49 protein-coding genes (1 of these 49 running past the window's edge) are annotated in these 57,671 nt (G+C 56.4%); 32 read left to right on the top strand and 17 right to left on the bottom strand.

The features are described from left to right. A protein-coding gene (gene ubiG, locus HDC32_RS12120; protein WP_184744209.1) for a bifunctional 2-polyprenyl-6-hydroxyphenol methylase/3-demethylubiquinol 3-O-methyltransferase UbiG crosses the window boundary here: on the bottom strand, positions 1 to 650 show its 5' portion. It extends 49 nt beyond the left edge of the window; only the first 650 of its 699 coding nucleotides appear in the window; its start codon is at positions 648 to 650; its stop codon lies beyond the left edge, outside the window. A 64-nt stretch (positions 651 to 714) separates the two neighbouring features. Then, on the bottom strand, positions 715 to 2,046 hold the full coding sequence (locus HDC32_RS12115) for a TRZ/ATZ family hydrolase (RefSeq protein WP_184744207.1): 1,332 nt from the start codon (positions 2,044 to 2,046) through the stop codon (positions 715 to 717). Positions 2,047 to 2,155: 109 nt separating this feature from the next. Here HDC32_RS12115 and mtnA point away from each other — a divergent pair, with 109 nt between their 5' ends. From mtnA to HDC32_RS12005, 22 genes are all read left to right on the top strand, one after another. After that, entirely contained in the window at positions 2,156 to 3,226 is a 1,071-nt protein-coding gene (mtnA, locus tag HDC32_RS12110; protein WP_184744205.1) for an S-methyl-5-thioribose-1-phosphate isomerase, read from the top strand. A gap of 423 nt (positions 3,227 to 3,649) precedes the next feature. Then, positions 3,650 to 6,304: a DNA gyrase subunit A gene (gyrA, locus tag HDC32_RS12105; RefSeq protein ID WP_090407433.1), complete on the top strand. Its 2,655-nt coding sequence runs from the start codon at positions 3,650 to 3,652 to the stop codon at positions 6,302 to 6,304. A 212-nt stretch (positions 6,305 to 6,516) separates the two neighbouring features. Beyond that, positions 6,517 to 7,602 (top strand): 3-phosphoserine/phosphohydroxythreonine transaminase, encoded by a 1,086-nt coding sequence (gene serC, locus HDC32_RS12100; protein WP_053132455.1) that lies wholly within the window; start codon positions 6,517 to 6,519, stop codon positions 7,600 to 7,602. Further along, positions 7,602 to 8,696: a prephenate dehydratase gene (gene pheA, locus HDC32_RS12095; protein WP_003172650.1), complete on the top strand. Its 1,095-nt coding sequence runs from the start codon at positions 7,602 to 7,604 to the stop codon at positions 8,694 to 8,696. The genes serC and pheA overlap by 1 nt, the downstream gene beginning before the upstream one ends. A gap of 9 nt (positions 8,697 to 8,705) precedes the next feature. Further along, positions 8,706 to 9,818 (top strand): histidinol-phosphate transaminase, encoded by a 1,113-nt coding sequence (gene hisC / locus HDC32_RS12090; protein WP_065947422.1) that lies wholly within the window; start codon positions 8,706 to 8,708, stop codon positions 9,816 to 9,818. 28 nt (positions 9,819 to 9,846) lie between these two features. After that, entirely contained in the window at positions 9,847 to 12,057 is a 2,211-nt protein-coding gene (locus HDC32_RS12085) for a bifunctional prephenate dehydrogenase/3-phosphoshikimate 1-carboxyvinyltransferase (protein ID WP_259242453.1), read from the top strand. After that, positions 12,054 to 12,743, top strand: coding sequence for a (d)CMP kinase (cmk, locus tag HDC32_RS12080; RefSeq protein ID WP_003172653.1), 690 nt, complete (start codon positions 12,054 to 12,056; stop codon positions 12,741 to 12,743). The genes HDC32_RS12085 and cmk overlap by 4 nt, the downstream gene beginning before the upstream one ends. Positions 12,744 to 12,863: 120 nt before the next feature. Then, positions 12,864 to 14,549, top strand: a complete 1,686-nt coding sequence (gene rpsA / locus HDC32_RS12075) for a 30S ribosomal protein S1 (RefSeq protein ID WP_027604177.1) — start codon at positions 12,864 to 12,866, stop codon at positions 14,547 to 14,549. 151 nt (positions 14,550 to 14,700) lie between these two features. Continuing rightward, positions 14,701 to 14,985: a hypothetical protein gene (locus HDC32_RS12070; RefSeq protein WP_131699040.1), complete on the top strand. Its 285-nt coding sequence runs from the start codon at positions 14,701 to 14,703 to the stop codon at positions 14,983 to 14,985. 132 nt (positions 14,986 to 15,117) lie between these two features. Further along, positions 15,118 to 15,414, top strand: a complete 297-nt coding sequence (gene ihfB, locus HDC32_RS12065; protein WP_003189779.1) for an integration host factor subunit beta — start codon at positions 15,118 to 15,120, stop codon at positions 15,412 to 15,414. Between the two features lie 24 nt (positions 15,415 to 15,438). After that, positions 15,439 to 15,681, top strand: coding sequence for a lipopolysaccharide assembly protein LapA domain-containing protein (locus HDC32_RS12060; RefSeq protein WP_145334798.1), 243 nt, complete (start codon positions 15,439 to 15,441; stop codon positions 15,679 to 15,681). Between the two features lie 415 nt (positions 15,682 to 16,096). Continuing rightward, on the top strand, positions 16,097 to 17,455 hold the full coding sequence (locus tag HDC32_RS12055) for a Wzz/FepE/Etk N-terminal domain-containing protein (RefSeq protein ID WP_145334796.1): 1,359 nt from the start codon (positions 16,097 to 16,099) through the stop codon (positions 17,453 to 17,455). 909 nt (positions 17,456 to 18,364) lie between these two features. Then, positions 18,365 to 19,642 carry a Vi polysaccharide biosynthesis UDP-N-acetylglucosamine C-6 dehydrogenase TviB gene (gene tviB, locus HDC32_RS12050; RefSeq protein ID WP_145334794.1) on the top strand — a complete coding sequence of 426 codons (1,278 nt, stop codon included), beginning with the start codon at positions 18,365 to 18,367 and terminating at the stop codon, positions 19,640 to 19,642. A gap of 44 nt (positions 19,643 to 19,686) precedes the next feature. Next, on the top strand, positions 19,687 to 20,712 hold the full coding sequence (locus HDC32_RS12045) for an NAD-dependent epimerase/dehydratase family protein (protein WP_145334792.1): 1,026 nt from the start codon (positions 19,687 to 19,689) through the stop codon (positions 20,710 to 20,712). 286 nt (positions 20,713 to 20,998) lie between these two features. Beyond that, entirely contained in the window at positions 20,999 to 22,885 is a 1,887-nt protein-coding gene (gene asnB / locus HDC32_RS12040) for an asparagine synthase (glutamine-hydrolyzing) (RefSeq protein ID WP_184744201.1), read from the top strand. Next, positions 22,882 to 24,021, top strand: a complete 1,140-nt coding sequence (locus tag HDC32_RS12035) for a glycosyltransferase (protein WP_184744199.1) — start codon at positions 22,882 to 22,884, stop codon at positions 24,019 to 24,021. Before asnB (HDC32_RS12040) ends, HDC32_RS12035 begins: the two co-directional genes overlap by 4 nt. A gap of 2 nt (positions 24,022 to 24,023) precedes the next feature. Beyond that, positions 24,024 to 25,979 (top strand): asparagine synthase (glutamine-hydrolyzing), encoded by a 1,956-nt coding sequence (gene asnB, locus HDC32_RS12030; RefSeq protein ID WP_145334786.1) that lies wholly within the window; start codon positions 24,024 to 24,026, stop codon positions 25,977 to 25,979. Beyond that, on the top strand, positions 25,979 to 27,109 hold the full coding sequence (locus tag HDC32_RS12025; RefSeq protein WP_145334784.1) for a glycosyltransferase family 4 protein: 1,131 nt from the start codon (positions 25,979 to 25,981) through the stop codon (positions 27,107 to 27,109). Before asnB (HDC32_RS12030) ends, HDC32_RS12025 begins: the two co-directional genes overlap by 1 nt. Continuing rightward, a complete protein-coding gene (locus HDC32_RS12020; protein ID WP_145334781.1) occupies positions 27,106 to 28,068 on the top strand; it encodes an SDR family oxidoreductase in 963 nt (320 codons plus the stop codon). The genes HDC32_RS12025 and HDC32_RS12020 overlap by 4 nt, the downstream gene beginning before the upstream one ends. 45 nt (positions 28,069 to 28,113) lie before the next feature. Next, positions 28,114 to 29,148: a glycosyltransferase family 4 protein gene (locus HDC32_RS12015; protein ID WP_145334778.1), complete on the top strand. Its 1,035-nt coding sequence runs from the start codon at positions 28,114 to 28,116 to the stop codon at positions 29,146 to 29,148. 86 nt (positions 29,149 to 29,234) lie between these two features. Then, the gene (locus tag HDC32_RS12010) at positions 29,235 to 31,229 is read left to right on the top strand and encodes a nucleoside-diphosphate sugar epimerase/dehydratase (RefSeq protein ID WP_145334775.1); all 1,995 of its coding nucleotides are present in this window, start codon (positions 29,235 to 29,237) and stop codon (positions 31,227 to 31,229) included. A gap of 108 nt (positions 31,230 to 31,337) precedes the next feature. Further along, positions 31,338 to 31,676, top strand: coding sequence for a ComEA family DNA-binding protein (locus tag HDC32_RS12005; protein ID WP_145334772.1), 339 nt, complete (start codon positions 31,338 to 31,340; stop codon positions 31,674 to 31,676). A gap of 40 nt (positions 31,677 to 31,716) precedes the next feature. On the opposite strand, the gene HDC32_RS12000 is transcribed toward HDC32_RS12005, so the two are convergent. From HDC32_RS12000 to HDC32_RS11965, 8 genes are read right to left on the bottom strand one after another with little or no spacing between them, the layout of a single operon-like run. Further along, positions 31,717 to 32,904, bottom strand: a complete 1,188-nt coding sequence (locus HDC32_RS12000) for a hypothetical protein (protein WP_145334769.1) — start codon at positions 32,902 to 32,904, stop codon at positions 31,717 to 31,719. Further along, a complete protein-coding gene (locus tag HDC32_RS11995; protein ID WP_145334766.1) occupies positions 32,901 to 33,827 on the bottom strand; it encodes a glycosyltransferase in 927 nt (308 codons plus the stop codon). Before HDC32_RS11995 ends, HDC32_RS12000 begins: the two co-directional genes overlap by 4 nt. Further along, a complete protein-coding gene (locus HDC32_RS11990) occupies positions 33,824 to 35,068 on the bottom strand; it encodes an O-antigen translocase (protein ID WP_145334763.1) in 1,245 nt (414 codons plus the stop codon). The genes HDC32_RS11995 and HDC32_RS11990 overlap by 4 nt, the downstream gene beginning before the upstream one ends. Then, complete coding sequence (locus HDC32_RS11985) at positions 35,065 to 36,171, bottom strand: DegT/DnrJ/EryC1/StrS aminotransferase family protein (protein ID WP_145334760.1); 1,107 nt, start codon at positions 36,169 to 36,171, stop codon at positions 35,065 to 35,067. The genes HDC32_RS11990 and HDC32_RS11985 overlap by 4 nt, the downstream gene beginning before the upstream one ends. Next, positions 36,164 to 37,105, bottom strand: a complete 942-nt coding sequence (locus HDC32_RS11980; RefSeq protein ID WP_145334757.1) for a GNAT family N-acetyltransferase — start codon at positions 37,103 to 37,105, stop codon at positions 36,164 to 36,166. The genes HDC32_RS11985 and HDC32_RS11980 overlap by 8 nt, the downstream gene beginning before the upstream one ends. Next, the gene (locus tag HDC32_RS11975; RefSeq protein WP_145334754.1) at positions 37,099 to 38,019 is read right to left on the bottom strand and encodes a hypothetical protein; all 921 of its coding nucleotides are present in this window, start codon (positions 38,017 to 38,019) and stop codon (positions 37,099 to 37,101) included. The genes HDC32_RS11980 and HDC32_RS11975 overlap by 7 nt, the downstream gene beginning before the upstream one ends. Before the next feature lie 9 nt (positions 38,020 to 38,028). Next, positions 38,029 to 38,697 (bottom strand): acetyltransferase, encoded by a 669-nt coding sequence (locus tag HDC32_RS11970; protein ID WP_145334751.1) that lies wholly within the window; start codon positions 38,695 to 38,697, stop codon positions 38,029 to 38,031. Next, the gene (locus tag HDC32_RS11965) at positions 38,682 to 39,098 is read right to left on the bottom strand and encodes an FdtA/QdtA family cupin domain-containing protein (protein WP_145334748.1); all 417 of its coding nucleotides are present in this window, start codon (positions 39,096 to 39,098) and stop codon (positions 38,682 to 38,684) included. Before HDC32_RS11965 ends, HDC32_RS11970 begins: the two co-directional genes overlap by 16 nt. A gap of 438 nt (positions 39,099 to 39,536) precedes the next feature. Here HDC32_RS11965 and HDC32_RS11960 point away from each other — a divergent pair, with 438 nt between their 5' ends. Next, positions 39,537 to 40,385, top strand: coding sequence for a DUF1989 domain-containing protein (locus tag HDC32_RS11960; RefSeq protein ID WP_184744197.1), 849 nt, complete (start codon positions 39,537 to 39,539; stop codon positions 40,383 to 40,385). Positions 40,386 to 40,391: 6 nt separating this feature from the next. On the opposite strand, the gene HDC32_RS11955 is transcribed toward HDC32_RS11960, so the two are convergent. Both HDC32_RS11955 and eat read right to left on the bottom strand, forming a co-directional pair. Further along, on the bottom strand, positions 40,392 to 40,559 hold the full coding sequence (locus HDC32_RS11955; RefSeq protein ID WP_003172675.1) for a DUF2897 family protein: 168 nt from the start codon (positions 40,557 to 40,559) through the stop codon (positions 40,392 to 40,394). 110 nt (positions 40,560 to 40,669) lie between these two features. Continuing rightward, positions 40,670 to 42,034 carry an ethanolamine permease gene (gene eat / locus HDC32_RS11950; RefSeq protein ID WP_131699030.1) on the bottom strand — a complete coding sequence of 455 codons (1,365 nt, stop codon included), beginning with the start codon at positions 42,032 to 42,034 and terminating at the stop codon, positions 40,670 to 40,672. 413 nt (positions 42,035 to 42,447) lie between these two features. On the opposite strand from eat, the gene kdpF reads away from it, so the two are divergent. The 6 genes from kdpF to HDC32_RS11920 all read left to right on the top strand — a co-directional run bounded on the left by kdpF (position 42,448) and on the right by HDC32_RS11920 (position 50,441). After that, the gene (gene kdpF, locus HDC32_RS11945; protein ID WP_003218754.1) at positions 42,448 to 42,537 is read left to right on the top strand and encodes a K(+)-transporting ATPase subunit F; all 90 of its coding nucleotides are present in this window, start codon (positions 42,448 to 42,450) and stop codon (positions 42,535 to 42,537) included. A 9-nt stretch (positions 42,538 to 42,546) separates the two neighbouring features. Further along, on the top strand, positions 42,547 to 44,241 hold the full coding sequence (gene kdpA / locus HDC32_RS11940; RefSeq protein ID WP_184744195.1) for a potassium-transporting ATPase subunit KdpA: 1,695 nt from the start codon (positions 42,547 to 42,549) through the stop codon (positions 44,239 to 44,241). Between the two features lie 15 nt (positions 44,242 to 44,256). Next, entirely contained in the window at positions 44,257 to 46,314 is a 2,058-nt protein-coding gene (kdpB, locus tag HDC32_RS11935) for a potassium-transporting ATPase subunit KdpB (protein WP_184744193.1), read from the top strand. A 67-nt stretch (positions 46,315 to 46,381) separates the two neighbouring features. Continuing rightward, entirely contained in the window at positions 46,382 to 46,927 is a 546-nt protein-coding gene (kdpC, locus tag HDC32_RS11930) for a potassium-transporting ATPase subunit KdpC (RefSeq protein WP_184744191.1), read from the top strand. A 135-nt stretch (positions 46,928 to 47,062) separates the two neighbouring features. Further along, positions 47,063 to 49,714, top strand: a complete 2,652-nt coding sequence (locus HDC32_RS11925; RefSeq protein ID WP_184744189.1) for a sensor histidine kinase KdpD — start codon at positions 47,063 to 47,065, stop codon at positions 49,712 to 49,714. Between the two features lie 37 nt (positions 49,715 to 49,751). Then, positions 49,752 to 50,441 (top strand): response regulator, encoded by a 690-nt coding sequence (locus HDC32_RS11920; RefSeq protein WP_145338873.1) that lies wholly within the window; start codon positions 49,752 to 49,754, stop codon positions 50,439 to 50,441. A gap of 6 nt (positions 50,442 to 50,447) precedes the next feature. Here the strand turns inward: HDC32_RS11920 and HDC32_RS11915 are convergent, their stop codons facing one another. Further along, entirely contained in the window at positions 50,448 to 51,485 is a 1,038-nt protein-coding gene (locus tag HDC32_RS11915; RefSeq protein ID WP_003172684.1) for a patatin-like phospholipase family protein, read from the bottom strand. Positions 51,486 to 51,701: 216 nt separating this feature from the next. Between HDC32_RS11915 and HDC32_RS11910 the strand changes: the two genes are divergently transcribed. From HDC32_RS11910 to HDC32_RS11900, 3 genes are all read left to right on the top strand, one after another. Continuing rightward, positions 51,702 to 51,980, top strand: coding sequence for a hypothetical protein (locus HDC32_RS11910; RefSeq protein ID WP_003172685.1), 279 nt, complete (start codon positions 51,702 to 51,704; stop codon positions 51,978 to 51,980). Positions 51,981 to 52,024: 44 nt separating this feature from the next. Further along, positions 52,025 to 52,786, top strand: coding sequence for a CHAD domain-containing protein (locus HDC32_RS11905; protein ID WP_184744187.1), 762 nt, complete (start codon positions 52,025 to 52,027; stop codon positions 52,784 to 52,786). A 90-nt stretch (positions 52,787 to 52,876) separates the two neighbouring features. Continuing rightward, on the top strand, positions 52,877 to 53,674 hold the full coding sequence (locus HDC32_RS11900; RefSeq protein WP_184744185.1) for an acyl-CoA thioesterase II: 798 nt from the start codon (positions 52,877 to 52,879) through the stop codon (positions 53,672 to 53,674). A gap of 3 nt (positions 53,675 to 53,677) precedes the next feature. Here HDC32_RS11900 and HDC32_RS11895 read toward each other — a convergent pair whose 3' ends face one another. The 4 genes from HDC32_RS11895 to HDC32_RS11880 all read right to left on the bottom strand — a co-directional run. Then, positions 53,678 to 54,040, bottom strand: a complete 363-nt coding sequence (locus HDC32_RS11895) for an Mpo1-like protein (RefSeq protein WP_184744183.1) — start codon at positions 54,038 to 54,040, stop codon at positions 53,678 to 53,680. Positions 54,041 to 54,157: 117 nt separating this feature from the next. After that, positions 54,158 to 54,547, bottom strand: coding sequence for a hypothetical protein (locus HDC32_RS11890; RefSeq protein ID WP_184744181.1), 390 nt, complete (start codon positions 54,545 to 54,547; stop codon positions 54,158 to 54,160). Positions 54,548 to 54,913: 366 nt separating this feature from the next. After that, positions 54,914 to 55,315, bottom strand: coding sequence for an Imm50 family immunity protein (locus HDC32_RS11885; RefSeq protein WP_145338871.1), 402 nt, complete (start codon positions 55,313 to 55,315; stop codon positions 54,914 to 54,916). After that, positions 55,299 to 57,671, bottom strand: a 2,373-nt coding sequence (locus HDC32_RS11880) for an RHS repeat-associated core domain-containing protein (protein WP_184744179.1), incomplete at its 5' end; no start/stop codon positions are given. The genes HDC32_RS11885 and HDC32_RS11880, both read right to left, overlap by 17 nt.

The following is a 57,671-nucleotide window of genomic DNA, read 5'->3' as shown; positions in this document are numbered from 1 at the left end:
GCCAGCTTGTAGTGCTTGGTCAGCGGGTTGTAGGTCAGGCCGATGATGTCCTTGACGGTCAGTCCGGCCTGGCGGCTCCACGCACCCAGTTCGGAAGGGCGAATGAATTTCTTGAAATCGTGGGTGCCGCGCGGCAGCAGCTTCATGATGTATTCGGCGCCGATGATCGCCAACAGGTAGGCCTTGGGGTTGCGGTTGATGGTGGAGAAGAACACCTGGCCGCCCGGCTTGACCATGCGGAAGCAGGCGCGGATCACTGAGGAGGGGTCTGGCACGTGCTCCAGCATTTCCAGACAGGTGACCACGTCGAACTGCTCTGGCATTTCTTCGGCCAGGGCTTCGGCGGTGATCTGGCGATATTCCACGCTCACACCGGATTCCAACTGGTGCAACTGGGCCACGGCCAGCGGCGCTTCGCCCATGTCGATTCCCATCACGGTCGCGCCGCGCTGGGCCATGGCTTCGCTGAGGATGCCGCCGCCGCAACCGACGTCCAGCACCTTCTTGCCGGCCAGGTTGACGCGTTCGTCAATCCAGTTGACCCGCAGCGGGTTGATGTCGTGCAGGGGCTTGAACTCGCTTTCGCGGTCCCACCAGCGGTGGGCCAGGGCTTCAAACTTGGCGATTTCGGCGTGGTCGACGTTGCTCATGGTGAATCCTCTAAATCTGATAAATCGGTTTGTCGGTCCTGAACACGCAGGTTCAGAGCCGGCGTTATTCGGTGTGCCCGCTGATGCGTTTTCCCCAGGCAATGGCCGTGGCGGTCAACTGTTGTTCATCCATGCGGGTGAGTTGCCGGTCGTCGAGCAACTGCTTGCCGGCGACCCAAAGGTGTTTCACGCAATCGCGTCCGGTGGCATATATAAGCTGTGAGACCGGATCGTAGATCGGTTGTTGCGCCAGCCCCGTCAGATCGAACGCGACCATATCCGCCGCCTTGCCCACTTCCAGGGAGCCGATTTCGCTTTCCAGGCCCATGGCACGTGCACCGTTGAGCGTAGCCATGCGCAGCGCACGGTGGGCATCCAGGGCAGTGGCCGAACCCGCGACGGCCTTGGCCAGCATCGCGGCGGTACGGGTTTCACCCAGCAGGTCCAGGTCGTTGTTGCTGGCGGCGCCGTCGGTGCCGATGGCCACATTGACCCCTGCCTGCCACAGACGCTCTACCGGGCAAAAGCCGCTGGCCAGTTTCAGGTTCGATTCCGGGCAATGGATGACGCTGGTGTTGCTTTCTACCAGCAAAGCCAGGTCGTCCTCGCTGATTTGGGTCATATGAACGGCCTGGAAGCGCGGGCCCAGCAGGCCGAGGCGTCCCAGGCGCGCCAATGGTCGTTCACCGGTCTGTTCGACGGCCTGTTGTACCTCGAAAGCGGTTTCATGCACATGCATATGGATCGCGGCGTCCAGCTCTTCGGCGATTACCCGGATCTTTTCCAGGTTGGCATCGCACACGGTGTAGGGCGCATGGGGACCGAAGGTGATCTTGATGCGCGGGTGGTGCTTGAGGTCGCCAAACAGCTCGATGCCCTGGCGGATCGCCTCATCGGCGGTGCTGGCGCCGGGAATCGGGAAATCGAGGATCGGAATCGCAATTTGCGCACGCATGCCGCTGTTGTGCACGCAATCGCTGGCGACCTTGGGGTAGAAGTACATGTCCGAGAAGCAGGTAATGCCGCCCTTGAGCTGCTCGGCAATGGCCAGGTCGGTGCCGTCACGCACGAAGGCCTCGTCGACCCACTTGGCTTCGGCGGGCCAGATGTGTTTTTCCAGCCAGGTCATCAAGGGCAGGTCATCGGCCATGCCGCGAAACAGGCTCATCGCCGCATGCCCGTGGGCGTTGATCAGGCCGGGACTGAGCAGCATGCCCGGCAGTTCGCGCACTTGCGTGGCCGAAAGCTTCAACGCCGCAGCCCGTGGACCGATAAAGGCGATACGCCCATCGCGGATGCCCACGCCATGTTCCTTGAGCACTACGCCGGCGGGTTCGACAGGTACCAGCCAGGTTGGCAGTAGCAATAAGTCGAGCGGGGCGGCAGTGGAGGTCATCGCAGGCTTCTTCCCGGGCAGCTATAAAAGAAGCGCGAAGTATACCCGAGCGTCCTGGCTGGCGGATCGCTATAATCGGCGGCTTTTGTTGATGAGTACGGGGTGACGGATGCGCGATCGACTGTTGGCAGCGGAGAAAGTGAAGGCCATCGATTGGCGTGATGGCACGCTGCACCTGCTCGATCAACGCGCCTTGCCGTCCCAGGAACGCTGGGTGGCCTGCTCCACGGTCGATGAAGTGGCTGCGGCCATTCGCGCCATGGTGGTGCGTGGTGCACCGGCGATCGGCATCAGCGCGGCCTATGGCCTGGTGCTTGCCGCTCGTGAGCGCATCGCCGAGGGCGGTGACTGGCAGGCCGCCTGGGAAGAGGACTACGCGCTACTGGCCGATACTCGTCCGACCGCCTCGAACCTGTTCTGGGCGCTCAAGCGCATGCGCGATCGCCTGGACCGCGTCAAGAAGCACGCCGATCCGCTGGCGGTGCTGGAAGCCGAAGCTATTGCTATCCATGAAAGCGACCGGGAAGCCAACCTCGTCATGGCCCAGTTGGGCGTTGAGCGGATTCGCAAGCATCAGGGCAACGTTCAGGCGATTTTGACCCATGGCAACGCTGGCGCCTTGGCGACGGGCGGTGTCGGCACGGCCCTCGGGGTGATTCGTGCCGCCTTCCTGGAAGGCTTGGTCGAGCACGTCTACGTCAATGAAACCCGCCCATGGCTGCAAGGCTCGCGGCTGACCGCCTGGGAGCTGGCGGGCGAGGGGATCCCCGTCACAGTGAATGCCGACTCGGCCGGCGCGCATATCCTCAAGACCAAGGGCATCACCTGGGTGATCGTCGGCGCCGATTGCATTGCCGCCAATGGCGATGTGATCAGCAAGATCGGCACCTATCAATTGGCGGTGTGCGCCATGCATCACGGCGTGCGTTTCATGGTAGTGGCGCCGAGTTCGACCCTGGACCTGATGATGGCCACTGGTGACGATGTCTCCTTGGAGGAGCGCGATCCCGGCGAGTTGCTGGAAATGATGGGGCAGCGCTTGGAGGTTAATGCGTTTAATCCGGTATTTGATGTAACGCCGGCCGACTTGATTGATGTGATTGTGACTGAGAAGGGCGTGGTTGAGCGGCCGGATACGGCGAAATTGGCCAAGTTGATGTGCCGTAAGCGGCTGCATTGAGGGCGGTGGTGTCTGTGAAATGGCTATCGGGGGCAAGCCCCTCCCACACTTGAATTGTGAACACAGTCAAAATGTGGGAAGGGGCTTGCCCCCGATTGGCTCTGAAAGTCAATAAAACCCTCAGATCCGCCCTCAAAAAAAAGCACCACCCCATCTCTGAGCCCCTCTCGTCCCCCTCAAGCCTGTCATCCGTCAAATTACTAGTATCCATGCGCATCAGGGGGATAGGTGCGTGGCGGCGATTGTGATAACATCCGGCGGTTTCCAGGGCCACCCCCAGGGGTTGCCCATAACGTGCAGATCCGTGTCATAACTCGTTGATTTGTCGTAAGTCGTTGTCAGGCAGTGTGCCGGCAACGGCGAGCTTCGTTCGTCCCATATGGATGCGACGAGGTTTCACCCGAAAAAGGAATCAGGCTTCTCATGGGCGAACTGGCCAAAGAAATCCTCCCGGTCAATATCGAAGACGAGCTGAAACAGTCCTACCTTGACTACGCGATGAGCGTAATTGTCGGTCGGGCACTGCCTGATGCGCGCGATGGCTTGAAGCCCGTGCACCGGCGTGTGCTGTTCGCAATGAGCGAGCTGGGTAACGACTGGAACAAGCCGTACAAGAAATCTGCCCGTGTTGTCGGTGACGTGATCGGTAAGTATCACCCTCATGGCGACACTGCGGTGTACGACACCATCGTTCGGATGGCCCAGCCGTTTTCCCTGCGCTACCTGCTGGTAGACGGCCAGGGCAACTTCGGTTCGGTCGACGGCGACAACGCCGCCGCCATGCGATACACCGAAGTGCGCATGACCAAGCTGGCGCACGAGCTGCTGGCTGACCTGCACAAAGAAACCGTGGACTGGGTGCCGAACTACGACGGCACTGAAATGATCCCGGCCGTCATGCCTACCCGGATCCCCAACCTGCTGGTCAACGGTTCCAGCGGTATCGCCGTGGGCATGGCCACCAACATCCCGCCGCACAACCTCGGTGAAGTCATCGACGGTTGCCTGGCCCTTATCGACAACCCTGAGCTGACCGTCGATGAGCTGATGCAATACATCCCGGGCCCGGACTTCCCGACCGCTGCGATCATCAACGGTCGCGCCGGCATCATCGAAGCCTACCGCACCGGTCGCGGCCGTATTTACATGCGCGCCCGCTCGATGATCGAAGACATCGACAAGGTCGGCGGCCGTCAGCAGATCGTCATCACCGAACTCCCGTACCAGCTGAACAAGGCGCGTCTGATCGAGAAGATCGCCGAGCTGGTTAAAGAGAAGAAACTCGAAGGCATCACCGAGCTGCGCGACGAATCCGACAAAGACGGTATGCGCGTGGTGATCGAGCTGCGTCGTGGCGAAGTGCCTGAGGTGATCCTCAACAACCTCTACGCCCAGACCCAGCTGCAAAGCGTGTTTGGTATCAACGTCGTGGCATTGATCGACGGCCGCCCACGCATCCTGAACCTTAAGGATCTGCTGGAAGCCTTCGTACGTCACCGTCGCGAAGTCGTCACCCGTCGTACCGTGTTCGAACTGCGTAAGGCCCGCGAGCGTGGCCATATCCTGGAAGGCCAGGCTGTAGCACTGTCGAACATCGACCCGGTCATCGCCCTGATCAAGGCTTCGCCGACGCCGTCGGAAGCCAAGGAAGCGCTGATCAAGATGCCATGGGAATCCAGCGCCGTCGTGGCGATGGTTGAACGTGCCGGTGCCGACTCGTGCCGCCCGGAGACACTGGACCCGCAATACGGTCTGCGTGACGGCAAGTACTTCCTGTCGCCGGAACAGGCCCAGGCCATCCTGGAACTGCGCCTGCACCGCCTGACCGGCCTGGAGCACGAGAAGCTGCTGGCCGAGTACCAGGAGATCCTCAACCAGATCGGCGAGCTGATCCGCATCCTCAACAGCGCCGTGCGCCTGATGGAAGTGATCCGCGAAGAGCTGGAAGTGATCCGCGCCGAATACGGCGACGTGCGCCGTACCGAAATCCTCGATGCTCGCCTCGACCTGACCCTGGGTGACATGATCCCGGAAGAAGAGCGCGTGGTGACCATCTCCCACGGTGGCTATGCCAAGACCCAGCCATTGGCTGCCTACCAGGCCCAGCGTCGTGGTGGTAAAGGTAAATCGGCTACCGGCGTGAAGGATGAGGACTACATCGCTCACCTGCTGGTCGCCAACAGCCACACCACGCTGTTGCTGTTCTCCAGCAAGGGCAAGGTGTACTGGCTCAAGACCTACGAAATCCCGGAAGCTTCCCGCGCTGCCCGTGGTCGTCCGTTGGTCAACCTGCTGCCGCTGGACAGTGATGAATACATCACCACCATGCTGCCGGTCGAGGAATACACCGAAGGTCACTTCATCTTCATGGCTACCGCCAAAGGCACCGTGAAGAAGACCCCGCTGGAGTCCTTCAGCCGCCAGCGCAGCGTGGGCCTGATCGCCCTGGAGCTGGACGAAGGCGACGTACTGATCAGCGCAGCCATCACCGATGGCGAGCGTGAAGTCATGCTGTTCTCCGACGGCGGCAAGGTCACTCGCTTCAAGGAATCCGACGTTCGCGCCATGGGCCGTACCGCCCGCGGTGTACGCGGCATGCGCCTGCCGGAAGGGCAGAAACTGATTTCGATGCTGATCCCGGAAGAAGGCAGCCAGATCCTCACCGCTTCCGAGCGTGGTTATGGCAAACGCACCGCGATCAGCGAGTTCCCGGAGTACAAGCGTGGCGGCCAGGGCGTTATCGCTATGGTCAGCAACGACCGCAACGGCCGTCTGGTCGGCGCGGTGCAGGTGCTCGACGGCGAGGAAATCATGCTGATTTCCGACCAGGGCACCCTGGTGCGTACCCGTGTGGCTGAAGTGTCGAGCCTGGGCCGTAACACCCAGGGCGTCACCTTGATCAAGCTGGCCAAGGACGAAAAACTGGTTGGCCTGGAGCGTGTCCAGGAGCCGTCGGAAGTGGAAGGCGAAGAGCTGGAAGGTGAGGAGTTTGAAGGCGAGGTGATCGCAACAGGCGATGACAACGTCGACGAGCCAACCCTCGATGCTGCCGCAGACGAAGAAGAACCGCAGGAATAAGCGGACACACAGGGGGCGGATGAAGATTCGCCCCCTTGTTGTTTGTCCCCTTTGAAAGAACAACGCCGCCCCCTGTAGGAGCGAGCTTGCTCGCGAAAATCGTCAACGATAACGCGAGCTGCCTGATGCGCCCTTGCGCTCTCGGGTTTTTCGCGAGCAAGCTCGCTCCTGCAGTGTTTGATTTCAGTCCCACCAGATCAGAGAGATTGGATGTGAGCAAGAGAGCCTATAACTTCTGTGCCGGTCCCGCGGCGCTTCCTGAAGCAGTCCTGCAGCGTGCGCAGGGTGAACTCCTCGACTGGCATGGAAAAGGCCTCTCCGTGATGGAAATGAGCCATCGCAGCGATGAGTTCGTGTCCATTGCCACCAAGGCTGAGCAGGACCTGCGCGACTTGCTCGACATCCCATCCAATTACAAAGTGCTGTTCCTGCAAGGCGGCGCGAGCCAACAGTTCGCCCAGATCCCGCTGAACCTGCTGCCGGAAGACGGCACTGCCGACTACATCGACACCGGTATCTGGGGGCAGAAGGCTATTGAAGAGGCCTCGCGCTACGGTCACGTCAACGTGGCCGGCACCGCCAAGCCCTACGATTACTTCGCCATTCCCGGTCAGAACGAATGGAAGTTGTCCAAGGATGCGGCCTACGTGCACTACGTGGCGAACGAAACCATTGGCGGCCTGGAGTTCGACTGGGTGCCGGAAGTCGGCGACGTTCCGCTGGTGTGCGACATGTCCTCGGACATCCTCTCGCGGCCTATCGACGTGTCGCGCTACGGCATGATCTACGCCGGCGCGCAGAAGAACATCGGCCCGAGCGGCATCCTGGTCAACATCGTCCGTGAAGACCTGCTGGGTCGCGCCCGTTCATTGTGCCCGACCATGCTCAACTTCAAGGTCGCAGCCGACAACGGCTCGATGTACAACACCCCGCCGGCCTTCGCCTGGTACCTGTCGGGCCTGGTGTTCGAGTGGTTGAAGGAGCAAGGCGGTGTCGCCGCCATGGGCAAGCTCAACGAAGAGAAGAAGCGCACCCTGTACGACTTCATCGACGCCAGCGGTCTGTACAGCAACCCGATCAACCTGACCGATCGCTCGTGGATGAACGTGCCGTTCCGCCTGGCTGACGACCGCCTGGACAAGCCATTCCTGGCCGGTGCCGACGCGCGTGGCCTGCTGAACCTCAAGGGTCACCGCTCGGTAGGTGGCATGCGCGCCTCCATCTACAACGCTGTCGACATCCACGCGATCAACGCGCTGGTTGCCTACATGGCAGAGTTCGAAAAGGAACACGGCTAATGTCTGAACAAGAACTCAAGGCCCTGCGTGTACGCATTGACAGCCTGGACGAGAAAGTCCTGGAGCTGATCAGTGAGCGTGCGCGCTGCGCCCAGGAAGTGGCACGGGTGAAGATGGCGTCCCTGGCAGAAGGCGAAGTGCCGGTGTTCTACCGGCCGGAGCGTGAAGCCCAGGTGCTCAAGCGCGTGATGGAGCGCAACAAGGGGCCGTTGGGCAACGAAGAGATGGCGCGGTTGTTCCGTGAAATCATGTCGTCGTGCCTGGCGCTGGAGCAGCCACTGAAAGTGGCTTACCTCGGCCCGGAAGGCACCTTCACCCAAGCGGCGGCCATGAAGCACTTCGGCCACGCGGTGATCAGCAAACCAATGGCGGCCATCGACGAGGTGTTCCGTGAAGTGGCGGCCGGCGCGGTGAACTTTGGCGTGGTGCCGGTGGAAAACTCCACCGAAGGCGCGGTCAACCACACGCTGGACAGCTTCCTTGAGCACGATATGGTGATCTGCGGCGAAGTCGAGCTGCGCATCCACCATCACCTGCTGGTGGGTGAGAACACCAAGACCGACAGCATCAGCCGCATCTATTCCCATGCCCAGTCCCTGGCCCAGTGCCGCAAGTGGCTGGACGCCCATTACCCGAATGTCGAGCGCGTGGCGGTGTCCAGCAACGCCGAAGCGGCCAAGCGGGTCAAGGGTGAGTGGAATTCGGCGGCGATCGCCGGTGATATGGCGGCTGGCCTGTATGGCCTGACGCGCCTGGCCGAGAAAATCGAGGATCGCCCGGACAACTCCACGCGCTTCCTGATGATCGGCAGCCAGGAAGTGCCGCCGACCGGCGACGACAAGACTTCGATCATCGTCTCCATGAGCAACAAGCCCGGCGCGCTGCATGAGCTGCTGGTGCCGTTCCACGACAACGGGATTGACCTGACGCGCATCGAGACGCGTCCTTCGCGCAGCGGTAAGTGGACCTACGTGTTCTTTATCGACTTCATCGGCCACCACCGCGATCCGCTGGTCAAGGGTGTGCTGGAGAAGATCAGTCAGGAAGCCGTGGCGCTCAAGGTGCTGGGCTCTTACCCGAAAGCGGTTTTGTGAGGCTTTAACATGAGTGGCAACTTCCTCGCCCTGGCTCAGCCGGGCGTGCAACAACTGTCGCCTTACGTTCCGGGCAAGCCTGTGGACGAGCTGGCGCGTGAGTTGAACCTGGATCCTTCCAAAATCGTCAAGCTGGCGAGTAACGAGAATCCACTGGGCCCAAGTCCCAAGGTATTGGCGGCGATTCGTGAAGAGTTGGCCGAGCTGACCCGTTACCCGGACGGCAATGGCTTCGCCCTCAAATCCCTGCTGGCAGAAACATGCCGGGTCGAGCTGAACCAGGTCACCCTGGGCAACGGTTCCAATGACATCCTCGAGCTGGTCGGGCGTGCCTACCTGGCGCCGGGCCTGAACGCCGTGTTCAGCGAGCACGCATTTGCGGTTTACCCGATCGTCACCCAGGCTGTCGGTGCCGACGCCCGTGTGATTCCCGCCAAGGACTGGGGCCACGACCTGCCGGCCATGCTGGCTGCCATCGATGCCCAGACCCGCGTCGTGTTTATCGCCAACCCGAACAACCCGACCGGCACCTGGTTCGATGCGCAAGCGCTCAACGACTTCCTGCAAGACGTGCCTGAGCATGTGCTGGTGGTGCTGGACGAGGCCTATATCGAGTACGCCGAAGGCAGCGACCTGCCGGACGGCCTGGATTTCCTGGCGGCCTACCCGAACCTGCTGGTGTCGCGCACTTTCTCCAAGGCCTATGGCCTGGCGTCGCTGCGGGTGGGCTATGGCCTGTCGACTGCGGTGGTTGCCGATGTACTGAACCGCGTGCGCCAGCCGTTCAACGTCAACAGTCTCGCCTTGGCGGCGGCCTGTGCGGCGGTGAAGGATGCCGAATACCTTGAAGAAGGTCGTCGCATCAACGCAAGCGGCATGCTGCAGTTGCAGGATGGGTTCCGTGAGCTGGGTCTGGGCTGGATTCCCTCCAAGGGCAACTTCATTTGTGTCGACCTTGGCCAAGTGGCAGCCCCGGTATTCCAGGGGCTGCTGCGCGAAGGTGTGATCGTGCGCCCGGTGGCCAACTACGGCATGCCGAACCACCTGCGGATCACCATCGGCTTGCCGGCTGAAAACAGCCGCTTCCTGGAGGCGTTGGCCAAGGTCCTGGCTCGTGGTTGATGTCACTGCATTGCAACCTGCTGTGCCTATGATCGGTCGCCTGGTGGTGGTAGGGCTGGGCTTGATCGGTGGCTCCTTCGCCAAAGGCCTGCGCGAAAGCGGGCTGTGCGGCGAAGTAGTCGGTGTGGACCTGGACCCGCAGTCGCGCAAGCTGGCGGTTGAGTTGGGCGTGGTGGATCGCTGTGAGGCGGACCTGGCGCTGGCGTGCCAGGGGGCTGACGTCATTCAGCTCGCTGTGCCGATCCTGGCGATGGAGAAACTGCTGGCGGTATTGGCCGGCATGGACCTCGGCCAGGCGATCCTGACGGACGTCGGCAGTGCCAAGGGCAATGTGGTGCGTGCGGCGCAACAGGCCTTTGGCGGCATGCCGTCGCGTTTTGTGCCGGGCCATCCGATTGCTGGTTCCGAGCAGAGCGGGGTGGAAGCGTCCAATGCGCAGCTGTTCCGCCGCCATAAAGTGATCCTGACGCCGCTGGAACAAACCGATCCGGCCGCGCTGGCCGTGGTGGATCGTCTCTGGCGGGAGCTGGGGGCGGACGTGGAGCATATGCAGGTCGAGCGCCACGACGAAGTGCTGGCGGCGACCAGCCATTTGCCACATCTATTGGCATTCGGCCTGGTGGACTCCCTGGCCAAGCGCAACGAAAACCTCGAAATTTTCCGTTACGCCGCCGGTGGCTTCCGCGATTTCACGCGAATTGCCGGCAGTGATCCGGTGATGTGGCATGACATCTTTCTCGCCAATCGCGAAGCGGTGTTGCGCACCCTGGACACCTTCCGCAGTGACCTCGACGCCTTGCGCGACGCGGTCGATGCCGGGGATGGCCATCAATTATTGGGCGTGTTCACCCGTGCGCGGGTGGCGCGTGAGCATTTCAGCAAGATCCTGGCTCGCCGGGCCTATATGGAAACCGCTGTGAACGCCGATGACCTGACCTTCCTCGCCAACCCCGGTGGCCGCTTGAGCGGGCGTATCCGGGTGCCGGGTGACAAGTCGATCTCCCATCGCTCGATCATGCTCGGCTCGTTGGCCGAGGGCGTGACGGAGGTGGAAGGGTTCCTTGAGGGTGAAGACGCCCTGGCGACCCTGCAGGCGTTTCGCGACATGGGCGTGGTGATTGAGGGGCCGCATCATGGGCGCGTGACCATTCATGGTGTGGGCTTGCACGGCTTGAAGCCGGCGCCGGGCCCGATCTACCTGGGCAATTCCGGTACGTCCATGCGCCTGCTGTCCGGTTTGTTGGCGGCGCAACGTTTTGACAGCGTGTTGACCGGCGATGCTTCCCTGTCCAAGCGCCCGATGAACCGCGTGGCCAAGCCATTGCGGGACATGGGCGCGGTGATCGAGACCGGGCCGGAAGGGCATCCGCCGCTGACCATTCGTGGCGGCCAGGCGCTGAAAGGCCTGACTTATGCGTTGCCGATGGCCAGCGCCCAGGTCAAATCCTGCCTGTTGCTGGCTGGGCTGTATGCCGAAGGTAAAACCGCAGTGACCGAGCCTGCGCCGACCCGTGACCATACCGAGCGTATGCTGCGCGGTTTTGGTTACCCGGTTGCTGTGGAGGGTGCTACTGCGTCGGTGGAATCGGGTCATGTACTGACCGCGACCCATATCGAAGTGCCGGGGGACATCTCCTCTTCGGCATTCTTCCTGGTGGCGGCTTCGATTGCCGAAGGCTCCGAGTTGTTGCTGGAGCATGTCGGCATCAACCCGACCCGCACTGGGGTGATCGATATCCTGCGTCTGATGGGGGCAGATATCACCCTGGAAAACCCGCGCGAAGTGGGTGGCGAGCCTGTCGCTGACCTGCGCGTGCGTGCTGCTGCGTTGAAAGGGATCGAGATCCCTGAGGCGCTGGTGCCGTTGGCGATCGACGAGTTCCCGGTGCTGTTCGTCGCGGCGGCCTGCGCTGAAGGGCGAACCGTGTTGCGGGGGGCGCAAGAGTTGCGTGTGAAGGAGTCCGACCGTATTCAGGTCATGGCCGACGGTCTGTTGGCGTTGGGGGTGAAGTGTGAACCGACCCCCGATGGGATTATCATTGACGGTGGCCTGATGGGTGGTGGTGAAGTCCATGCCCATGGCGATCACCGGATTGCCATGGCCTTCAGTGTGGCTTCCCTGCGGGCGGCTGCGCCGATTCGTATCCATGACTGCGCCAATGTTGCTACGTCTTTTCCGAACTTTCTTACACTGTGTGCCCAAGTCGGCATCCGTGTTGCCCAAGAGGCTCAATTGTGAATATCAAAGCACCGGTGATTACCATCGACGGGCCAAGCGGCTCGGGCAAAGGCACGATCGCCGGCATCCTGGCCAAGCGCCTGGGCTGGTGCCTGTTGGATTCCGGCGCGTTGTACCGCCTGCTGGCGTTCGCCGCACGTAACCATGGCGTCGACCTGACCAACGAAGAATCCCTGAAGCTGCTGGCCGCGCACCTTGATGTGCAGTTCGTCGGCGCGACGGAAGGTCATCCCCAGCGCATCATCCTGGAAGGGGACGATGTGACCGATGATTTGCGTAACGAGCAGGTCGGCTCCTGGGCCTCCCAGGTTGCCGCGCTGCCGGCTGTGCGTGATGCGCTGTTGCAGCGTCAGCGGGCTTTCCAGGAGCCGCCGGGCCTGGTGGCCGATGGCCGTGACATGGGCACGGTCGTGTTTCCCGAGGCGCCGCTGAAGATTTTCCTGACCGCCAGCGCCGAGGAGCGGGCTCGCCGCCGCTACTTGCAGTTGAAGGGCAAAGTCGATGGTGTTAGTCTGTCGAGTCTGCTAGATGAGATCCGTGCACGCGATGAGCGTGATACCCAGCGCGCAGTAGCCCCGCTAAAGCCGGCGGCTGATGCCATACAGCTGGATTCCACGGAGTTGTCCATCGAGCAGGTGCTGGAACGCATCTTGAGTGAAATCGCCATTCGCGATATCGCCGGGTGATCAAGAAGGCCGCAGGGGACCAGTCATAGTCCTGCGGTGGCTTCTTTTAACTGAAACTGACCCACACCGTCTGGGGTGTGGAGATGGGCGTATTCTTCGCCCTTATCAACAGGAATTAAAATGAGCGAAAGCTTTGCGGAACTCTTTGAAGAAAGCCTAAAAACCCTGAACCTTCAGGCAGGCTCCATCATCACCGGTGTTATCGTTGATATCGATTACCAAGCTCGCTGGGTAACCGTTCACGCTGGTCTGAAGTCTGAAGCTCTGATCCCGCTGGAACAGTTCTACAACGATGCTGGTGATCTGACAATCAATGTCGGTGACGAAGTTCACGTTGCTCTGGACTCGGTTGAAGACGGTTTCGGTGAAACCAAGCTGTCCCGTGAAAAAGCCAAGCGCGCTGAATGCTGGATTGTTCTCGAAGCAGCCTTCGCAGCTGAAGAAGTGGTCAAGGGCGTTATCAACGGTAAGGTTAAAGGCGGCTTCACTGTCGACGTTAACGGCATCCGTGCGTTCCTGCCAGGTTCTTTGGTCGACGTTCGTCCTGTGCGCGACACCACGCACCTGGAAGGCAAAGAACTCGAATTCAAGGTCATCAAGCTCGACCAGAAGCGCAACAACGTTGTCGTTTCCCGTCGCAGCGTCCTGGAAGCAGAGAACTCCGCCGAGCGTGAAGCTCTGCTGGAATCCCTGCAGGAAGGCCAACAAGTCAAAGGTATCGTCAAGAACCTCACCGATTACGGCGCATTCGTCGATCTGGGTGGCGTCGATGGCCTGCTGCACATTACCGATATGGCTTGGAAGCGTATCAAGCATCCTTCCGAAATCGTCAATGTTGGCGACGAGATCGATGTCAAGGTTCTGAAGTACGATCGTGAGCGTAACCGCGTTTCCCTGGGCTTGAAGCAGCTGGGCGAAGATCCATGGGTTGCTATCAAAGCTCGTTACCCAGAAAGCACTCGCGTAACCGCGCGTGTTACCAACCTGACCGACTACGGCTGCTTCGCAGAGCTGGAAGAAGGCGTGGAAGGCCTGGTACACGTTTCCGAAATGGACTGGACCAACAAGAACATCCACCCTTCGAAAGTCGTACAAGTCGGCGACGAAGTGGAAGTTATGGTTCTGGACATCGACGAAGAGCGTCGTCGTATCTCCCTCGGCATCAAACAGTGCAAATCTAACCCATGGGAAGATTTCTCTGGCCAGTTCAACAAGGGCGATAAAATCTCCGGCACCATCAAGTCGATCACCGATTTCGGTATCTTCATTGGTCTGGACGGCGGCATCGACGGCCTGGTTCACCTGTCCGACATCTCCTGGAACGAAGTTGGCGAAGAAGCTGTTCGTCGTTTCAAGAAGGGCGACGAGCTGGACACCGTTATCCTGTCGGTTGACCCAGAGCGCGAGCGCATCTCCCTGGGTATCAAGCAACTGGAAAGCGATCCGTTCTCCGAGTACGTTCAAGAGAACGACAAAGGCGCAATCGTTAAAGGCACTGTGAAAGAAGTTGACGCCAAAGGCGCCATCATCGTTCTGGCCGACGATATCGAAGCGACTCTGAAAGCCTCCGAAATCAGCCGTGACCGCGTTGAAGACGCGCGCAACGTTCTGAAAGAAGGCCAGGAAGTAGAAGCCAAGATCATCAGCGTTGATCGCAAGAGCCGCGTGATCCAGCTCTCCATCAAGTCGAAAGACGAAGTGGAAGAGAAAGAAGCCATCCAGAGCCTGAAATCGGCTCCGGAAGCTGCAACAGGCGAGACCACCATGGCCTCCCTGCTGCGCGAAGCAATGGCTAAACAGAACTAAGTTCTGTAAGGCTGTAAAAAAGGGCGACTTCGGTCGCCCTTTTTTGTGTCTGAAATTCGGTGAATCAACAGGCAAGAACCAAGGCATACAGCTTGGTGTCAGAGCTGTATACGTTATTGATAAAGGCCCTCCCGTGTTGTTAAGGATTTCAATAAACAGGCTTATCGTGCTGCTCGCAGTCGTAACGCTTGCAGGCTGTGCCGCCACCAGCGCCAAAACGCACGCGAGGCGCGGTGTCAGCGGCATTGAGGTCGATTGCTCGGGGCTGGGCAATAACTGGGAGAAGTGCGAGAAACGCGCCGCCCGCGAATGCAAGATGCAGGGCTATAAGGTCATCACCAGGTCCAGCGACGCCAAGGACGAAGAGGGCGACTATCTGTTCGGCTGGAACCCTGCCGGCGCAGTCACCCGCACCATGCTGGTGATCTGCAATTGAGGGCAATGCATGTGCTCTGTGGGTGTTTATTTAACCCGCAGATAAGTTTATGTATGGGCTGTTCAAATTCATCAAGTCATGCTAAAACCTTCGAAGCGCTTTTCCTAGCTGCTTGAAAAAGAAGGGAAAAATATGACGAAGTCGGAGTTGATCGAACGAATTGTCACCCATCAAGGGTTGCTCTCATCCAAGGATGTGGAGCTGGCCATCAAGACCATGCTCGAGCAAATGTCCCAGTGCCTGGCCACCGGTGATCGGATTGAGATCCGTGGGTTTGGGAGTTTTTCGTTGCACTACCGTGCGCCACGCGTCGGCCGTAACCCAAAGACAGGCCAGTCCGTCAGCCTTGACGGAAAATTTGTTCCTCACTTCAAGCCGGGCAAGGAATTGCGCGATCGGGTGAACGAAGAGGAAGAAGAGGGCGTCTGAGTGTTTTTGGGGTAGGAGAAGTTTATGCATGGGGTTAAGCGCGTTGTTTTGGTGCTGGCTGTGCTGGCTGTCGCATTTGTGATTTTGGCATTTGTGCTGGGAAACCAGCAGGAAATATCGTTGTCGTTTTTGGGCTTTGCTACCGCCGAAATGCCAGTCTCCGTGTTCGTGGTATTGGCGCTTATTGTAGGAACTTTTATAGGGCCGCTGTTGGCCTTGCTGGGTCGTAAGCGGCGCCACAAGTCAGTTCCTACCGGACGTGTCTGAAGGCAGACACCTGTCCGTTAAACAGCTGCGATTGACCGTCTGTCGGTTAGTCTTCTCGATCGCGCGTCCCCATCTGGCGCTTCAGTTCGGCTGTGCCGGGTCCGCGGTCAATCACGAACTCTCCGTCTTTATTCAGTCTTTATCGCGTATTTAAGCGCTCTTAGGTGCCCGCCGTCTTTGGGGGGGGGCGGTAGGAGTGGGTGGCTTGCTGTCTGGGAGCTGCCCTATAGACATGTCAAGACTTGAAATATGTCTGAGAGATGGCAGAATGAAATCTGTTCTCGATAACGGGCATTTTGTGCGCTCAAAATTTGGCAGCGACGCTGGGTTTTGGCGATCATCTAATTAGAATAAAAACACACAATGTTGTCTGCATAACGAGCCCGCAGTTTCTCTTTGAAGGCAGGTTTTTGTTGTGAGTAGTAGCTTTCGTGTTCCACCGACTCGGTCTTCGGATGAAGTAGATCTCGTCGTATTTCTTAAATCTCTCTGGGATCAAAAAAAACTACTGCTTCTGATGATTTTGGCAGGTGGACTCATTGGCGCCTCCTATGCCTTTTTGGCGACGCCACAGTACGAGGTTAGCGCAGTGTTGCGCCCTGCAGCTATTAATGATTTGGATGCACTTAATCGATCCGGGATTTACCAGCTGTCACCCGCTGACGCTCTCCTTAAAGTTGGCGCTTCGCTGGAGTCTTACGATACTCGCTTAGCTTTTTTCAGAGCCAATCAAAATCTGTTCGAAAAATTTGTACGGCCGGGACAGACCCTTGAGCAGAGCTTTGAGGCGTTTAACCGCAACTCGATTCGTTTGACTGTACCTGGCGCAGACAAAAAAGGTTCGTTGAGTGCCTACGTCAAACTTCAGATGACCTATTCAAAGGATATTGACGGTGTTGCTATCGTCAACGGTATTGTTGACTACGCTATTGATGATGAGCGGAAGCAAATTGCGAATGACGTAAATGTTATTGTCAAAAATCGTCTCAATGAAATCAAAGGTAAGCTTAATTCTGCTCGTGCGAACTATTATGTAAATAAAGAAGCCAAAATTGCTACATTGCGCGAAATTGACTCGGTAAAGCGTGCGCAATTACAGGATGAATTGAAGGCTCTGCGAATTCAACTAAAGGCGTTGCGCAACGATCGTGTTAATCAGCTGAAGGAAGCGATCGGAATTGCAAAGTCGCTGGGGATACAAAAGCCGACTACACCCTCTGCGTTTGGTGAGTTGGTAAATGCCAGGAGCGGCAGTATGGTCCGCACCGAAATCAACAACCAACAAACTCCGCTATACTTTATGGGGGTAGATGCACTTAAGTCTGAGCTTAGTGCGTTGGAACTGCGTCAGTCAGATGACTTTACTGATCCGCGTGTCAGCCAGATTGCCAAGGAGCTTCAGTTACTCGCCTCCAATCGCGAAATTGAAATTTTGAACGCTCGGAAAAATGAGGATTTGTTTCTCGCGGATGTTCAGCCATTGCGCGCAGAGCTAGCTCGTTTGAGCAACTTGAACACTGATATGACGGGGCTGAAATTGGTAGCTGTCGACCAACAAGCTCTTGAGCCGTTAGCATCTGCTAGTCCAAATCGCCTACTCATAATAGTGCTTGGCTTATTTGCAGGGCTGGTACTGGGCATTTTCATTTTACTTAGTAGGTTTGTTTTTGTTGCTAATAGCTCCGATGCACGGCTGGTTGCTACAGATTCTTCTGTGCCTTTATTGCAGCCTCGGGCGCAGGGTGGTGCTGTGCTAATCGATAGTGCTCGGTAAGCGTCTGGCGAAGTCACCTGCATCAATGAATGCAGCGCTGGGCTGCGCAAGAGTCTTCTCCGTAAGCGAAGGTGTTGCTATCTATAAAGGCCAAGTCGTCGATGGATTTCGGAAGTCGACAGGTTTAGGGTATAGATAAACTTATCCGACTTTTGCATCGGGTCGCATTATGGCGAACGAGTTCCAGAAAAAATCGCGAGCACAGTATCCGGTATCACTTGGCAGCTTTGAATGCGTAGTTCATGGAGCGGTTGCATTGTTCCACGCAGTCGGCATAACTCGTTTCTTTCTCCGCGACTCGCTATGCTAGGGTGGGCCAGTCTGCAGCGAAGGAATCGAGTTTGAATTGTTGGCAGAACGCTTCGATGTTTGATCGCCTTGGTACGCACTCGACTGCTAATAGGCGCAACGCCGCAGTGGTTAGGTCATCACTTCCAGTCTGCTGTATTCGCCAAGGTAGCAAAAACCGAGCTGTAAATTGGCATGAGGGTACCACGCGTGCTGCTTCAGACGCTGATGGCAGATCTTGCTTTGGCTGGTTCACAAGTTGCGGTTTATCTGGTGCTGACGCTTATTTGCTGACGCATCTCGTAGTATGCTTACCGAGCGCTTCCATGCTGAGGGGGCTGGCCTGCCTGTTTTTTGTAGGTCGTTGACACTTGACCGGCTGAACGTGGCGAGCTTTCCGGCTTAGGGGGGGGAATGATATTGTTGGTGGCGACCAAAATGTTGCCGTTGATGCTCAGTTGACGAAGAAAGCGCGTGTGCAAGCAGCTGAAAATTTCTTGCGTAGGTGAGTTCAGCGTGTTGGGTATGCTGTCAGAGGATTTGACTCGCTAGAATATTGAAGTATTTAGCGCTGAAGCTGGTTCAGTGAAATTTTATTTTATCATTAGGCTTTTTTTAATTATGCAAAAACTGGAAGATATTAAGCTCGCCATCATAGGTCTTGGATATGTTGGCTTGCCCCTGGCGGTGGAGTTTGGCAAGCATCGGACAGTGGTTGGGTTTGACATCAACCAGCTGCGTATCCAAGCCTTGAGAGCCGGGCACGACTCCACTTTGGAAGTGAGCGATGAGGAGTTAAAGCAGGCCGGCAAGCTCAGCTTTAGTTTTAACCTGGACGAATTGTCCAGTTGCAATACGTTCGTCGTGACAGTGCCTACGCCGATTGATGAGTACAACCAGCCAGACCTTACTCCACTGATCAAAGCATCAGAAAGTATAGGTAAGGTGCTGAAGAAAGGCGACCTGGTTATTTATGAGTCGACGGTTTATCCCGGTGCAACTGAAGAAGACTGCGTGCCTGTCCTTGAGAAATTTTCCGGATTAAAATTCAACGTCGATTTTTTTGCCGGATATAGCCCTGAGCGTATTAATCCAGGAGACAAGGAACATCGTGTCACTACCATCAAGAAAGTGACGTCCGGATCCACGCCTGAGATCGCTGATCTGGTAGATGCTCTTTACAATCAGATCATTATTGCGGGCACGCACAAGGCAAGCAGTATTAAAGTTGCCGAAGCGGCGAAAGTTATTGAGAATACCCAGCGCGACTTAAACATCGCTCTGATCAATGAGCTGGCCATTATTTTTAATAAAATGGGTATTGATACGGAGTCAGTGCTCCAAGCTGCGGGCACGAAATGGAATTTCCTGCCATTTCGGCCGGGCTTGGTGGGCGGGCACTGCATCGGCGTCGACCCTTACTACCTGACTCACAAGGCTCAGTCGATCGGCTATCACCCCGAAATCATTCTCGCGGGTCGCCGTCTCAATGACGGAATGGGCGCATATGTGGTCTCCCAGTTGGTAAAAACAATGGTTAAGCGCCGTATTCATGTCGATGGCGCTCGTGTACTGATCATGGGTCTGGCGTTCAAGGAGAATTGCCCGGACCTGCGTAACACGCGAATCGTGGATATTGTCAATGAACTGAAAGAGTACAATATTGCAGTGGATATTTATGATCCATGGGTCAGTCCTGAAGAGGCCAATCATGAATATGGCATAATCCCTATTACTGATCCCGGTACTGATGTTTACGACGGTATTGTGCTCGCTGTTGCGCATAATGAATTCAAAGGTCTGGGCGCTGAAAAAATTCGGAAGTTTGGTAAGTCTGCGCATGTTCTTTACGATCTAAAATATCTGCTGAGTCGTGAAGAGTCTGATATTCGTTTGTGATTTGATTTATGCGTTCTATTTTTCAATAAACGAAGAGCCAATTTATGTCCCGCTATGAAACGCTCGTGGAAACACTCAAGACTTCACCTAAAACGTGGTTGATCACTGGAGTAGCCGGATTTATTGGCTCCAATCTATTGGAGACTCTGCTTGGTCTGAATCAAGTTGTCGTCGGCCTTGACAATTTTGCGACGGGTTATCAGCGCAACCTTGATGAGGTTAAGGGTACCGTCACTGCGCAGCAGTGGGCTCGTTTTAGCTTTATCGAAGGTGATATCAAGTTATTGGATGACTGTCAGCGCGCATGTGGAGGGGTTGATTACGTATTGCACCAAGCGGCGCTTGGATCGGTACCACGTTCTCTGAATGACCCAGTCGCTACGAATGCCACCAATATTGATGGTTTTCTCAATATACTAGTGGCGGCCAGGGACGCGCAAGTAAAAAGCTTTACTTACGCTGCCAGTAGTTCTACTTATGGAGATCACCCGGGTTTGCCGAAAGTGGAAGACGTTATTGGCAATCCACTCTCCCCGTACGCAGTTACCAAGTATGTCAACGAGCTCTACGCTGAAGTATTCGCTAGGTGTTATGGTTTTGAAAGCATCGGCCTGCGTTACTTCAATGTGTTTGGTAAGCGTCAGGATCCGGATGGTGCCTATGCTGCGGTGATCCCTAAATGGGCCGCTTCGATGATTAAAAACCAAGAGGTTTTTATTAATGGAGATGGTGAAACCAGCAGGGATTTCTGCTTTATCGAAAACACAGTTCAAGCCAATCTGCTGGCCGCTACCGTGACTGAGCCTGCCGCTCGAAATCAAGTTTACAACGTTGCTGTCAGCGGGCGTACCGACCTTAACATGCTATTTTCTGCCCTGCGCCAGTCGTTGTCGCAGCACGGGATCAGTTATGAAAAGTCGCCAGTGTATCGTGATTTTCGTGCTGGAGATGTTCGGCATTCTCAGGCAGATATCGGTAAGATAAAAGCGCTGTTGGGCTATGAGCCGAAATTTGATATTCAGCAGGGTATTGCGAAAGCAATGGGCTGGTATTCGACATTTCTGAAGTAATGGGTGTTTGTATTGTTCTGTGAATGTCTCAAGCGCTCAAATTATGGGCGCTAGGTGCTTTCGTTGTGTTGCGCAGTTCTGGAGGCTGCTCGCCGAAAATGCCGGGTCGATGAGTGTTGTACGGCTATTTATTTCCAATGAAGCTTCTAAGGTTTTTTGTTTTGTTAAAGATAGGTCAACCTCTGCTTTAGTTGTTCACGGTATATGATGCTGGTCACATCCCGAGGCTGCTTGGGATATCTCGTAAGCTAGGATCGCGATTAAATACGTTCAGGGGAATTGAGGCATGTGTGGGTTTTCTGGTTTCTTCGCAGCAGCCCCTATGGGTGATGGCGCAAATGCCATCCTGGCAGCGATGGGCAACGCGATCTACAGCCGCGGCCCCGATGATGCTGGAACTTGGTCTGATGCATCACTTGGAATAGGCCTGTCGCACCGTCGGCTTGCAGTTGTTGATCGTTCAGCCGCCGGCCATCAGCCTATGCATTCTTCTAGTGGGCGCTACGCCATGGCGTTCAATGGCGAAATTTATAACCACCTCTCATTGCGCACCCTCCTGACCACCGAGCACGTCGAAACCTGGCGTGGTCACTCGGATACAGAGACCTTACTGGCCTGCTTCGAGCGATGGGGCGTGGAGAAGACCCTTCAGGCGACGGTAGGGATGTTTGCCATTGCGTTATGGGACACGCAGGAGCGCCAGTTGATACTGGCCCGTGATCGATTGGGAGAGAAACCGCTCTATTGGGGCTGGCATAACGATGTTCTGCTGTTCGGATCGGAACTCAAGGCGCTCAAGGTACACCCGGCCTTTTCCGCCAATATTGATCGCGACGCCTTGGCGCTGTACCTGCGGCACAATTATGTGCCGGCGCCTTACAGTATTTATCAGGGTATTGAAAAGCTCCCGCCTGGACATTACGTAGCAATCTCGCTTGGACAAAAGCGAGCATCCGTCGATTTGATTCCATTCTGGTCTTTCAATGCTGCCGTGGAAGCTGGTCTCGATAATCCACTGCAATCCGATAGCAAGACTGTCGTGGACACGCTCGAAACCCAGCTTGACCAGAGTATTGGTATGCAAATGCTCGCCGATGTTCCATTAGGCGCTTTCTTGAGCGGCGGCGTCGATAGCAGCTTAATTGTCGCACTCATGCAGAAGCAAAGTCCGCGCCCGGTGAAGACCTTCACGATTGGTTTCAGCGAAGATGGTTTTAACGAAGCGGAGCATGCGCTCGCAGTTTCTCGCCATCTGCATACCGAACACAGCGAGATTTATATCCAGGCGAAGGATGCGCTGAATATTATTCCTGACCTGCCGCGCATCTATTGCGAGCCGTTTGCCGACAGTTCGCAAATACCTACCTATCTGGTCAGCCAAATGGCGCGTGAGCATGTCACCGTTACGTTGAGCGGTGACGCTGGTGATGAGCTGTTTGGCGGGTATAACCCTTATCAGTTTGCGCCGCGCTTATGGCGCAAGGTCAGCAAGGTGCCAGGCGGGATGCGGCAAGTGGCAGCAAGTTCGTTGAAAAAGCTACAGCTTAAAGGGAGGGCTGAAAAGCTGATTGATATTCTTGGGTGTCGTAATCGCGAGGATTTCTATCGCCAGCTTGTCAGCCATTGGAAAACGCCCTCGAACGCGGTAATCAGTGGCAACGAAGGTCCGACATTGCTCGAAACGCCAGAAAAGTGGCCGGCTGGGACGCGATTCGAAGAGTGGATGATGGCAATGGATGCTCAGACCTACATGGTCGACGATATCCTTGTAAAAGTAGATCGAGCTGCCATGGCCAACAGTCTGGAGACGCGCGTCCCGCTGCTCGATCATCGCGTTGTCGAGTTGGCGTGGCGTATACCTCTGGATATGAAAATTCGTGGAGGGGTTGGTAAGTGGGCGTTGAAAGAGGTTCTATACCGCCATGTTCCACGCGAGTTGATAGAACGACCAAAAAAAGGTTTTTCCATTCCGATTGCGGCCTGGCTGCGCGGTCCTCTCAGAGAGTGGTCTGAAATACTGCTGAATGAAAAACGTCTACAGCAAGAGGGTTTTTTTCATCCAACGGTGATCCGAAAGGTGTGGGAGCAGCATCTGAGCGGTCGAGCCGACCATTCGAGCAAGCTGTGGGGTGTATTGATGTTTCAAGCTTGGCTGGAGGAACAGGGACCTTGAAAGTAGCCCATGTCATCGTTGGTCTGCATATTGGTGGCGCGGAGTTGATGCTGCTGCGCCTGTGTGAGTCATTCAAGGCGCGTGGTGAGGATGAGCATCGCGTGATCTCCCTGACCGATCTGGGTGAAGTGGGGGAGCGGCTTCGAGCCAGCGGTATCGCCGTCGAAACCCTGCATATGCGCGGAAAGTGGGACTTGCTGGGCGTTATTATCAAGTTGGTCAGCGATCTTCGTCGGCAAAAGCCCGATATCGTGCAGACTTGGATGTACCATTCCGATCTCGTTGGAGGCATAGCAGCGCGTTTGGTCGGGGTGAAGCGTGTCATATGGGGCATCAGGACGACGGATGTAAGCAGTGGCGGCAGCAAGGCCACGATTATCATTCGAAAGCTGTGTGCATGGCTTTCCGGATCCATCCCGGATGTGATTGTCTGCGCTGCGCAAGCATCGCGAAAAACCCATGTTGAAGTCGGTTATGCTCCTGAGCGCATGACGGTCATACCTAATGGCTTTGATCTTGCGCGATTGGTAGCCAAACCTTCGGAGCGTGATGCTATTCGTGAGGCTCATGGCATTGGGCGTGATGAGCTGGTGATCGGCAGTCTCGGTCGTTTTAACCCGGTCAAGGATCACGCCAATTTTATCAAAGCCGCAGGCATGGTCGCTGGCCGGTTTGCGAACGTCAGGTTTCTGATGGTAGGGCGCGATGTTGATAAGAATAATGCCGCGCTGATGGCTGACATTGCTTCCTCCGGGCATGCTGATCGGTTTGTTCTGCTTGGTGAGCGCAAGGACGTTGCTGCCTGTTTCAAAGCAATGGATGTTTTTTGCCTGCATTCATTAACCGAAGGCTTCCCAAACGTTCTAGGCGAAGCCATGAGCATGGCATTGCCTTGTGTCACCACGGATGTGGGCGATGCAGCATTCCTGTTGGGCGGATTGGGCTTGGTAGTGCCGGCACAGGATACCCTGCGGCTATCCGAAGCATTCGTCTCGGTACTTTCCGCAACAGCGTCTGAGCGCGCTGCATTGGGGCAGAGCGTTTATAAACGCATCGCAGAAAATTTCACAATGAAATGTACCGAATATCAATACAAAGCTCTATATCATCGCTTTCTTTCGAATCAGGATGCATAGTGATGTGTGGTTTGAGCGGTATTTTCGCCTCGGGTAACACCGAACTCGAGGCTGTTGTTCGGTTGATGAACACGTCGCTCATTCATCGAGGCCCGGACGACTCCGGTGTGTGGGTTGACGAGAATGCGGGAATCGCTTTGGGACATCGGCGTCTAGCAATTATTGATCTATCTGAAGCTGGACATCAACCGATGCGTTCCAGCTGCGGACGATTTGTCATAGTCTTCAATGGCGAGATCTATAACCATGGCGAACTAAGGCAAGCGTTGCACGACGATGGTCTTATCTCGATGGGGCTGAAAGGCCATTCGGACACCGAAGTGCTTCTGGTCGGACTTGCGAGCTGGGGTGTTGAAAAGACCTTGAAAGCATCTGTGGGGATGTTCGCGTTTGCGCTGTGGGACCGGCAAGAGCGGGTCTTGACGCTGGGCCGTGATCGTATAGGCGAGAAGCCGCTTTATTATGGCTGGCAGGATGACATCTTGCTCTTCGGCTCGGAGCTCAAAGCCATCAAGGCATTTCCGGAGTTTCGCGCGGAAATTGATCGCAATGCGTTGACACTGTTGCTTCGCCACAATTGCATCCCTGCGCCGTACAGCATTTACAAGGGCATCGCCAAGCTTCAGAGCGGTCATTATATTGTCCTGCCTCTGACTGATCTCTCTGCTGCGAAAGCTGCTATACCCCGGCCATATTGGCGCCTTAATGATGCGGTGGCCAAAGGTCTTGCTGATCTGTTCACCGGCAGCCCCGAGGCGGCGACTGATCTGCTCGAGGCTCAATTGCGGTCGAGTATTGGTCAGCAAATGTTGGCCGATGTACCGGTGGGCGCTTTCCTCAGCGGGGGCGTGGACAGCAGCACGGTTGTGGCCCTGATGCAAACCCAGAGTACCCAGCCGGTTCGCACGTTCACCATCGGCTTCGATGAAGGAGGGTTCGACGAGGCGGTACACGCCAAGGCCGTGTCCAAACACCTGGGCACCCAGCACACTGAACTTTATGTGCGTCCCCAGGACGCTGCAGCGGTAATCCCGCGTCTGTCTTCCATGTATTGCGAACCTTTCAGCGATAGTTCGCAGATTCCGACCTTCCTTGTCAGTCAACTGGCCAGTCAACAATTGAAGGTCGTACTCAGTGGGGATGGCGGTGACGAATTGTTCAGTGGCTACAACCGGTACCTGAGCGCAAAAAATATATGGTCGAAGATGCAGCATGTGCCGTCGTTCGCGCGACAGGCCAGCGCGGGCCTTTTACGATCGGTATCTCCCACCACGTGGGACAGTCTTTTCAACCTAGCAAAGCCGCTGCTTCCCAGCAGGTTTCATGTGAGCGGGCCTGGGGACAAGGCACACAAACTGGCCAACGTGTTGACGCTGGCGGACGGACATGAATTCTACCTCCAACTGAACAGCCATTGGAGCGATCCGGCGAGCGTTGTCATCGGCGGTGAAGAACCCCCGACAATGTTTACCGACGCGTCGCGCTGGCCGAAGACCGATTCTTTCGAGCACTGGATGATGGCGATGGATGCTCAGACCTATTTGTCGGATGACATCATGGTCAAGCTGGATCGGGCCTCCATGGCGGCGAGTATTGAAGGGCGTGTTCCCATGCTCGATCACCGAGTAGTCGAGCTGGCGTGGCGTATGCCGCTTGATCTGAAACTCCGTAATGGCCAGGGTAAATGGCTGTTGCGTCAGGTGCTTTATCGCCACGTCCCGAAAGAGCTGATCGAGCGTCCCAAGCAAGGATTCAGTATCCCGCTCGGTGAATGGTTGCGCGGTTCGTTGCGCGAATGGGCCGAATCCCTCCTTGATGAAGCTCGTCTGATCCGGGATGGTTACTTTCTGCCAGAGCCCATTAGAAAAATGTGGAGCGAGCATCTCCAGGGACGAGGCAACTGGCAGCCTCATCTGTGGACCATTCTTATGTTCCAGGCATGGTTGGATGAGCAGTGATGAGTAAGACGTTGTTGTTTATAGTCAATGATCCGGGATTCTTTCTGTCCCATCGTCTGCCTGTTGCCAAAGGCGCACAGGCGGCTGGCTACAAAGTTCATGTCGCCTGCATGCCAGGGGCTGCGGTTGCTGCAATCACGGCGCAGGGTTTTGAGTTTCATCCTGTGCCACTGTCGCGCAGTGGCCGCAATCCGTTGGCTGAACTGGGGCTGATGTTCACCATCTGGAAGTTGTTATGGCGCCTGAAGCCTGACGTGCTTCACTTGGTTACCATCAAACCGGTCCTTTATGGCGGCGTTGCTGCGCGCTTCGCTCCGGTTAAAGGCGTCGTCACGGCCATCTCCGGGTTGGGCTTCGTATTTCTTTCCAAGGGTATCAAGGCCGTGCTGATTCGGCGTCTGGTCAGTGCCTTTTATCGCCTAGCGTTGGGTAAGGGTAACCTGCGCTCGATTTTTCAGAACCCTGACGACCGAGACCTGTTGCTGGCGATGGGCGGGCTTACCGAAGCCAAGGTTGTAATGATTCGTGGTTCGGGTGTTGATCTGGCGCTTTATGCGCCCGTTCCAGAGCCGCAGGGGTTACCTGTAGTCTGTCTCGCTGCGCGGCTTTTGCGCGACAAAGGCGTGGTGGAGTATGTTGAGGCCGCAAGGGTATTGACCAAGCGCGGTGTACAAGCCCGCTTTCAATTGATTGGCGGTGTCGACCCTGGTAACCCTGCCACAGTAACCAAGGCTGAACTGGATACGTGGCGCCAGGAAGGTATTGTCGAGTTGCTGGGATATCGCGACGATATTGCGCAACTGTTTTCAGACGCCAATATAGTAACCTTGCCCTCCTACCGTGAAGGGTTGCCGAAGGTGCTGGTCGAAGCCGCCGCCTGTGGCCGAGCTGTGGTTACCACCGATGTTCCCGGCTGCCGTGACGCAATTGACGCAGGCGTCACGGGGCTTTTGGTGCCGGTACGGGATGCAAACGCGTTGGCCGATCAATTGCAACTGCTCATTGAAGATCCGGCGCTGCGGCGTCAGATGGGCGTTGCAGGTCGAGAACTGGCGGTACAGTCGTTTGCGATCGAAAAAATTGTGGAACAACATCTTGAGGTCTATCGTCAGTTGGAGCGCACGGCTTGAATCATCAACCCACATACTTCGTCACTGGTGCCAGCGGTTTCGTAGGTTCTGCAGTGGTAGAGCGATTGGCCTCGATGGCAGGTTGCACGGTGATGGCTCTGGTTCGTCGCGATGGTGTCGCATTGTCGGCAACGGTCTACCCGGTGAAAGCCGGTATGAATTATTTGGCTGGCGAACCGCTTCCTCTTTCCGGCGTTGACATTCTGGTGCACTGCGCTGCACGCGTTCACGTAATGTCCGATGCTTCCAGCGACCCGTTGACCGAATATCGAAAGATCAACGTTGCGGGTACCTTGAAGCTGGCTGAGCAAGCCGCGCAAGCGGGTGTGAAACGCTTTGTGTTCATCAGCTCGATAAAGGTCAATGGCGAGCGCACGCGTCTAGGACAGCCTTACACCGCAGACGATGTTCCGTCTCCAGGCGATCCTTACGGTGTTTCCAAGATGGAAGCCGAGCAGCAACTTCGGTTGCTGGCGCAGAGCACGGGCATGGAAGTCGTCGTCATTCGTCCGGTCCTCGTTTATGGACCAGGTGTCAAGGCCAATTTTCGCAGCATGATGAGTTGGCTGAACAAAGGTGTCGTACTGCCTCTGGGTGCCATTGGCAACAAGCGCAGCCTCGTCGCACTGGATAACCTAGTGGACCTTATCGTGACCTGCATGACGCATCCTGCAGCGGCTGGCCAGACGTTTCTGGCCAGTGATGGAGAAGACCTCTCGACCACCGAGTTGCTCAGATGCATGGGAGCCGCGCTGGGTAAACCGGCACGACTGCTGCCGGTGCCAGCCATGCTGCTGGAATGGGGGGCCGCATTGATTGGGCGCAAGTCGATCGGCCAGCGACTTTGCGGGTCTTTACAAGTCGATATTACAAAGGCACGTGATCTGCTGGGATGGGTGCCGCCAACGTCGGTTTCCGAAGCACTGAAAAAGACGGCGGCAAGTTTCAAGGAAGTCTGATTTAGAAGGATGGTCCGTTCCCCGGACTGCCAATTGGAGCTGTGGATGATTCACTTATTGTGGCTTGCGCCCGCTGCGGGAGCCCTCGCACTTCTGCTTACTTGGATCCTGCGACGCTATGCGTTGGCAAACAGCATGATCGATATACCCAATGCTCGTAGCTCCCACTCCATTCCCACGCCTCGCGGGGGCGGTGTGGCGATCGTGTTGAGCTTTTTGATCGCGCTGCCGATCCTGTATATGGGAGACGAGATTTCACGCTCGGTTACATGGGCCTTGATGGGGGCGGGCGCGGCCATTGCGATCCTTGGTTTTCTTGATGATCACGGGCATATCGCAGCAAGATGGCGTTTGCTTGGCCATTTCGGCGCGTCTATCTGGGCACTTTTCTGGCTGGGCGGACTCCCTCCGATCAGCTTGCCTGGCATGGTGGTTGACCTTGGGTGGTTGGGCCACATACTCGCTGCGTTTTATCTGGTGTGGTTGCTCAACCTGTACAATTTCATGGATGGCATTGACGGGCTCGCCAGTATCGAGACGCTGTGCGTCTGCCTTGGTGCCTGCCTGATCTACGCGTCGACGGGTAATCAAGCGCTCATCTGGGCTCCATTATTGTTGAGCATGGCAGTCCTGGGCTTCCTTTACTGGAACTTTCCGCCGGCGCGTATTTTCATGGGCGACGCTGGCAGTGGCTTTCTCGGCATCATCCTGGGGATATTCGCGCTGCAGGCTGCCTGGCAGGATGTGGCTTTTTTATGGGTGTGGCTGATACTGCTTGGTGTATTCGTTGTAGACGCCACCTTCACGCTTATCAGGCGTCTGCTGCGCGGCGACAAGGTTTATGAAGCCCATCGCAGTCATGCCTATCAATTCGCTTCACGCCAAGCTGGGCGACATTTGCCTGTCACCCTGGCAGTGCTCGCGATTAATTTATTGTGGTTGATACCTATCGCGCTTTCTGTGGCTTTATTGGGTCTCAATGGTTTGGTGGCTCTGGCTGTCGCCTATATACCGCTGGTGCTGCTAGCTATCAAATTCCGTGCAGGCCAGTTGGAAAAAACCATCTCACCTCCGGTGTAATTCGCGTGCGGAGCAATAAGGCCATTCAAGTGTTCAATGCTGGTCATGCAGAGCAGGTCAGGAGCGTTAGAGGTGTATAAAGGGTTATGAGTAAAGTTCGATCTTACCTGCTGGCGCTTCCTCGCAGGCGCAAACGCATTCTGCAGGTCATCACAGATATCCTGCTGGTCTGGTTCGCCCTGTGGATGGCGTTTGTCGTGCGCCTCGGGGTGGACGACATGATAAACCCGGCGGCCCTGCACCAATGGTTGTTCCTCTGCGCTCCGGTTGTCGCTATTCCACTGTTCGTGCGTTTTGGCATGTATCGCGCCGTCATGCGGTACTTCGGCAACGACGCCCTGATTGCGATTATCAAGGCAGTCAGTCTCTCCTCTTTGATTCTGGGTGTGGTGGTCTACTGGTACAGCAACCATCAGAACGTAGTGCCACGTTCCATCATCTTCAATTATTGGTGGCTTAGCCTGATCATGGTCGGCGGACTGCGTCTGGCCATGCGGCAATACTTTCTGGGCGACTGGTTCGCTGCGGCTCAGCATGTGCCGTTCACCAGCCGTGACGACGGCTTGCCGCGGGTCGCGATCTACGGTGCAGGCGCTGCGGGCAACCAATTGGTGGCTGCGTTGCGCATGGGCCGAGTCATGCGTCCTGTCGCCTTTATCGACGACGATAACAGCATCTCTGATCGTGTCATCTCCGGGCTGCAAGTGTATAAACCCCAGCACATTCAACGCATGATCGACGCGACGGGGGCGCAGGAAATCCTGCTGGCAATTCCATCTTCCAACCGTGGCAGGCGCCGTGAAATTCTCGGCTTTCTTGAAGGTTTCCCACTGCATGTGCGCAGCGTCCCCGGCTTTATGGATCTTGCAAGCGGCCGTGTAAAGGTTGACGACATTCAGGAAGTGGATATCGCCGACCTGCTGGGGCGCGACGCCGTGCCGGCCCAGGAGGAGCTGCTGGAACACTGCATCAAGGGGCAGTCCGTACTGGTCACCGGGGCGGGCGGCTCGATCGGTTCCGAACTCTGCCGACAGATCTTGTCACTGCATCCCACCACCTTGTTATTGTTCGAGCACAGTGAGTTCAACCTTTACAGTATTTTGTCGGAACTCGAACAACGGATCGTCCGGGAGTCATTGCCGGTTCGTGTACTGCCTATACTCGGGTCGATACGCAATGAGGCGAAGTTGCTCGACATCATGAAAACCTGGCACGTGGACACGGTTTATCACGCAGCGGCCTATAAGCACGTACCGATGGTCGAGCATAATATTGCCGAAGGCGTACTTAACAATGTGATCGGTACCTTGAACACTGCCCAGGCTGCTCTGCAGGCCGGCGTATTGAACTTCGTACTGATTTCCACCGATAAGGCGGTTCGCCCGACTAACGTGATGGGCAGTACTAAACGCTTGGCCGAGATGACACTGCAGGCCCTCAGTCGTGAGCTGGCGCCGGTGTTGTTTGGTGACATTGCAAATGTATCGCGCGTCAATAAGACCCGGTTCACCATGGTTCGCTTTGGTAATGTTCTGGGATCGTCGGGATCGGTGATTCCGTTGTTTCACAAGCAGATCAAATCCGGCGGACCACTGACGGTCACTCACCCGAAGATCACGCGCTATTTCATGACTATTCCCGAGGCAGCCCAACTGGTGATCCAGGCTGGCTCCATGGGGCTTGGCGGAGATGTTTTCGTACTCGACATGGGGGGGCCGGTAAAAATTACCGAACTGGCGGAAAAGATGATCCATCTCTCCGGTCTCAGTGTTCGCTCCGAAAAAAATCCCCTTGGTGACATCGCGATTGAGTACACCGGATTGCGTCCTGGTGAAAAGCTTTACGAGGAGTTACTGATCGGTGACAACGTCGTTGCCACCCAGCACCCGATGATCATGAGCGCCAACGAAGATCATCTTTCCTGGGATCTGCTCAAGGGCATGTTGAAGCAACTGCTTGCCGCCGTGGATCAGCATGATTACACGCGCGTACGCCAGCTCCTGAGGGACACCGTAAGCGGCTATTCTCCGGAAGGTGAGATTGTCGATTGGATCTATCAGCAACGCCGCCTTGAACTCTGAGAAATACCTCGTTACTCAGCCATTTTTGACGTTCTCCAAAGATCTTCTAGTTTGAAAAAGCAGCTTCGGAAAGCTGCTTTCTCTTCTAGATGCCATGGAGTGTTACCAATGCAAAACGCATACCTTTGCGCCCTCGTCTTTACCGTGCTTAGCAGTTTCTCACTCGCGGGCACGGCTGCTCCTGCACCCTCCCTCAATGTTGATTCACCAATCCAGTCCTCTGCTCAGATAGACATTGCTGCGCAAAATGCCAAGGTCAATCTCAACGCTGCCGATGCACAAACGTTGCGACAAAACCTATTCGGTATTGGTGCGGCTAAAGCCAAAGCGATTGTGGCTTATCGAGAAAGCAATGGGCCTTTTACGGCTGTAGATGAACTGCTCGAGGTGAAGGGAATAGGCAAGGCGCTGATGGAGAAAAATCGCGAAAGATTGGAAATCAAATAACCCAATCAAGCAGGCCGGTCATTGGCCGGCCTGTTCCTGACTATAGTGGGGACTTGTTAAGTGACATTTCCCTACAGCCCGCAGCCGCAATCAGAAGCAGGAAAGCGGGTGCGATAACCAGGGGGCGCTGAACAATAGACAATATCAATAGCAGCGAAAAAGCCATGCCATTCATGTTCGAGAGCACCCTATGCCTCAGCGCAAAGCCCAATAGCGTCAGTACGAAGAATGCTGTGCCCAGAATGCCCGAGTGAAAGATGATTTTTTTGAAGCTGGCGGAGCCACTGTCGTCTTCTTTCTCGCTGCCGAATATGAGTGAGCGTGTGTCGGACGATTGCCACTCAGCAAATAGCTTGTTGAAGCCATCGGTATTGCGATTGTCTCCTGCCAGCCCCTCCGACTTATAGGCGAAGCGGTCATACATCACGGTCTTCAAATAATCATTTTGTGCAGACAGCATGACGAGTGCCACCATGACGCTCAACAGCACTATGTTGCGTTTGTTACCACGCACGGCTTTGATGGCAAAGTAAGCCAGGCTTAATATGAAAAAGGCCATGGACAAACTTAGAATCCCGGAAATAAATATGATGAGGTTGCTGCGTGACTTCAGATTGAACCTGTCTGCCGCCAGCAGCAGGGCGGCGAAGGTACCCAGCGCTCCAGGCTCATCGAAAAAGCCAAAAAACCGATAAAATGGATTGTCCAGCATATAATCCAAAACCACGGTAGTAGGGTAAACAAAATAGCCTACGCCATTTTGAGCTTTTAGTTGATCGGGGATTTTGTACTCAGGCAGGGGACCCAGTAAGAATAATTTATTGTCACCGCTTAGGTGATGTAAAAACCAGATGCATATACCAGGAAGCAGGAGAATGGCAATCAGCCGTTTTGATTTACGGAAAATACTCAAAACTTCGTTCTGGGGTATGCAATAAAAAATCAAATAGCCGGCCATGAAATATAAACAGCCTAAAATGCTCGCACCATAAAAGTAGTAAAACAGAAAAACCATTAACGAGAAAAGCAAGCCAAAAAAGTATTCGCGTAGCGCAATATTTTTCTTGAGGGAAAAAAGTACCAGGCACACACCCGCGATCAACGCTTGAAACTGAGGTGTGTACCCCCAGATATAAAAGGGGTTTAGTGCAATGACGATCCAGGTTGCCATCGCCCAGAGATAGGTTTGCTTTTGCAGTGAGGGATGCGTTTCTGAAATTTCAATCATCGATCAATCCGACATATAATCAGCGCCAATGCCAGTAATTTTTTGAAGCTCAAGTCTCCCAGAAGCGAGCGGATAATATATTTCAGGGCGCCGCTATAATCCTTTTTCACCTTGTGCAGGTGCCGGGCGTATGAGTAGTACAGGTTGCTTTTGCCTTTTTTTATAGCACTGTACAGTCCGGGGAAATAAAACTCGCACAGTGCCAGTGAAACTAGGCTGTCATCCAGGTAGCCCATATTTGACGCATGGCTCTCATGCACGCGGTATTGCGTCAGCGGTGTTTTTAATATGTAAATATCGCCTTTGCTGGCGATATGGTAGTAGAACAGGCTGTCTGATGCTTTAGGCAAGCGATAGTCGTAACCAGAGGCAGGAATTCGATCAGCTCTCACCATAAAGCCCGGCACGGGCACCAGGGAGTTATTGGAGGCGATCAATTCGTCGAGTTTGTAAACAGGGTTGCGTTTATTGAATTTATCTTTCTGTATTTTTACCGCACGTCCCTGTCCGTCAATAATTTGGACATAGGATCCGCAGATAGAAAACTCGGGATGCTGCTCCAGGAACTCGACCTGTTGGGTGATTCGCCCGGGCAGCATCAAATCATCGCCCGCAAACATGGCGACGTATTTACCTTTTGCAAGACGCAGCCCCGCATTGCAATTACCTGTGATTCCGTGGTTAACAGGCGCTAGGTTGAGTATTATTTTTTCAGGGTTGGCTGCGTGCATCTCCTGGAGGAGTGCGTCGGTACCATCTTTGGAAGCGTCATCACTGATGATGATTTCAATATTCGTATAATCTTGCGATAAAATTGATTGAATGCACTCTTTGATATAGTTCGATTGGTTGTAAACGATGACCACGACGCTGACGAGTGGTTGTGCAGGTGAGGGCGACATTACGCTTGACTTAAGGCTCAATTAATTTTCCGCCACACGAAGAAATACAAAAATATCCAGTAGGCTATGTAGTTTACGCAGTAGCCCATTGACGCCCCGATCAAACCGTAGGCGTTGGAGAATGCCACGACCAGTAGGCATAGCGTTATGGAGAAAATGATTTCAGAGATGATGAACTCTTTGATCATCGCTCGGCTAACCATCAAGTAGGACAAAATCCAGCTGCCTATTTTCATGGTGTCGCCAACCAGTTGCCACGTAAACAACGGGCGCATGGGTGCGAATTCCTTGGTAAACAATATCCAGATAATAAGATCGCGAAAAACAAAAACGCCCAGCGATAGCAGCGCGGCAGCAGGCAGAATTATTTTATAGCCGGACATCACTTCGTGTTTGATCTGGCTGGCTGAAGTCAGTTCCGACAGCTTGGGCAGGTAATACACGCTCAGTGTCATGGTGACCACCATCATGTACGCGCCGCTTAGCCGAGTCATCGCCTCCCAATAGCCTGCAGATTCGGCGCTCAAGGATTCATTCAGGTAAGTCCTGATAAACAGGGAACTCAACGGAACGCATATGGCAGAGCACAGCGCCATAAATGTAAAACCGGTGAGCTTCCTCAGCGCACTGCGATCAAACTCGAAGGCAAATATACCGAGTCTGAACCAACTGGTTTTCAAGCAAACGCCCAATGTGAACAAACAGGCAATTGACTGATAAGACACCAAAGCGATCAGTGCTCCAAGAAAGTCGAAGCAATAAGCCAGGACCGCAGTAAAGAGCAATGAGAACAGGCTGCCCAGAATATTTGCGATCACATAGCCCTTGATTTCCTTCTTGCCGTTGAGTATGGCCAGGAGCAGGGTGTTAACCACCATCGGCATCAGCCCGATGGCGAACACAATGAAAAGTTTGCTGTAGGACCTGTCCCCAAGAAAGAATTCTGCGAGCTCTTTATCAAACACAATAATAAATATCGCGCTGATGATACTGCCCGATAGCGCAATGCTGAAAGCCGTGCGCCAGACCTTTTCTTGCTTTAAAGGATCCTGTCCATACTCCGCCGTGTATTTGGTGACGCCGGTGCTGACTGCGCCACTTGCGAATGTTGAGAAAATCTGTACCGCATTTTGAAGTTGGCCTATGAGAGCGTAGCCCGACGGACCGGTATAGATCGCGAGCACCTTATTTATGCCGAGCAGCGTAAATATTTTTACCAGCGACGCTATACCACTCAATAGACTTGTTTTTATCAGCTTCATGACGATACGTAGGCGTTGCACACTTCTATGACGTGCGAAACTTCATCATCACTGATTGTGGGATTCAACGGCAAACTCACCACTGTGTCGTGTATGCTCTCGGTGATCGGGAAGCTTTCAGTCGTCATCCCGCGCAGCGCTACTTGTTTGTGCGGAGCGGTGGGGTAGTGGATTTGTGCTTGCACACCGTTATCGGAAAGGTGGGACATGAACCCTGTGCGGTCGTCGCATCGGATAACGAACAGGTGCCAGGCCTGGCTTTTGTCATCAGCGAGATGCGGCAGCGTGATCAATCGATTATCGATGTTAGCAACGTAGTTCGCTGCAATCGCTCGCCGGCGAGCGTTTTCATTATCGAGGTGCTTGAGCTTGACAGAGAGCATCGCGGCCTGCAGCTCGTCCAGTCGGCTATTAATCCCCGCATAACGATGTTGATATTTCGCCTCACTACCGTAGTTGCCCAAGGATCGAACAATGTCGGCAAACTCAGCATCATTGGTAGTGATGCCGCCGCCGTCGCCCAGCGCACCCAGGTTTTTTCCAGGATAGAAGCTAAAACCTGCGGCATCTCCAAAGGCTCCGGCCTTCTTCCCTAAAGCCTCTGCGCCATGCGCCTGCGCAGCATCTTCGAGAACCAGCAGATTATGAGCCTTGGCGATATCATTGATTTTGTCCATCTCGGCCAATTTACCGTACAGGTGGACAGGCAACAAAACCTTGGTTTTTTCGCTGATCTTCTGTTGAATTTGTCGAGGATCGATATTGTAGGTTTCGAGGCGTGGCTCCACGAGAACGGGCGTCAATCCACTTTCAATGATGGCCAGAATGCTCGCAATGTAGGTATTGGCTGGGACGATGACTTCATCGCCGTCGTTAATCCGACCTTGCTCTTTCCATGCGCGCAGGGAAAGGGTGAGTGCGTCCAGACCATTGCCCACACCGATGCAGTACTGGGTGCCACAGTACGCGGCAAATGCCTGTTCAAACTGTTCGAGTTCTTCGCCCTTGATATACCAGCCGGACTTTATCACGCGCTCGGCAGCTGCCAGGATGTCTGCCTGGTATTGATCGTTGACTTGCTTCAGCTCCAAAAACTTAATCATTCAATTCCAGCCTGTAAAAGTCATGCACGATAGCCCGGGCGCTGAAGCTCTCTTTTTGTGCGATTAGCCCGGTGTTCAAGTAAAGTCCGCCACGCTCCGTCGATATGCCAAAGCTGAAATACGCCTTGTCCAAGCGCTTGGCTTCATCAATGCAGCTTGCCAGGGTCAGATCGAGTGCCCCGGATTCCTTACCGACTTTGTTCGCCGCGATGTATTGAGTATGCAAGACCTGCTCATAAGCAAATAGCAGCACACCACATATCAACTCTCCCTCCTTGCGCACTACCCTTAGACGGATGTTTTCAGGAAAGCGCTCGTGGAGCAGAGCCATTTCATCGATCGAATGAGTCGGTGTGGCGCTGTGCCTCGATAGCACGCTTGAAAGCAGTGCGTGATAGGCCGACCAGTCCGTGGATTCCTCTACACATAGGCCGTTCTTCTTCGCCCTTGCAATCAGCCATTTTCGGCCTTTTGAAAACTTGGGCTCTCGCTCCATATCGATGACGCTGGATATGTCTCTGCGGAACAAGGTGGCGCCAGCGATAGTCAGCGCATACAGGTCTTCTTGAGCCGGGTGGGTGGTGAATATGTAGGGAATCGACTTGTATTCAAGGCGGCTAACAGTCTTTTCTTTCAGGAAGATTTTGAGCGTCTGCAGTATCTCAATGACCTTTTCGGCTTTGACCTTGTGCGAAAGTATCAGCCCGCCGAACGTCAAACCGCCATGTGAGTACACAACGTTGTCCACGATGTTGGCGGGCAACACGGCAAGAAGTTGATCTTCCTGTTTAAACAGAAGTGAGAAGTCGTTAAAACGATCGGCGTGGTAATCCATGAACGGGCGTTCGAAGATAAACAGCGGTGTCTTGCTCGTTCTGACAAACTCATTCCATTGGCTTTCGGCGTCTTGTTGATAAAGCTCGCAGATCACCATTGAACCAGCTCCATTAGGCCAATACCTTCAACGCCCATATGGTTGCCATTGTAAAAAGCATATACTTTATCCGCCGTGACACACAGGCGCGGATAGCACAGGTGCTGGTCGTCAAAGCCCGCGTGTTCGGATAGTGACATGCCTAATTCGGCGTCCTTGCGCGTCCAGTTGATACCGTCTTCGGAGTAGGCAACGCCTGGAAAATAATCCGTACCGGTAATTCCGCCTTTTGTATAAAACATCATATAGCCGCCGTTTAACTTGTAAACGGAGGGTCTGCCGATTCTATATTCATCACCTTCATTGTCGATGCAAAGATGATGGGGGCCCTGAAAGGAAATGCCGTCAGGCGACTCTGTGTACCAGATGTTATAACGAGGATATTGAACACCGTTTATATCACACCAGCCATCTCCCAATGCGTACCAAACTTTCCAGCGCCCCTCGTCATGGATCGCAGTATGTATTGCGCGGATCGTACGGCCTCGGTGCACGCGATCAAGTACGGGGGCTTCAGAAACCCGATCGAACCTAAGTCCGTCCTGACTGGTTGCCAGCCCAGTGAAAGCAAGGAACTTGGCTTTTTGGACGATCTGGAACCCAACGTAGTACATTCTTATCGTATCGCCATCGCGCACAACGTCACCCATGATGACGCCGTTATCGTCGAAACATCCGGGGCCACCCTCAGTCAATACGGGCTCTTTGCTCACTCCCAGCACCTTGCGTGGGTTTTGTGATGACACATCTACATAACCTATGCGGCTGACGCCGACCTTGTCTCGAAATCCGGCATAAATTCTGATGACATCCGGGTTCAATAAAAAAGGTGTTGGTGTAAGTGCTGAGTTCTCTGCCCACTCAGGAAGCTGGGTTCGAGCATCGAATATCTGGCCTATTTTTTTCCAAAGCATCTCAATACCCTACAATTTTACTTTAAGACTGCTTTTCTTCGGCAGCATCTGTGCAGGTGAGCCGTAATAAATTCGCTCTGGCTCGGGCAGATTTTTATTGACCAGGGTTCCGGAGGCAATCACGCAGTCTTTGGGGATGCTGATACGATCATTCAGTGTTGAGTTGACACCGAGAAAGCAAGACTCGCCAATATCGCAATAGCCTGACACCACGACATGCGAAGAGAGGAAGCAGTTGTCATTGATACGTGAACGGTGTCCGATATGGTTGCCGCTCCAGAGAATCACATTGTTCCCAATCGATACGAATGGTTGAACTGTATTGTTCTCGAAAATAAAGCAGTTTTCGCCGATTTGAGCGTTGTGCCACACGAACGCACGGGAGCTAATGTAGCTGGCGCACGTATAGCCCTTGGACTTGATCAAGCCATACAGACGAGTTCTCAGTCGGTTGAGTTGCGAGGCCGGTATCGCGATGAAGACTTTATAGTCGGCGGGTGGAAATTTAGTTTCGATTGATTCCAGCTCTACAATGGGGAGATCGTACAGCGTGGTATTTTCGAGGTATTCCTTCTCGATGGAAAAAGCGCAGACCTCAAAATCAGAGTCATGCGTAAAGTACTCATAAGCAATCATGGCGAACTCACCCGCCCCAACGATTATCAGTTTTTTAGACATGCTTGCTCCTCAAGAAAAGTCTCATAAGATCTTATGTAGTCGGATTCTTCGTAATGTTCACTTGCCAGCACCAGCAATACGCAGTCATGGCTGAAGTCATGCATTTCCCGCCATACCATACTTTCGATAACCAGCCCGCGGGTAGCGCTGTTCATAATGGTTTCTTGGCGAACAGTTCCATTGTCCAAGACCATCTTGCAGGTGCCGGATACGCAGATCGCAATTTGTTTTAAATTTCGATGGGCATGAAACCCCCTGCTGATGCCGGGGGCTGTAGCGTAGATGTAATAAACACGCTTTATCTCAAAAGGGATAATCTTGTCGATGCCAACTTCGATGGCGATCAACTCCCCTCGGTTATCGCCCAGTCGCTCAAAATCCAGCCATCTGATCAATTCCATTTCATCCACCATGTCTCATATTTACTCTGTTTACCCGCACTGATGAGCTATGATAGTGAGGTAAGTAAATTAAATTCCATACCCATACATGTCACTTTCATTACAAGCGATGAGCCATTCACCATTGCGGCACGCTCACAGTAGGCCGCACGCCACCTGTGTAGTTACAAAGAGTCAGGTCCGTCCGGCTTCAGCGTCTCTCGTCGAAAGGGTGCTCTCTGGTTCATCGTGCATCTGCGTGAATTGACAAAAAGTGGCTTTGGATGGAAACCCAGACTATAGCTTGAAAAAGGTCGATTATGTCACGGGGTATGATAAATACCCATACAAAAGCGGTTTCCGATCCCACTTTAAAACCTTCGGTCCTGATACTCCTCAGCACTGGCATGAATGATGATCATCTATTATGTAGAAAATTCCCCAGTCGAGGCGTCCATCATGTACAAAAATTACCCGCCCGCTTACCAAGTCAGCAAAGGCGCCGCGCTGCAGGTCGACACCGCCTTCTATGAGCGCATTCGCGATCACAAGAATCCGCGTACGTTAATCGAACGATTCGAAATCCCAATCCGCACGGGCAGGGCGTGGAAGGTACCGGCCGGGTATGTGTTTCGCGTCACCACACCGGTCGGTCCGCAGGTCGGCGATTTCAATGTGTGGAACGCGAATGATCCCCGCGAACGCCTATGGGCGGCGCGCACCCGCCAGCTGCAGGGTGCCCATGTGAGCACCCATGACCGGCTGTGGTCGAACCTGCCCTTTCTGCGTCCCCTTGTGACTATCACCGATGACAGCCTGGCCGGTTATGGCATCGATGAGCACGGTGGCCGTCTGCACGATTTGCTCGGTACGCGCTGCGATCCCTATGTGAACCGCATGCTCACGGGCGAGGATTTCCACCACCATTGCCACTCGAACCTGACCCGTGCGGTTTTGCCTCACGGTCTGACGGAATTCGATGTGCATGACGTGCTGAATATCTTCCAGTGCACGGGCCTCAATCACGACGATATGTACTTCATGAAAGCCTGCCCAGCGCAGAAGGGCGATTACCTGGAGTTCTTTGCCGAGATTGATTTGCTCTGCGCGCTGTCGACGTGCCCAGGCGGGGATTTGTCACTGCCGATGTGGGGGCCGGATGCGCAGGACCCGCTGACGGTGTGCCGTCCGCTGGGGGTTGAGATCTACAGGTTGAAGGACGAGTTGCTGGACGGCTGGAGCCAGCCGGAGCGTGCTGCCTATAAAGGGCAGCACGGTTTGCAGATTGCCAAGGCGGATTGGGAGTAAACGGTCCTAGCGGTCCTGCGCGTCCTTCGCATCCGCCTGGGCGTTGCGCTCGGCCACGCGTTTGCGTTGTTCGTCGGTGAGTTCCACCTTGTTGGCGCTGTCACGCAGCATCATCAGCCCTCCGACGATCGACCCGATCGCAACTACCATAATCAACCACGCATACCACGGCATAAGGCTCTCCTTGAGGCAGATTACCGTGGGAGAATTTTCCCACGGCAATAACTACTTTGAGTTACGGGCTTTCTGAGTAGTTCAGTGTAGGCCCGTTCTGCCTCGAAACCTTAGAGCCCGGTCAACATTGCATCTGCCGGTGCATCGGCACGGTCCTGCGCGGTCATCTGGAAGTAGATGAAACCCACGGCCATAAAGCCGAGGAAGATCATCCCGATCAGCGCGTTGAACCACGCCATGGCCACCAGGCACACCACAGCCAGCACCAACGCGATGCCGGGCACGATCGGATAACCCGGCGCACGGAAGGTACGTTCCAGCAGCGGCTCGGTCTTACGCAGTTTGAACAGGCTGAGCATGCTCATGATGTACATCACGATGGCGCCGAATACCGCCATGGTGATCATCGCCGCAGTCAGGGTCATGCCGCCCAGGTTGATCAGGCCATCGCTATAGATCGCGGCGATGCCGACCACGCCACCGGCAATGATTGCCCGGTGTGGTGTTTGAAAGCGCGACAATTTGGCGAGGAAAGATGGCAGGTAACCGGCGCGGGCCAGGGCGAAGAATTGGCGCGAGTAGCCCAGGATAATGCCGTGGAAGCTCGCCACCAGGCCGAACAGGCCGATCCACACCAGCATGTGCAACCAGCCGGAGCTGTCGCCCACCACGGTTTTCATCGCCTGCGGCAGTGGATCGTTGATGTTCGACAGGGTGCGCCAGTCGCCCACGCCGCCGGCAAAGAACATCACGCCCATGGCCAGGATCACCAAGGTCAGGATGCCGCTGATGTAGGCCTTTGGAATGGTGCGCTTCGGATCTTTCGCTTCCTCGGCCGCCATGGCCGCGCCTTCGATGGCCAGGAAGAACCAGATGGCAAAAGGGATCGCCGCAAACATCCCGGCAATCGCCGGGGCGCCGAAGGTGTCGGAACCGGCCCAGCCATTCAGGGCAAAGTTGCTGAAGCTGAACGCGGGCGCGACCACGCCCATGAACACCAGCAGCTCAGCGACGGCGAGCACACACACCACCAACTCGAAGGTAGCGGCGAGTTTCACGCCGAGAATATTCAGCCCCATGAACACGATGTAGGCACCGACGGCCGCGTGTTTGGGGTCCAGGGCCGGGAACTGCACATTCAGATACGCGCCGATCGCCAAGGCGATGGCGGGCGGAGCGAAGACAAATTCGATCAGTGTGGCGAGGCCTGCGATCAAGCCGCCTTTCTCACCAAAGGCGCGACGACTGTAGGCAAACGGCCCGCCTGCGTGAGGAATGGCGGTAGTCAGCTCGGTGAAACTGAAGATAAAGCAGGTATACATCGCTGCGACCATCAACGAGGTCACCAGGAAGCCCAAGGTCCCGGCCACGCCCCAGCCATAGCTCCAGCCGAAGTATTCCCCGGAAATCACCAGCCCGACGGCAATGCCCCATAAATGCAGAGTGCCCAAGGTGGGTTTAAGTTGTGTGTTCATCGTGCTGCGCTCCCTGAACGGTTTGGAATGATTCAAGGTGTTGCAGCGGCCATGCCAGCCTGAGAATCATTGTCGTAAAGCGGCGCGACTGTCGTGTGGGGGATGGTTTGGCGTTTGAAATTTGCCGGCGTCGCACCAGATAGGTGCGGCGGTGACGGTGCCGACGCTATCGGGAGCAAGCCCCCTCCCACAGGTTGACTGGCGCTCGGCATGACAACTCGGTCAAGTGTGGGAGGGGGCTTGCTCCCGATAGCGCCCGCCCAGACGCTGGAAACCCGCAGTGTAAACCCCGCATAAACCCACTCTTTACGCCATCTTTACGCCCCGCCCACCCCCTCGCTCTCGTTCCTTTACGCCACTCCTGCGGACAATTGCCCCACACGCGGCACTCGCCGCTAAACGGAGAGACTTCCATGAGCGTTCTGGACGGGGTGTCACTGCTATTGGCCGTGGCGCTGTTCATTTATCTGCTGGTTGCGCTGTTACGCGCGGATCGGAACTAGGAGCTGGCCATGCACAGTTATGACTATTGGCTGATCATTGCCTTCTTTGCCGTGGTACTGGTGCCGGCGCCGTTCTTGGGGCGGTTCTACTACAAAGTAATGGAAGGCCAGCGCACGTGGTTGAGCCCGGTGCTGGGGCCTGTCGAAAAAGCCTGTTATCGCCTGTCGGGGGTGGACGAGCATCAGGAACAAAGCTGGCAGAAATACATGCTGGCCTTGCTCGCGTTCAACCTCGCGGGCTTTTTGCTGTTGTTCGCGATCCTGCTGTTCCAGGACTATCTCCCACTGAACCCGCAGAAATTGCCTGGCCAGGAATGGACACAGGCTTTCAATACAGCGGTCAGTTTCATGACCAACACCAACTGGCAGTCCTACAGCGGTGAGGCGTCCCTGAGCTACCTCAGCCAGATGGCTGGCCTGACCGTGCAGAACTTCGTCAGCCCGGCCACCGGCCTGGCCGTCCTGGTCGCGCTGTGCCGTGGGATCGGGCGCAAATCCACCAAGACGCTGGGTAACTTCTGGGTCGACATGACCCGCGCCACGCTCTACGGCCTGTTGCCGTTGTGTCTGGTGCTGGCGCTGTTCCTGGTATGGCAGGGCGTACCGCAAACCTTCGCGCACTACGTTGATGCCGTGACCCTGCAAGGCGTGGATCAAGTGATCCCCCTGGGCCCGGCAGCCAGCCAGATTGCGATCAAGCAATTGGGCACCAACGGCGGTGGTTTCTTCGGCGTCAACTCGGCGCACCCGTTCGAAGACCCGACGGCCTGGGCCAACCTGTTCGAATTGGCGTCGATCATCTTGATTCCGGTGGCGCTGGTGTTCACCTTCGGCCACTACGTGAAAGACCTGCGCCAGAGCCGCGCGATCCTCGGCTGCATGTTGGCACTGTTCCTGATCGGCGGCGCGACCTCGCTGTGGGCCGAATACCAGCCCAACCCGGCCTTGAACAACCCGGCCGTCGAGCAGACCGCCCCGCTGGAAGGCAAGGAAGCGCGCTTCGGCACCACCGGCACCGTGTTGTGGTCGGTGACCACCACCGCAGCGTCCAACGGTTCGGTCAACGGCATGCAAGACAGCCTCAACCCCCTCAGTGGGATGGTGGCGCTGGTCAACATGATGGTCGGTGAAGTGATCTTCGGCGGCGTCGGCGCCGGTATGTACGGCATGTTGCTCAACGTGTTGATCGCGGTATTCCTGGCCGGCCTGATGATCGGCCGCACCCCGGAATACCTGGGCAAGAAGCTCCAGGCCAAGGAAGTGCAGTTGCTGGTCGTGACCCTGCTGGTGATGCCGGTGGGCGTATTGGTACTGGGTGCCATCGCCGCGAGCCTGCCGGGCCCTGCCGGTGCGATCAGTAACCCCGGCCCTCACGGTTTCAGCCAGTTGCTGTACGCCTACACCTCGGCCAGCGCCAACAACGGCTCGGCGTTCGGCGGTTTCAGTGCCAATACACCGTTCCATAACCTGATGCTGGGTCTGGGCATGTTGATCGGCCGCTTCGGCTACATCCTCCCGGTACTGGCCCTGGCCGGCAGCCTGGCGATGAAGAAGACCGCACCGATTGGCCAGAACAGCTTCCCGACCCATGGTCCGCTGTTCGTGACCCTGTTGACCGTGACCATTTTGCTGGTGGGCGGCCTGACTTTCCTGCCGACGCTGGCGTTGGGGCCCATCGCCGAACACTTGAGCATGGGCTTCTAAAAAGGGGATATGAAAATGAATATGCCTGCAAAAAACGCGGCTCCGGTCAAAACCCAGGAACCCGCTAAAACCGCCATCTCGTCCCTGTGGCGCCCGGCGCTGGTCCAGGCGTTCGTCAAGCTGGACCCGCGCCAACTGCAACGCTCGCCAGTGATGCTGGTGGTCGAGCTGACCGCCATCCTCACCACCGTGTTGTGCTTCGTGCCCGACACCACTGTGCCGACCTATGTCGCCGTGCAGATCGCGGTGTGGCTGTGGTTCACCGTGCTGTTCGCCAACTTCGCCGAAGCTTTGGCCGAAGGACGCGGTAAGGCCCGTGCCGACAGCCTCAAGGCCGGCAGTGAAGGCCTGAGCGCGCGCCGTAAGGAAGCCGATGGCAGCTTCAAGGTCGTGCCGGCCACCAGCCTGCGCAAAGGTGATGTGGTGCGTGTCGCCGCCGGGGAAATGATCCCCGGCGACGGCGAGGTCATCGAAGGCATCGCAGCGGTCAACGAAGCGGCGATCACCGGTGAATCCGCACCGGTGATCCGCGAGTCCGGCGGCGACCGCTCGGCCGTCACCGGCAATACGCGGCTGGTGTCGGACTGGCTGCTGATCCGCATCACCGCCAACCCCGGCGAGTCCACCCTGGACCGCATGATCGCCCTGGTCGAAGGCGCCAAGCGTCAGAAAACCCCCAACGAAGTCGCGCTGGATATTCTGCTGATCGGCCTGACTCTGATCTTCCTGCTGGTGGTCGTGACCTTGCAGCCGTTCGCCCACTTTGCCAATGGCAGCTTGCCCCTGGTGTTTTTGGTCGCACTGCTGGTGACGCTGATTCCTACCACCATCGGCGGCTTGTTGTCGGCCATCGGTATTGCCGGCATGGACCGCCTGGTGCGCCTCAACGTGATCGCCAAGTCCGGCCGTGCCGTGGAGGCGGCCGGTGACGTGCACGTGTTGCTGCTGGACAAGACCGGCACCATCACCTTCGGTAACCGTCGTTGTTCAGCGGTAGTGGCTGCACCGGGTGTCAGCGGCAAGGACCTGGCCGAAGGTGCGCTGCTGGCGTCCCTGGCGGACGACACGGCAGAAGGCAAATCCATCGTCGAATACCTGCGGGCTCTGCACCCGCAGGCCGAGCCAACCCTGGATGAGCTGACCGCCGTACCGTTCAGCGCCGAGACCCGCTTGTCCGGTGTTGACTACCAGGGCCGCGTGTTCCGCAAAGGCGCGGTGGATTCGCTGCTGGCGTTTATCGGTCAGCAACGCGGCGACCTGCAACCGGCTCTGTCACGGGAAATCGACAAGATCGCCCAGAGCGGCGGCACGCCATTGCTGGTGTGTGCCGACGGCAAATTGCTCGGTGCCATCCACCTCAAGGACGTGGTCAAGCCCGGTATCCGCGAACGTTTCGCTGAGCTGCGCAAGCTGGGCATTCGCACCGTGATGGTCACCGGTGACAACCCGCTGACAGCCGCTGCGATTGCTGCCGAAGCCGGTGTGGATGACGTGCTGGCCGAGGCGACCCCGGAGAAAAAACTCGCGCGCATCCGTCACGAGCAAAACGACGGCCGCTTGGTGGCGATGTGCGGCGACGGCGCCAACGACGCCCCGGCACTGGCCCAGGCGGACGTCGGCATGGCGATGAACGACGGCACCCAGGCGGCGCGTGAAGCCGCCAACATGGTCGACCTCGACAGCGACCCCACCAAGCTGCTGGACGTGGTGCAGATCGGTAAAGAGTTGCTGGTGACTCGCGGCGCGTTGACCACCTTTTCCATCGCCAACGACGTGGCCAAGTACTTCGCGATCCTGCCGGCGTTGTTCGCCTCGATCTACCCGCAGTTGGGCGTTCTCAACGTGATGCATTTGCAGAGCCCGCAGAGCGCGATTCTCTCGGCCATTGTGTTCAACGCGCTGATCATCGTCGTGCTGATCCCCTTGGCGCTGCGCGGTGTGCGTGTGCACGCCGCGAGTGCAGCGGCGTTGCTGCGGCGCAACCTGTTGATCTACGGCCTGGGCGGGCTGCTGGTGCCGTTTGTGGGCATCAAGGCGATCGACATGCTGCTGACCGCGCTGCACCTGGTTTGACCCGATTCCTGTGGGCACCGGCAAAGCGGTGCCCACAGGTTGCAAAGACCGAATTGAGGAATTTGAAATGTCCAACATAATCCGTCCAGCCCTGAGCCTGCTGGTGCTCATGACCCTGATCACCGGCGTCGCCTATCCACTGGTGGTCACCGGTGTCGCCCAAGTCGCCTTCCCGGACCAGGCCAACGGCAGCCTGGTGCGTGATGCCAGTGGCAAGGTGCGTGGCTCCAGCCTGATCGCCCAGGATTTTACCGGTGACAGCTGGTTCCATTCGCGTCCTTCGGCGGGTGCCTTTGCGACGGTTTCCAGCAGCGCCAGTAACCTTGGCCCAAGCAACCCGGCCTTGGCCACCCGCGTGTTCGATGACGCGAACAAGCAGTGGGTGCCCAGCCAGGGGCCGGTGCCTTTGGCGTTGTTGACTACCTCCGGCAGCGGTCTTGATCCACACTTGCCACCCCAGGCGATTGCCTATCAACTGGCACGGGTGGCTGCCGCGCGAAATGTGCCGGTCTCCACCCTGCAACGGTTGATGGATGAACATATCGAAAGCCCGCTGGTGGGGCCGCCTGTGGTGAATGTGTTGGCGCTGAACATGGCCCTGGAAAAACTCTGAACCCTGTGGGAGGGGGCTTGCCCCCGATAGCAGAGTGTCAGTCAACACAGGTATCGACTGAACCACCGAAATCGGGGGCAAGCCCCTCCCACATTGGATTTTCTCTGGGTCTGAACAATTGAAGGAAACCCCAGCATGAGCGACTCCGGCCGCGCCGATGCCCTGTTAGCCGATCTGCCCCGGGACGGCCGTGGCCGGCTCAAAGTTTTCCTCGGCGCCGCGCCGGGTGTGGGCAAGACCTACGCCATGCTCCAGGCCGCCCACACCCAACTGCGCCAGGGCGTCAAACTGATCGCCGGCGTGGTTGAAACCCACGGCCGCGCCGAGACCGAAGCGTTGCTCAGCGGCCTGCCGCAACAACCGCTGTTGCGCAGCGAATACCGTGGCGTGATGCTCGAAGAAATGGACCTCGACGGCCTGCTCGCCGCCAAGCCCAAGCTGGTGCTGGTGGACGAACTGGCCCACAGCAACGCCCCCGGCAGCCGCCATGAAAAGCGCTGGCAAGACATCCAGGAACTGCTCGCCGCCGGCATCAACGTGTTTACCACGGTCAACGTCCAGCACTTGGAAAGTCTGAATGACCAGGTCCGCGGCATCACCGGTGTACAGGTGCGCGAAACCTTGCCGGATTGGGTGCTGCAAGAAGCCGACGAACTGCTGCTGATCGATCTGCCGTCCCGCGAACTGCTCGAGCGTCTGCGCGACGGCAAGGTCTATGTGCCGGAGCAGGCCCGCGCTGCCATCGATGCATTCTTTACCCAGACCAACCTGATGGCCCTGCGTGAGCTGGCGATGCAGACTGCCGCCGCCCACGTCGACGACGATTTGGCCCAGGGCTATCGCCAGCTCGGCCAGGCGGCGCCGGCGGTGCGTGGGCGCTTGTTGGTGGGCGTGGATGGCGACGCGCAAGCCGAACGCCTGGTGCGCCATGCCAGTCGCGTCGCCCAGCGTCGGCATTTGCCGTGGAGCCTGGTGCATATCGACAACGGCCGTGCGCGGGATGAACAGGCCCGCCTGCGCCTGCAAAACGCCCAGCAACTGGCCGAGCGTCTTGGCGGCGAAGTGGTGCTGCTGCGGGCGGGGGAGGTGGCCAAGACCTTGATCCAGCATGCTGCCGAACGCCGCGCCAGCCTGCTGTTGGTGGGGCAGTCGCGAATGGGTTGGCGGCGTCGCCTGTTCGGTGGCGGCTTGGCGGCGCGGTTGTTGCGTAATGCCCGGGGTTTGGAAATCAACGTCCTCGACAGCGACGATGTGCCCGCAGTCCCACGCTTGCCGGATGTGCGCGGTCTGGTGTGGTTCGATTACGCCTTGGCCGTGGTGGCGACCATCATCGCCGCCGGCGTGGCCTGGGCAGTGGCAAGCGTGTTGCCACTGCCGAATATCTCGCTGGTGTTTCTCGCCGCCGTGTTGCTGGTGGCCGTGCGCAGCAGCCTGGGGCCGTCCCTGGTGTGTGCGGCGTTGTCATTCCTGACGTATGACTTTCTGTTCATTCCGCCGAGCTTTTCCTTTGCCATCCAGCGCGAAGAAGACGTGCTGACCCTGTTGTTCTTCCTGCTGATGGCGGCGCTGACCGGCAACCTTGCCGCGCGCCAGCGCCGCCAGTTGCAGGCGTTGCGCGACACCCAGGAAGAAACCAGCGAACTGCTCGACCTGTCGCGCAAACTCACCGCCGCCACCGACCGCCAGGCGGTGATCAGCGCCGCCGCCCACCATCTGGAAGGCTGGAGCGACCTGGATCTGTGCCTGGTCAATCGCGACGGCCAGGGTGGCTGGAAGGTCGAGACCGGCGGCCCGCTGACCTTCACCGAAGCCGAGCGTGCTGCGGCCGATTGGGCCTGGCAGCATGACCAGCCGGCAGGCATGGGCACCGGCACCTTGCCGTTCGGGCGCTGGTGGTGGTGGCCGTTGTCGGGTGAGGAGGGGCCGCTGGGGTTGCTCGGCGTCAGTGCCAAGCCGGGTCTGGAATTGAGTGGCCAGCGGCGTCGTTTGCTGACCGCCTTGAGCCAGCCTCTGGCCCAGGCCCTGGCGCGGGCGCAGTTGGCCCAGGAGTTGGAATCCGCACGTTTGCATGGCGAAACCGAGCAACTGCGCAGCGCCTTGCTTGCGTCGGTGTCCCACGATTTGCGCACACCGTTGACCTCCATGCGCGGCAGTATCGACAGCCTGCTGGCGCTCGGCGAAGCCATCCCCCTGGAGGATCGCCGCGAGTTGCTTGAAGGCACCCGCGATGAAGCCGAACGCCTGGACCGCTATATCCAGAACCTGCTGGACATGACCCGGCTGGGCCATGGGGCGCTGAAGCTGGCGCGGGACTGGGTGTCGCCCGGCGATATTGTCGGCAGTGCGCTCGGGCGTTTGCGCGCGGTGCTGGCGCCGCTGCTGGTGAGCACCGATGTGCCGGCGGAGTTGCCGTTGCTCTATGTACATGCCGCGTTGATCGAACAGGCACTGGTCAATGTATTGGAAAACGCCGCGCGTTTTTCACCGCCCCAAGGTCGATTGCAACTCAGTGCCGGTGTGGCGAATAACCAATTGTTTTTCGCTGTGGCGGATGAGGGGCCGGGTATTCCTGAGGATGAGCGGGCGAAGATTTTCGATATGTTCTACACCGCTGCACGCGGTGATCGAGGCGGGCAGGGCACCGGCCTGGGCCTGGCGATCTGCCAGGGCATGGTCGGCGCCCACGGTGGGCATATCAGCGTGGCCGAGGGCATTGATGGGCGCGGTACCTGTATCACCTTGTTCCTGCCATTGCCGACACAGCCTGGCCTGGAAGGCGAGGCGTGAGCTACCCTGTTTTCTCTACAGATGTTGATTGGACGCCATGAGCCAGACCGCGACGATTTTAGTCATTGATGACGAACCGCAAATCCGCAAATTCCTGCGCATCAGCCTGGCTTCCCAGGGCTACAAAGTGATCGAGGCCGGTACCGGCAACGAAGGCCTGGCCCAGGCGGCGCTGAGCAAGCCCGACTTGCTGGTGCTCGACCTGGGCCTGCCGGACATGGATGGCCAGCAGGTACTGCGCGAGTTTCGTGAGTGGTCGACGGTGCCGGTACTGGTGCTGTCGGTAAGGGCCAGCGAAGGGCAGAAGGTCGAAGCCCTCGACGGTGGCGCAAATGATTATGTCACCAAGCCCTTCGGCATCCAGGAGTTCCTGGCTCGCGTGCGGGCCTTATTGCGTCAGGCACCCGTGGGCGAGCCCCAGGAAGCGGCGTTGCAGTTTGGCCCGTTGATGGTGGACCTGGCCTATCGCCGCGTGCTGCTGGACGGCGCCGAGGTGGCACTGACCCGCAAGGAATACGCCGTGCTGGCACAACTGGCGCGGCATCCGGGACGGGTGATCACCCAGCAGCAACTGCTCAAGGACATCTGGGGGCCGACTCACACCGAAGACAGTCACTACCTGCGGATTGTGGTGGGGCATCTGCGCCAGAAGCTGGCGGATGATCCGACCCAGCCGAGGTTTATCGTGACCGAGGCGGGAGTGGGGTATCGGCTGTTGAGTGCCTGACAGCTGTCAGCGCTGCTCACTCTCATAGCGATCCAGTGTATCGCTGGCAATTTCCCGGCCCAGTGCGATCAACTCCGGGGCCTTGTAGAACTCGAAAAACCGGCACACCCGCTTCGGCACGTTGATCAGCACATCCGGCGGGTAGCCCGCGATCTTGTATTGCGCCAGCGAGGTCTGCATCACCTCGAAACTCTGGTTGATCAGGTCCAGCAGTGACGCCGGCCCGACGTTATCGATGATGAACGACCCGGTAGCCGACTTCGGCGCCCCAGGCTTTTCCGGTGCGGCGGCGGGTTGCTGGGATTCTGGCTCGGCCGACTCCAGCCACGGATTGATCTCGGCCGCCTGGGCCTGCAAGGCTTCCTGCTCAAGTTTCATCAACTGCTCGGCCTGCTTGCGGCGAAACGGCAGGTGCGAGCCGAGTGATTTCGCCAGGCTGTTGAAGCGGCTCTTGAACGCCGGCGGGCGTTGGATCACCGGCAAATGGTAGTGTTTCTGGTTGGTGGCGTTGAGGTTGACCGCGATGATCAGGTCACAATGGCTCGACACCACCGGCACGATGGGCAGCGGGTTGAGCAGGCCGCCGTCCACCAGCATGCGGTTGCCTTGCATCACCGGGGTGAACAGGCTTGGAATCGCCGCCGAGGCGCGCATGGCCTGGTGCAGGCAGCCTTCCTGGAACCAGATTTCCTGTTGATTGGTCAGGTCGGTGGCGACGGCGGTGTAGGGGATGCGCAGCTCTTCGATATTGATCTCGCCGACGATCTTGCGGATTTGCCCGAAGACCTTTTCGCCGCGAATCGCCCCAAGGCGGAAACTCACGTCCACCAGACGCAGCACGTCGAGGTAGTCGAGGCTTTCAATCCAGTTTCGATACTCGTCCAGTTTGCCCGCGGCGTAGATCCCACCCACCACGGCCCCCATGGAACAACCGGCGATACAGGCGATGTCGTAACCGCGCCGTTCGATTTCCTCGATTACTCCGATATGGGCATAGCCTCTGGCCCCGCCGGACCCCAGCACCAAGGCAACACGTTTCTTCATGGTCGATGTCCTTCATAAGCGGGTGCCCACAATGCACCTATTTTAGGGGCTGCTTCAATCTTCGTTGCGCCTGGCAATATTTTTCAAGAATAGCGCTCAGGCTCGGGTATGCTCTGGCAATAGGTACTACCGATTTCAGGCTAAGGACAAGGCACTTTTTCTTGTAGGCAACGTCTACACCGTACGACTGTTTTTCTTTATTTTGAGGTGTCATCGATGAAAGCCTGGATGTGTGTGCCTGTGATCATGTTGGCCCTGGCGGGTTGCGCCGGGAAAACCGCATACCGCGACAGCTGTGGCTCGCAATTGGATGCCGCCTGGAAAGAGCTCGACCTGGCCAAGGCCGAAGGTTTTGCCGGCACCGTCAGCTACTCCAAGGCTTTGTCTTTATTGACTGGTGCCAAGACCCAGCAGCAATTCGAAGCGTTTGAAGGCTGCTCAAACAAGGCCGAGAAAGCGCGGTTCTATATTCGTGAGTCGCGCGCCGGGCGTTAACTGGCGGCGCAGAGTGGGATTTTTCATCTGAGAGTGAGGGCAGGATGTCAGCTTTGGTCGATCAGTTAGTCGCTCAGGTCATTGGCCTGGAAGTAGGGTTACTGAGCTGCCAGGCTCGCCTCGCTGCCGTCACCGATGATGAAGCCCTGCATGATCTGCGCACCACCGTGCGCCGCCTGCGCAGCCTGTTGCGCCCTTTGCGCGGGCTGCCGGGTGTGGAACAGCTTGAATTGGCCGCCGGCACGGTCGGCCAGTTGACGACGCCACTGCGCGACCGAGAGGTGCTGGCGGCGTATTTGCATCAGCATGGTTATCACGAGGCCGCTGATCGACGCCTGCGCCTGCAACCCGACGCCTATCGCCAGGTGGCGCAAGGCCCGGAAGTTGCCCATCTGCTGCTGATCCTTGATGCATTCCCGCGCTTTATCCGCGCCTCGGAGCACCAGAAATTGCTCAAGGGTTTGCGACCGCGTATTGAGAAGCGCCTGGCCAAGCAATGGCAGAAACTCGATCAAGCACTGAAAGATCCAGACCATGATCGCCACCGTTTGCGCTTGTTGATCAAGCGTGTGCGCTATGCCGCCGAGGCTTACCGCCAGCTGGATAAGTTGCCCTCCAATGCCCTGCCACGCCTGAAGAAAGCCCAAGCGGCACTGGGTGATTGGCATGACTGCTGGCAATGGTTGGCCCAGGCCGAACATCAAGCCGATCTGCAGCCCTGTGTTGCGATATGGCATCGCACCATGGCCAAGGCCGAAGGGCAGGCGGATCGCGTGCTGGACAAACTCAGCGCGGATTGTTTCTAAATCGGTCCGGCTTTTGGCCGGAATAAGCGCTGTACCTTGTCCGCGCGCTGGTTAAGATCGCCCATCTGTTTCTTTTGATGTGAGGTCGCCATGCGCTTTAGTGATTTGCTCGACGCTGCCCGAAGCAACCCGCTGGATGTCACCATTCCCGCTGAATGGGCCCAAGGCCGGGCGTCCTTTGGTGGCCTGGTCGCTGCGTTACAATACGAAGCCTTGCGCGCCCATGTACCGACGGACCGCCCATTGCGCTCTCTGGCAATCACCTTCGTTGGTCCGGTCGCGCCCGATGTACCTGCCAGCTATCAAGTCGAAGTGTTACGTGAAGGCAAGGCGGTCAGCCAGCTGCTCGGCCGTGTCGTGCAGAACGGTGAGGTCGCGACCCTGGTACAGGCAAGTTTTGGCGCATCACGCGAATCGGAAATCGATGTGGCGAGCGAACCGCCGCCGACGTTCAAGCACTGGGATGAATGCCAGGAACTGCCCTATATCAAAGGCGTCACGCCGGAGTTCATGCGCCACTTGGCTATGCGCTGGAGCGTTGGCGGTTTGCCGTTTACCGGTAATAAATCCCGCGAGATGGGTGGTTGGGTTCGCTTGCGCGGGGATGTGAAGGAGGAACCGCTGACCGAAGCGCATATCCTCGCCCTGGTCGACGCCTGGCCGCCGGCGTTGCTGCCGCACCTGAAAAAGCCCGCTCCGGGCAGCACCCTGACCTGGACCATCGAATTCATCCAGCCGTTGCAGGATCTGACGACCCTGGACTGGTGCCAGTACCACGTCAGCATCGAGCATGCGCGCGACGGCTACGGTCACGCCGCCGCTGCGCTGTGGAGCCCAACCGGCGCGTTGATCGCCCTCAGCCGCCAGACCGTGGTGGTCTTCGCCTGATGCTCAGTGGCGGTGGCGCTGCCGCCAGGCACGCCACCAGCCACCGCTCAACACAAAGCGCGGGAACGTCAGGAACTGCTCGACCACCAGGCGCTGTAGTGCGTCTTTACGATCACTGAACGGCTCACTGGCCTCGGCTTCCAGGCTATGCCCATGACGCTGCAGCGCCAGGCCCGCGAAGATGCCGACTACGCCAATGGCGAAACTGGCCAGGCTCAGGCTGAACACTCCGGACACAATCAACAGAAACCCGATGATAAACAGCGGTACGGCAATCAGGTGCAACGCCAGGTTGGTCGGGTGCTGATGGTTCTGCGGGTAGTTACGCCATTGCCAGGCGGGGAGATTGGGATGACGTTTGCCCATGATGGTGAACCCTCTGTCCGTTGAAATAATATGGGGAGAGTTTAGGTGGGGGTGGGCGGGTGGGCGAATTGGGGTTGGCTATGACGTTGATAGAAGGCCAGTTGTGGCAAACCATCTTCAAGCCCAAATAACGCAGTCATGATCATCCATGTGTACCAGAAACGTGAGTTTGCTATCCGTCACCCAGAACGGATATCCGGTCGTTTCACCTAAGATAGAGGTTATATCCTGCGCATTCTCGATTTCCCAGCCCGAGTATGTTGAATCAAGTACCAACAAAATCAGGTTTTTTTGGTTAATGCGGTACTGTATTTCCTTCCAGAAATTGGGGTTGTGCTCTGAATTTTTCTCGTTCAGTTCGACGGGGTCGAGGAAGCTGCTCTCGGATTTGAAGAACTTCTTTGTTAGGTCATTTATTAGTGTTGTGGTTTCGTCTATCTGAAATTCTATAGAGCTTATTTCTAAGCTCCTGAAAGCTTCATCTAGTTCTTTTTTCAGGTAATTCATCAGTGATTCCCAATTGTTGATCGGCTAACGGGAACCAGTTCGACAAGTGTATGACGTCTTTTTGCTCCTCTGTCCGCTCTCTTTTCGGGTGTTTGATAAACAATATGAGGTGAGTTCGGCTATTTTTTGCTTGAGACTAGTATTGGGTCATCATATTAAATTCGGCCAATTTATTTGGGCCTATTTGTACACGCCATTTTTTTGGGAATGACTTCCATGCTGGTCTTTACTCCATTTGGATGCGCTGTATTTATTACTTAATAAAATGCAATTTAGCAAGCCACGTTCATGCGCAAATAAAGAATTCATGGCCGCCCATGTGCACAATAAGCGTATGACTGACTTTGATTTCTAATATCTGTTATTTTAAAAATCTTCATCATTACCTCTGATGTAAACGTTGGGGTCGCAAATTGAGATACTCTTGGCCTTAAATTCGATTAAGGAGTTTTTGTTGGCAGCATAGAAGCAGAGTTGACCCTTTTCTTTTTTTACTCTTACGTAAAAATTATCTCGGCCGGGTATGTTGAGTATTTTTAGATCGCTAATGCCATGACAATCAACACCAAGTCTGCAAACGTTGTAACCTTTGTTTTTCCATTTTTCCGGTAGAATATCTGGGAAATCAGGTATGTCGAACCCAATCCCCAAAGACGGTCGATCATTGTCTATTTGTAAGGAGAAGAGAGTGATTTCTCCTATCTCTACAGGCTGGCTAAAAATTTTTTCAAAAAATATATTTTTATCTAATTCATTCCAGTATTTCATTTTTTTTCCTGAAGAAGTAGTGTGCTTCTGCGTCGATGAGTTTTCCGTTCCGGGGTTGTTCAATAGGTCGTAGATTGAAATGTGTTGTTTGATCTCCAATTCCATCTGCTCTACCGTATTTATGCCCTGCAGAATGATCTTGAATAAGGACTTGTGAGCCATCTTTTCTTGTAAATTGATATACCCTCGTCTTGATGGGGTGGCCGGTGGCATCCAGTATTTTTTTATCATTCAAATCGGTCATATTTTCTATTTTGTACTGCGTCGTCCGTCCTGTTTTCGGGTGGGTCATCACATCTGGGCTCTGATTCATCGGTATATGGGCATCTCTTTTAGCTTGCCTGAAAGCCCCCTTACGAGAAACGTCAGGGGCGTCCGGTTCAGTAGGAGTAGCGCAAGCGGGATTTTTCCTTATTGATCCAGGGCAATTTGCGCTGAGCCCCAAAGGATCAACCCACCCGGTCGGGTTGGGCGCGTACTGGTAGGCATTAATCCCACCCGCCAACTTCACCGGATCAGGCGTCAGATAGCGACCAACATCCGGATTGTAGTAGCGATGACGGTTGTAGTGCAGCCCGCTTTCCTGATCAAAGTACTGCCCCTGAAACCGTAGCGGGTTGTCGATTTTGCCTTTGTCGAGACGGCTGATCTGGCCGTAGGCGCGGTAGTGCGCGGACCAGACGATTTCGCCATCCGGATCGGTGAGTTCCTGCGGTGTGCCGAGGTGGTCGAGTTGGTAGTGGTAGGGCTTGGTGTCTTTTGGGCCGAAGCCTTCCAACAGCACCAGCGGCCTGAAACTGTTCGGTTCATAGAGATAGCTGCGATGGCGATCCGCATGGTGTTCGGCAATCAGCTTGTCGCCTTGCCAGAAAAACTCCGTCGTTAGGCCGTCCACGGTTTTGCTGATGCGCCGCCCAAATGGGTCGTAGCGATAGCTCGCGGTTTGGCCATTGGGTTGGGTGATTCCAATCAGGCGGTGCTGGCAGTCGTAGCGGTATTCGGTAATCAGCGCGTGCCCACGGCCTCGCCGTTCGCGGATGAGGTTGCCGAAGGCGTCATAGTCGTAGTGGCGGTTGCCCTGGATCATCAGGCGGTTGCCGGCGACGATGTCGGGACCGGGGCGGTCTTGCATGAGCAGGTTGCCGGCCGGGGTGTGGCCGAAGCGTTCCTGCAGGTCTTGGGAGTGGTCGGCGCGGGTGAGGCGGCCTAGTGGGTCATAATGGTAGTGGTGTTCGCCTTTGCGGGTGTCGAGCAGGCGGGTGAGGTTGCCGGTTTTGTCATAGTCGTATTGGCGTTGGTAGCGGTGGTCTTGTTGCTGGGTGATTGCGTGGGCGTGCAGGCGATGTTGGTCGTCGTAGTGGTAGTGGCTGAGGAGTTGGCCTTGTTGGCGTTGGTGTTCCTGACCCGCCTTGAACAGGTGAGAGGTCAGCAGCGCACCATTTAATTCGACGGTGGCGAGGTGGCCGCCTTTCGCATGACTAAAAACCAGCCGGTTGTTATCGGGCAGGCGCAGGTGTTGAAGCTGGCCGCAGGTGTCGTAGCCATAGCGCAAGGTGCCCCAGCCCTGGTGTTCGGCGGTGAGGCGGTTTTGGCTATCGTATTCGTAGGCCAGCGCCCAGTGGCCGTCGTCGACGCTGAGGAGGTTGCCTTGGCGGTCGTAGGCGTAATCGACCTTGTTGCCGTCGGGCAGGGTTTTTCGTACGAGGCGGCCGGCGTGATCGCGCTCGTAGCGAGTAATGAGCTGACTGCCGTCGTCACCGTGTTCAGTCTTTTCCTGCAGGTTGCCGTTGAGGTCATAGACGTAGGCAGTGCGTTGGCCGTCAAAGCCGATTTCCTGCTGGATCAGGCCATTGAGGTGGTAATCAAGTCGGTAGGACTCACCGACCTCGTTCTCGATCTCGGTCAGCAGTAACCGCGCGTTGTCGTAGCGGTAGTTGACCTGAGTGCCATCGGCGTTGATGCGGCGGCTGATCAGGTGCAGGCCGTCGGCGTATTCGTAGCGGGTGACGTGGCCCAGTTCGTCGCGTTCGGCGGTGATTTTTCCGTAGGGGTTGTAGCTGTATTCCCTGCACGCACCGCCTGGTAAAACGACACGAACCAACCGACCCACGCTGTCCCACTGATACTGGGTCAGCGCGCCATGCTCATCCTCGTGGGCAATCTGTCGCCCCAAGTCGTCATAGCGATAACGCTTGATCCCGCCATTGGGTAGCTGCTCCTCAACCAGTTGCCCCCGCTCATTCCACACCAGCCGATGGCAGCTGTGATCCGGGTACCAAACCCCAACCAGTTGCCCATATTTGTCGTAGCTGTAATCCGTAACATGACCATCGGGATCGATCTTACGAATGACATC

The sequence above is a fragment of the Pseudomonas sp. JAI120 genome, assembly GCF_014207255.1.
GTDB lineage: Bacteria > Pseudomonadota > Gammaproteobacteria > Pseudomonadales > Pseudomonadaceae > Aquipseudomonas.
Note: the sequence above shows the minus strand (reverse complement) of the source record. Positions and strands in the feature narration are given on the sequence as shown.

Excerpts from the sequence above, each read along its gene's own strand:
- HDC32_RS12115 (WP_184744207.1), bottom strand. The coding sequence starts at position 2,046 with ATGACCTCCACTGCCGCCCCGCTCGACTTATTGCTACTGCCAACCTGG.
- HDC32_RS11960 (WP_184744197.1), top strand. The coding sequence starts at position 39,537 with ATGTACAAAAATTACCCGCCCGCTTACCAAGTCAGCAAAGGCGCCGCG.
- HDC32_RS11920 (WP_145338873.1), top strand. The coding sequence starts at position 49,752 with ATGAGCCAGACCGCGACGATTTTAGTCATTGATGACGAACCGCAAATC.
- pheA (WP_003172650.1), top strand. The coding sequence starts at position 7,602 with ATGTCTGAACAAGAACTCAAGGCCCTGCGTGTACGCATTGACAGCCTG.
- tviB (WP_145334794.1), top strand. The coding sequence starts at position 18,365 with ATGCAAAAACTGGAAGATATTAAGCTCGCCATCATAGGTCTTGGATAT.
- mtnA (WP_184744205.1), top strand. The coding sequence starts at position 2,156 with ATGCGCGATCGACTGTTGGCAGCGGAGAAAGTGAAGGCCATCGATTGG.
- HDC32_RS12015 (WP_145334778.1), top strand. The coding sequence starts at position 28,114 with ATGATTCACTTATTGTGGCTTGCGCCCGCTGCGGGAGCCCTCGCACTT.
- HDC32_RS12025 (WP_145334784.1), top strand. The coding sequence starts at position 25,979 with ATGAGTAAGACGTTGTTGTTTATAGTCAATGATCCGGGATTCTTTCTG.
- HDC32_RS12000 (WP_145334769.1), bottom strand. The coding sequence starts at position 32,904 with ATGATTGAAATTTCAGAAACGCATCCCTCACTGCAAAAGCAAACCTAT.
- kdpB (WP_184744193.1), top strand. The coding sequence starts at position 44,257 with ATGAATATGCCTGCAAAAAACGCGGCTCCGGTCAAAACCCAGGAACCC.
- HDC32_RS11885 (WP_145338871.1), bottom strand. The coding sequence starts at position 55,315 with ATGAAATACTGGAATGAATTAGATAAAAATATATTTTTTGAAAAAATT.
- HDC32_RS11915 (WP_003172684.1), bottom strand. The coding sequence starts at position 51,485 with ATGAAGAAACGTGTTGCCTTGGTGCTGGGGTCCGGCGGGGCCAGAGGC.
- HDC32_RS11985 (WP_145334760.1), bottom strand. The coding sequence starts at position 36,171 with ATGATTAAGTTTTTGGAGCTGAAGCAAGTCAACGATCAATACCAGGCA.
- kdpC (WP_184744191.1), top strand. The coding sequence starts at position 46,382 with ATGTCCAACATAATCCGTCCAGCCCTGAGCCTGCTGGTGCTCATGACC.
- ihfB (WP_003189779.1), top strand. The coding sequence starts at position 15,118 with ATGACGAAGTCGGAGTTGATCGAACGAATTGTCACCCATCAAGGGTTG.
- HDC32_RS11890 (WP_184744181.1), bottom strand. The coding sequence starts at position 54,547 with ATGAATTACCTGAAAAAAGAACTAGATGAAGCTTTCAGGAGCTTAGAA.
- rpsA (WP_027604177.1), top strand. The coding sequence starts at position 12,864 with ATGAGCGAAAGCTTTGCGGAACTCTTTGAAGAAAGCCTAAAAACCCTG.
- HDC32_RS11910 (WP_003172685.1), top strand. The coding sequence starts at position 51,702 with ATGAAAGCCTGGATGTGTGTGCCTGTGATCATGTTGGCCCTGGCGGGT.
- kdpF (WP_003218754.1), top strand. The coding sequence starts at position 42,448 with ATGAGCGTTCTGGACGGGGTGTCACTGCTATTGGCCGTGGCGCTGTTC.
- HDC32_RS12085 (WP_259242453.1), top strand. The coding sequence starts at position 9,847 with ATGATCGGTCGCCTGGTGGTGGTAGGGCTGGGCTTGATCGGTGGCTCC.
- HDC32_RS12005 (WP_145334772.1), top strand. The coding sequence starts at position 31,338 with ATGCAAAACGCATACCTTTGCGCCCTCGTCTTTACCGTGCTTAGCAGT.
- HDC32_RS12010 (WP_145334775.1), top strand. The coding sequence starts at position 29,235 with ATGAGTAAAGTTCGATCTTACCTGCTGGCGCTTCCTCGCAGGCGCAAA.
- asnB (WP_184744201.1), top strand. The coding sequence starts at position 20,999 with ATGTGTGGGTTTTCTGGTTTCTTCGCAGCAGCCCCTATGGGTGATGGC.
- HDC32_RS12060 (WP_145334798.1), top strand. The coding sequence starts at position 15,439 with ATGCATGGGGTTAAGCGCGTTGTTTTGGTGCTGGCTGTGCTGGCTGTC.
- gyrA (WP_090407433.1), top strand. The coding sequence starts at position 3,650 with ATGGGCGAACTGGCCAAAGAAATCCTCCCGGTCAATATCGAAGACGAG.
- HDC32_RS11975 (WP_145334754.1), bottom strand. The coding sequence starts at position 38,019 with ATGCTTTGGAAAAAAATAGGCCAGATATTCGATGCTCGAACCCAGCTT.
- HDC32_RS11980 (WP_145334757.1), bottom strand. The coding sequence starts at position 37,105 with ATGGTGATCTGCGAGCTTTATCAACAAGACGCCGAAAGCCAATGGAAT.
- HDC32_RS11900 (WP_184744185.1), top strand. The coding sequence starts at position 52,877 with ATGCGCTTTAGTGATTTGCTCGACGCTGCCCGAAGCAACCCGCTGGAT.
- HDC32_RS11895 (WP_184744183.1), bottom strand. The coding sequence starts at position 54,040 with ATGGGCAAACGTCATCCCAATCTCCCCGCCTGGCAATGGCGTAACTAC.
- HDC32_RS11955 (WP_003172675.1), bottom strand. The coding sequence starts at position 40,559 with ATGCCGTGGTATGCGTGGTTGATTATGGTAGTTGCGATCGGGTCGATC.
- HDC32_RS11965 (WP_145334748.1), bottom strand. The coding sequence starts at position 39,098 with ATGGAATTGATCAGATGGCTGGATTTTGAGCGACTGGGCGATAACCGA.
- HDC32_RS11925 (WP_184744189.1), top strand. The coding sequence starts at position 47,063 with ATGAGCGACTCCGGCCGCGCCGATGCCCTGTTAGCCGATCTGCCCCGG.
- kdpA (WP_184744195.1), top strand. The coding sequence starts at position 42,547 with ATGCACAGTTATGACTATTGGCTGATCATTGCCTTCTTTGCCGTGGTA.
- HDC32_RS12045 (WP_145334792.1), top strand. The coding sequence starts at position 19,687 with ATGTCCCGCTATGAAACGCTCGTGGAAACACTCAAGACTTCACCTAAA.
- hisC (WP_065947422.1), top strand. The coding sequence starts at position 8,706 with ATGAGTGGCAACTTCCTCGCCCTGGCTCAGCCGGGCGTGCAACAACTG.
- eat (WP_131699030.1), bottom strand. The coding sequence starts at position 42,034 with ATGAACACACAACTTAAACCCACCTTGGGCACTCTGCATTTATGGGGC.
- asnB (WP_145334786.1), top strand. The coding sequence starts at position 24,024 with ATGTGTGGTTTGAGCGGTATTTTCGCCTCGGGTAACACCGAACTCGAG.
- HDC32_RS11990 (WP_145334763.1), bottom strand. The coding sequence starts at position 35,068 with ATGAAGCTGATAAAAACAAGTCTATTGAGTGGTATAGCGTCGCTGGTA.
- HDC32_RS11970 (WP_145334751.1), bottom strand. The coding sequence starts at position 38,697 with ATGTCTAAAAAACTGATAATCGTTGGGGCGGGTGAGTTCGCCATGATT.
- HDC32_RS11905 (WP_184744187.1), top strand. The coding sequence starts at position 52,025 with ATGTCAGCTTTGGTCGATCAGTTAGTCGCTCAGGTCATTGGCCTGGAA.